Below are 57,671 nucleotides of genomic sequence, written 5' to 3' on the forward strand. Positions count from 1 at the left end.
CTTAAAAATGGAGAGATCCAGTTAGAAGGACCAGAACCAGATGTAGATATAGGCGTGGAACAAATTTTAGCAGCCAAAGATGGTTACGATTATTTCACTGGAAAAGAAATATCTAAAATTCAATCTGCGACTATCATATTCGGGGTGGTATTTTCTGGTTTTTCTTGGAGAGGAAGTAGACGCTTCTCTCTTTCTAAAATGCAAGTTAGTAAGATAAAGAATAATGTGAAAACCACAAGTAATTCTGTTAATGGTAAAATAAATAATAAAGCAACAGTTACGAAGGGTACGGGTAAAAATCCTTCAGCTTTTGCAGATCGTGCTAAACTAGAAGGACATTTTGATAAACATGGGAAGGAATTTGACCGATTATATAAAAATGCCGACGAGTATCTTGAAGGTGCAAAAGAGGTTATTAATAATGGCATAAAGGTGAAGTATGAATATAAAGGTGAAATGAGGACAGGATATGTAAAGTTTATAGGAAATAACAAAAATGGTAAAGCAAAGTTTGAATTTGTAGGTACTAATAATAACGGAGATATTACGACCTACCACACTCAGAGTGGCAAAAAAATTTGGAAGACCATTAATGGTGAAAATATTCCAGTGATTAATCCAGCAGAGTAGGAAGGGAGGATTTATTTATGGCGTATACGGCTCTTGTTAAAAGGCTAGACCCACAAATTGAGGAAGAAGTGATAATTGAGATAGAGGGTATTGAATTTACAGGGTTTGCTTTTATTTGTCCTTATAAAATTGAAGTAGGAAAAAGTTATCCTGTATCAATAGGATTTACTATCTTAAATGAGTTAATGATTCGTGAAATCCAGGGAGAGAAGAAAGAAATAGAACGTATTGGTTTGGGTTATGAGTATTATATAAGAGGTTTGTTACATGAGGATAAAATTGATGCAGGATTAGTTTTTACTGACGAAGATGAGTACTTCTTTGATTATCCTGAATTGATGGATAAATATATTGAAATAAAAGTTGACAGAATAAGTATAGAATTTTTAAGGACAACTACTGATTAAAAGGAGAAGAAGTTTAATTTCAAAGTAATAATACTCACAATAGTCATATAGCTAGCTGTAAAGCACTTGATTGCCATATCGGACATCAAGTGCTTTTTAGTGAGTTATAGACAATACAAAAAATGCTTATGAAATTCATAACTCATGATGGTTGTACCATCAAGGCATTCTGTTTTAATACATGATTTGTAAAAATAATAACGATAAACAGGTGAGATGACATTTTACACGGCAGGGGTAGTATGACATGGAATAGCTGACAAACTAACGAGAATAACAAAGCTCGTGGCGATAACAATGGGTGAAGTATAAGAGTGTTTCCTTTACTTCTTTGGCTTATAAATAATGGGTTGTGTTTTTACAAGAGACGGTCGTATAATACTGCTATTCGTTTAAAAGCGTTACATAAATTTAATTTTCGTAACGGAAGGGTGAAAAGTTGAACGTTGTTGGGTATATACGAGTCTCCACTCAAGGGCAGGCAAGAGATGGATATAGCTTGAAATATCAAGAAGAGGAAATTAAAGCATATTGTAAGGAACAAGGCTTGAACTTGATACATATCTTTAGAGACGAAGGAAATAGCGGTGCCAGACTGAATGAAGATGAAGTATTAATAGAAGTATAAATTTTATAGCTTACAATGGATTTATGGTACAAGTCTAGAATGGTACTTAAATAAGTTTTTGGAGATGCCATTGAATTCCACAACATTTTTAACTGTTTTTTGTTTGGTTTTGACGCAGTGAAATCTTAATTCAATAGATTGTCTGCAATATGTTGTGGTAGGGACTTTGAATAACGCTTTTTCTTTCGACGAATGTGCTATATTCATAAGACGATAAATACGTTTGTGATTAAAGAAGGATCAAATTGGCGGTTCATATTCATGGTCATACGACGACCCACATAAATCGCATTCACTTTTTGATGAAGATTTTCCATCTCTTCTAATAAAGTTTTATTTAGTTTATCATCATCTGTTGGTATTCGATTTAACCATTTGTAACAGGAGGCCCGTGCCACCTTTGCTATCTCGCATCATAACATAATAAAAAATTTTCTTTCTCGTAAAGTTGTTGAATTACTAAATAGCGATTTTCTAAACGAACACGGGTTATGCCCGCCCCTTTCCATCCCCTCTCACTTTTTTTAAAAAGCATTCTTGGCTCGCAGACGTTCATTCTCTTTTTCTATACGACGTATCTCTAACTTCATTTTTTCTTCCGTAGATAATTCTTTTTCTTTTTTAGTATGACCACGTCGGTCTTGTAATGCATCCTATCTACCAGTTTCATATTTACACACCCATTGATAGACTCGTTGGTAAGATACTTGATTGGCTAACGCCTTTTTATAATAACCCTTTGATTCTAGCATAACTTTTGAGCAACGTACAAAATATATCATGAACCATTAGATTAATTTACCACTATAATTTTGTCTAAATTTGTCGATATAAAGTGTAAACCTATAAATTACTTTTTGAAAAGGATCAATTCCATCTGAATATCTAGATAGCTCGAAACAAGCTACTAAAAGGTTAATGGAATGTTTCAATATTTTTTAAAAAATTCAGAAAGGCAGATGATTAATGAAAATTAAGACAAAGCTACTAATTATTATCTCTATTTTATTTTTTTCTCTATTATTAATAGGAGGCTCCTCCATTTTCATCAATTCCTCTACAATCAAAAAAAATGAAATTTTAAAGGATAAAATGGAATTTCAGAATGAAATCAAACACATCCAATATAGGTTAGCCGGCCTATCCAATGACGAACGTGGATTTATTATTACCGGGGAAGAAGATTTTACGGAGGGAATGAAAGAGAAGTCAGATGAGATTTTTTCCACTTTAAAAGAATTAAAGTCATTGGTACATAACCAGGATTATTTAAAGAATATTAATGACATCCAGGAAAACTTCTCATTATTTTGGAATATGAACCAGGAAGTAGTATCTCAGTTTACCTTAAATCCAGAACAAGCAAAATCCCTTCACTTTGGTGAAGAAAGAACACTTAGAAAAGAAGCATTAGATCCAGCTGTAAATGCATTGGTAAATCAATTGGATAAGGATGTTGAAAAATTAAAAGAAAATGTTAATACGTATGCATCTGTAAGTGTAGGGCTAATCGTATCAGTAACAATAATCACAATCATATTAGGAATTATTTTAAGTATACTCCTTCTTAAATCCATCATGGTACCTCTAAAGGGACTAAATAGACAACTTGAAGAAATTGCACAAGGAGATGCTGACCTGACCCAAAAAATTGCTGTTAAAAGGAAAGATGAGTTTGGTCAGCTTGCTACATCATTTAATACTTTTGTTGATTCATTGGCAAGTATAATAAAGCAAATCAGCAGTTCATCCGAACAAGTCGCTGCATCATCAGAAGAATTATCGGCAAGTGCTGAACAGTCAAAAGCAACATCTGATCAAATATCACAATCAATGAATGAAATAGCTTTAACGAGTACTAGTCAAAACGTTACCACAGAAAAGAGTTCTAACTCGATTTCAGAAATACTCGATAGCTTGTCTGGTGTAGCAGACAATACTGGCGACATTGCAGAAAACTCTTCTCTAATGAGAGGAAAGGCTGAAATGGGAGCATCCTCTTTGAATATGATGTCAGAACAAATGACATTAATTAATCAATCTGTCCAAGAAGCTGAAAATGGCTTAAGGGTATTAGTCAACAGCACAACCGAGATTAGTAATATTACCTCACTCATTTCTGCTATCTCGGAACAAACAAACCTTCTTGCTTTAAACGCAGCTATTGAAGCAGCAAGGGCCGGGGAACATGGGAAAGGTTTTTCTGTTGTAGCAGAAGAAGTTCGTAAACTTGCTGATGAGACAAATAAATCAGCAAGTCATATAAAACTCTTGGTCTCCAATATCGAAACTGATTCAACCGATACTTCAAATAATATTAAAAATGTCCAACAAAATGTGGATTCAGGTATAAATTTAGCTTTTGAAACAAAACAACAATTTAGTGAAATATTAAGTCTTATTGAACAAGTAACCTCTCAAATTCAAGAGGTTGCTGCTGCAACGCAGCAACTAACTGCAGGAGTTGAAGTTATTCAAAATACCTTTGCAACACTAGAAATCGGATCCAAAGAAATATCTTCCAGTTCTGAGGAGGTTGCTTCAGCAACGAAGGTACAATTTGGATCAATGGCAGAGATATCTCATGCAGCTGCTTCTCTTTCATATTTGGCTGAGGATTTACAAAAAGTTGTAAGTCGCTTTAAGTATTAAAAGATATACCAAAAAGCAGTAAAGAAATATGATCAACTGATCAAGTTTCTTTACTACTTTTTAAATTGGAGGCTCAATTTTGAGGAGAAAATCACTGCTAAGATTGTTGCTCCAGCACATCGGGCAAAGAGACTTGGACTTATTTATATATGGGGATTAGTTCTTCTTCACTTGTGATGGGAGGCCACTTGAGATTTTAGTTTCCGATACATTTGATTGGTGCGCTGTCTGATTCGATCGGTACACATAAGAGCATCTTAACAGTCATTATTTTATTTGTGGCTGTCTTCTTCTTATTGCCAATCACTATTTTTTTACTTGTTTTATTTATACCCATTATAATTATCTGGGCGGCATTAAGCTGGAGTGTATCTCCACCACAGCAGAACTATTTCTTACAAACTCAAATTTTGCTTTCCCTTACGAGAGTTACCCATAAACTTTATATAACCTGTTCGAGTTTCACCTTTATATTGACATCCCACCTTTATGCCACTAGTCATAACTTCCTTAGCACCTTGTATATTTTCATTACTATAAACACCATGGAATTCTTTGTTTTTAACAGCATGATTTTCAGAATGAGACTTTAGTAAGTCTCTAGAAGCAAAATTACCCACCCCCTTAGTAATTCTTTCTTTACTATTAATTGAACCATGCACATGTTTGTTTGTCGTTTTCCTATTATTTCTGAGCTTAGTAGCTTGTACTTTACTTATCTTTAAACTTCTTCTTCTCTTTCAAGAAAAAGAAGAAGCCATTCTGCTATAACGATACTTGAAGCATGTGATCCTGATATTTTTTCACCTGTCCAATACTGGTTCTGGGCGTTCCAACTTGATCTCCCCCTTTTTGATGGCTTCCTTATAAGCTACCGTAGCTTTAGCTGCCTCTCGATCTGTTTCCCTATCTGGTAATATAGAACATGAGGGTAATATGGATGTATCATATCCCGGTTCATATGAGTAAGTAATGTAGGAATATTGAATATTGATGGCGAAGTTTGTTTATTTGTGAAGGATTTAAAAAGTAACAAATAGATGTATTGTCATCGGTATTTGGTTATGCAGCGTTATTAATTCAAAACTTTAGATTGAGGAGTGAAAAAATGAAAGCCAGAACCTATAAAATAATAATCAAATTGTTCAGTCTTATTTTATTAGTAAGTTGTGGAAGTGTTAATAAAATGAACTTTTATGAACAAACAAGTAGTACAGAATTAAACGAGGAAGTAAATACGATTAAAATAGGTTCAAGTGAATTAGAAGTGAAAGAAGTTTTGGGAGAACCGGATTCTACTGAAGAAATAGAGAATGGGACACAGTTAATTTATGGAGATTCAACAGACAGCAATCTGGAATTTCAAATTGAAAAAGGTACCATACAACGTTATTTTTTCTCCGATGAACAATATAATAAAAACAAGAATGTAGCAATCGGCAGCACTAGACAAGACATAATTACGAAATATGGGGAAAATTATTATACACGAGATGATTCAGGTACTGAAGTTTTAGGTTATTTTGATAAATATAAAGGAATAGATATCGAATTTTCACTAGATGAAGGAAAAATTATTGGTATTGAAGTATCAAAGATTAATATATAATGTTCTTTTTTTGACAGAAGGTGTGCTATTACATGAAATCTAAATAGTTCTATATAAATAAAAACCTGGCTTCCCCGCCAGGTTTTTATTGTGAAGAGAATTACCTTATATAAAATCACCTAACATATGTCACAAATATAATAATTGGAAATATTTTTTAACCATTATTCAAAATTAAACAATACGGGATAGTAACACCTGTAAAAGTGGCTCATGGTCTGAGGCGGTTATAGTAGACTTATTAATTAATAGCAGATCCAAGAGGTTAGAATTAATGAGTCAATCTCTCTAACGATTTACATTCGAATGTTTCTCAAGGCATTAAAATAACAACGAAACAAACATAATATTGTTTATGCTTGTAGGCTCTTACGTTAACAAATCTATTAATAATAGCTCGCTATTGTAACCAACTTTTCACTCGATTTCCATGCTATAATGAAACAAAGCTAAATTAGCAACCCATTTAATAGGAGTCTACAGTATGATGAATTTTACAATAAACAGAGAAATAATGAATAGTGAGTTACTTCCACCCTTTTCCCTTACTATTGAAGGGGAGCATACGACTACAATATATAGTGATATGGAGATGCAATTAGAATTTATCAAGTCGTTACAAGATACAGAGGATGTTAAGGTCTTTGATCTTCAAGAAGGGCTATATCAACGGCTAACAGTAGAAGATAATATTGCTTTTTTTCGGAAATGGTTTAGATCTAAAATGTCTCTTCCTGAAGTCCTCGTGATGTTTGAGTTGCAATATAGTGCAAAAAAACCTTTATATAAGTGTTCCAAGTCAGAAGTTCGTCGGGTGTATTATGCAAAGTATTTGATGTCTGGTGTTTCGCCGATGCTTTTTCATGAGCCGGTTCAAGGGGTAGATGTGAATACAACGAATTCATTTATTCAATTGTTGCAACGGTTAAAGTCGTGTCATATTCCAGTCCTTGTTTTAGTATCGAATCTGGAACATGCCATTATGCTAGGGGATGTTGCGTACAAGCTTCATCAGCATGCACTCTCACCAGTAGAAATGGATGAGGGAGAAGATGAAACAAAAGAAGAAGCAGATGATCTAGGTTTGAAAAGGCATAACAATCTATTTAAAATACCGGCCAAAGTAGATGATAAGGTAATTCTTTTTGACCCTTTGGAGATTGATTATATGGAGAGTCAAGATGGCAAGGCAATGATTGTCGTAAATGATCAAACATATGCGATGGATACGACACTTGCAGAGATGGAGAAACAATTAGAAGTTTACGGGTTTTATCGTTGTCACCGTTCTTATATTGTTAATTTACAAAAAGTCCGTGAGATTATTACATGGTCAAAAAATACATATTCCTTACGTATTGATAATAAGTCCCAGTCTACCATTCCGTTATCACGAACAAAAATTCAAGATATCCAGGAGAAGTTCAGCCTAAAATAAGTACTGTTCAGCTCTCATAGTGGTATGTTCACCTTATTTTTATTGGGAATCCGGTACATTTTAACGATGCTATGGTACATTTCGAACGAATTTGGCTGCGTCCCTTATGAATCTCTCTTATGATGAGTGTAGATCATTGAAGGAGGGATTCGATTGGAAAATTCAATTGAAGTTGTGGAGATACAGAAGACATTTCAACAGCAAACAGCTATAGAAGATGTGTCTTTTCAGGTGAAGAAGGGTGAAATTTTTGGATTACTTGGCCCGAGTGGTTCGGGAAAAACAACGACGATTAAAATGTTAACAGGTGAGCTTGGGCAAACAGTGGGGAAAATAAAGGTGCTTGGGATGGAATCCGATCAGATCGGATCTGCAGAATTTAAAGCGAAGATAGGCATTCTGTCCGACAACAGTTCGTTATATGAACGATTGACGATCTATGATAATTTGAAACTATTTTGTCGGCTGTATAACGCACCGATGCGTCGGATTGACGCTATTTTGCGTGATGTGAATTTGCACGGAGAGAAAAGTAAAACGGTTTCCAAGTTGTCAAAAGGAATGAAACAACGGGTATTGCTGGCTAAAGCGTTGATTCACGAGCCTGAACTTGTGTTTTTGGATGAGCCGACATCTGCATTAGACCCAGGAAATGCAGCGCATATTCATCAAGGGTTGCGCAGATTGAATGAAGCAGGAACGACGATCTTTATTACCACGCATAATATGGAGGAAGCAAGTGCGTTGTGTGATCGGGTTACTTTCTTGAATCACGGTAAAATAGTAGAGCTGGATCGACCGGGAGAGTTGCAATACAAATATTCGACGCATGCTTTTCATGTGGAAACGTTTGATGGTGAACAATTGGTGATCAACAATACACCAGATCAAGCAGAGCGCATTAAGGAACTTATTGCGACGAACCAAATGAAAGCAATACATACGGATGAGCCTACATTAGGACAGGTCTTTCTGAAAGTGACTGGGGAGGAGTTAGTGTAATGAATGTACAACGAGTAAGTGCTATTTTTGAAAAAGACACCAAAGACTTTATGAAAAATACGATGCTATTAATGATGCCGGTAGTGCCAATATTTTTAGCGTTATTATATAAACAAATGAGCGGTGGGGAAGCATTTCCAACATTCTTACTGTACTTGGTCGTCGGGATTAATCTTTCAACTGTAACTACAGCGGGTATGATGACGATGATGGCAGAAGAAAATGAAAAAAAGACATTGCGTGGGTTGATTCAATCACCAGCTTCTATTGTTGATATTTTAGTCGGTAAGAGTCTTGTCGTTGGTTTGATGAGCCTTATTACATTAATCGTAAGTCTATTTATTATGGGTATTGAACCGTTGCTAAATCTCAAATCAATACTAGCTATTATATTCTTGTTCTTTTTCTTTTTGTTCTTAGGAATAGGAATTGGATTGTTTTCTAAATCTGTCGCTGCCACATCAGCTTACATCATGCCCGTTATGCTTTTATTTGGCTTTACACCGATGTTTGAACTTCTGGGGATTAGTGAAGACAGTATCGTTATTAAATTTGCTGATACATTTCCCGTGATGCAAGCGATCGAATTGACAGATGGTAACAGTTGGTTGCCGCTAGGTATCATAGCGATTTGGGTGTTAGGTGCTGGATTGTTTATGTATGTTTGCTTTAAGAAGACGATGACAGATGATTGATCGCTTCTATCTTTGTTATGATAACTGATAGCCAATAAAAACTCATCTTTAAACCCAAAAATATCCTTAAAGAGTGTTTGCTTTAAGGATATTTTTTTAATATGTTGAATCTATGAAACAGTTTCAACATGTAACGATAAAAAATTTAATTATGAGATAAGTGGTTTTATACATTTAAAAACCAGTTGCATAGAATATTGCTTCTTGCGACTGGTTTTTTAATAGTAAGCTCTATACAACCGGTAATAATATCCTTATCGTCGTTCCTTCTCCTGGTTTACTTTTCACATTAATCGATCCATCGTGTAATTCGATTAATTGTTTAGAGATTGCTAGTCCGAGTCCTGTGCCGCTAACGGATTCAGTGGTGCTGGTTCCGCGATAATAACGGGTGAATAAGTGTTGGACAGTGGCTTGGTCCATGCCGACACCTTTGTCGCTCACTTTAATAACAATGACGTGTTGCTCGATTAGTTCCGTTGATATGGTAACAATAGTGTTCGGTGGGTTGTAATTCAATGCATTAGCAATTAAATTATCCATGATTCGTTGAAACCATCTCTGATCAATCGCTGTGATCAATGCTTGTGTTTCTGGTTGATAACGAATTTCTTTGTCTGAATGATTCGGGTTATTGATGAATTGCAATAGGCTTCTGCGAATACATTCATTCAAGTCTGTTCGTTCTTTTACCATTGGTATTTCATGATTCTTTAATTGATAGGTTACGTTTAGATCATCAATTAGTTCTTTCATATAATCGGATTTCTCGCCAATGATGGTAGCGAAATCTCTCATTTCTGTTTCACTCCATGTATAATCAGTTGATTCCATCATGTTGGCATAACCTTGGATGGAGGCGAGTGGTGTTTTTAGATCGTGGGAAATACCACTGATCCATTCGTCTCTTGACTTAGCGGTGCGCACACGCTCGGCTTCTCGTTTTTGTAAAATGGTAGTCAATTCGGTCAATGTGGCAATCACATCTTGATAAAGCCGGTATTTCCGCTTGATATCTCCATTTCTATTGACTAAAACGGAGTGGCCGGTGTGTTCGTCGATAGGAGCTTCATAGATGCCTTGTCTTAGGTTCTGCATCCAACGCATAAAGGTCAATAATGGTGAGCTGAATTTATGCGCATACCAAAGCGTAGCTAATAACAATAATAGTAACAATAGAATGGTAAAAACAATCACACTATTACTGACGGTGCCGTTAATGTTAGTTTCTAACCTGGATGGGCTAGGCGCTTTTCCAACGACTAACGTCAATTGGGAAGCTGGATCAAAATAACTTGCTTCGTGCTGATACTCCAGCTTTGCATTAGCGGCAATGACATCTTCGGTATCATAGGAGTCGGGAGCGCCGTTTCCGTATTGATCGACAATATTTCCAGCATGATCAACAAGGATCGCCCAACCGTTATGCTGCTGGAAGCGGGGCACCATGGTCGAAGGGAGTGCTAGTTGCTGTTTTTCCCAATCGACATCTCCCTTTATCTCTTGTATGAGATCTTGTTGCCAATTGTTTGTTCCAAGTACAACGTAATAATAATCTTCTAATTTGAACGGTGCAACGAGCCAATATGTGGTGGCCGTACCAGAAGCGAGTAATGTATGTATATCTGTGTCTTGTAAGTTAGCTGGCGCATGGAAGGCGTTCATCACTTCGCCTGTCTCTGTGACAACAGCGAGCCATGCATCTTGTTCTTCTGCCAATGTTTTTAGTTCTGGGTCAAATTGTGCCTGCTGTTCCTCGATTGTTACTCGACTCTCAATGAATGTCGTACCAGCCTTGGTTAAGTCATTATAAGATTCCATTTGTTGTGACAAATAACCAAATAGTGCAAAACTGATAGATAGTAAAACAACTAAAAAGATAGCTAGGAGCAGTATCCGACCAAGAAACTGTATAAGAAAGCGTCTATAGATTTTCATTCGTACCACCTGTTGGAACAAATTTATAGCCAAGTCCTCGTACAGTTACAATAGATTTTGGTCTGCTTGGGTTTTGTTCAATTTGTTCTCGTAGTTTGCGGATGTGTACCATCACAGTATTGTCTTCTCCTAAGTATTGATCGCCCCAGACTTGCTCATATAACTGACTTTTACTAAAAACTTGATTAGGATGCTGACAGAAAAATAATAAGAGATTATACACTTGTGCTTGGAGATTAACTTTTTCTCCTGCAAGGCTAACTTCAGCGGACAATGTATCGACGACAAGGTTGCCGTATGTATAAGTCGTCGTCTGTGGTGCGGGGATATCTCCTTGTTTTCTCCGTAAATGTGCCTTCATGCGTGCCACTACTTCCAATGGATTAAATGGTTTGGTGATGTAATCATCTGCACCGACGGCAAAGCCTGATAATTTGTCCAAGTCGGTGGTGCGAGCGGTGAGAAAGAAGATCGTTGCATTGGATATTGCGCGTATCTTCGGACACACTTCAAACCCATCTTCGCCTGGAAGCATGACATCCAATAGAATAATCGCGTACGCCCTGCGCTGGCAAAGCTGGATTGCTTTTTCCGCAGTAGTAGCAGTATCAATCTGGGTAAAGCCTTCTTTTTTTAAAATTGTTTCGAGCATATGTAAAATCGCTTGTTCATCATCTACAATTAAGATTGGTGATTGTTGCATAACGACACTCCTGATTTATAGTCTATAAATGTATCATACCATTTCATAACAACATATTAGGCTAATTAAGGAAAAATTAAGGTGGAAGTTGTTTGTTGTTAAGCAACGCGTATTATACTAGATGTACCGAAACAAAGGAGGAGAAGCTATGCTCGCTATCTGTAAAAGAGAATTTATTCAATCATTTAAAGGGTTTAAGTCAATTATTGTTATTGCGATATTTTTACTAACAGCCTATTATTCAAAAAGTTTTGCTGATCTATTGCTGTCGTTAAATATTGATTTTACCAGTGAGGAAAAGCAAATTATCCAGACAATTGGGATTTCATTTCTAATTATGTTTTTTGGCATGTTGTTTGTAATGGGGTTATCCCATGATACGATCAATCGAGAAACGCACGAGCGGACGATACGCTTTTTAGTCACACGTACGTCGCGTACCTCGATTATTGTTGGTAAGTTTTTGGGGATCTCACTATTTTGGTTTGCCTGTTTGCTCGCGTCTTTCGTGATTATCAGCATCTTTGTTCATGATTTTGATTTTATTGTGCTATTTCAATCTACTAGTTTAGCGGTCTACTATAGTGCGTTAACGGTTTTATTATCGGTACTTATTCCGAAACCAGGATTTACGATGTTCTTAAGTGTGGTACTCGGAATCGCATTCCCAATTTTTAATGGTTGGCTGGTGTTAACGACAAATAACTGGGTAAGCTGGTTGAAGTATATTTTCCCTTTTTATTATTTAGATGAAGTGAATGGTATGTTTTTGGTTGTTTTTCTACTAGCTGCAGTGTTTGTAGCTATCGCAATACTTGCCTTTAGAAGGAGGGAATGCTAAATGTTGGCGATTGAAACGAAGCAATTATCGAAGTCATTTTGGAAAAATAATGTGGTTAAACAAATTGATCTCCAGGTCGAAAAGGGGGAAATATTAGGTTTCCTTGGACGTAATGGTGCGGGAAAATCAACGTTTATTAACATGTTAACTGGTATTCTACCACCGAGTTCAGGGTCCTATGCATTATTAGGAGTGCAAGGACCAAATAATGCAGTAAAGAAAGAAATTGGTGTGATGCCAGACTATTCTTCACTTTATGGTTCGATGACCGCCTTGAAGCACTTGCGTTACCTTTCAGAGGTTTCCGGGAAAAAGGTATCGCAAAGTCGTGCGATGGATGTGTTACAGCTTGTCGGGTTAGAAGCACATGCCAATAAAAAAGCGGGCAAATTTTCATTCGGGATGAAAAAGAAATTGGCGATTGCTCAAGCGATTGTGCATGATCCACAGTTGATTTTCTTAGATGAACCGACATCAGGACTAGATGCAGAATCGGTCATTCAAATCCATCGATTGATTCAGCGATTGCATCAGCAGGGAAAGACAATTTTTATGACATCGCATAATTTAGATGAAGTTGAAAAAATCTGTTCACGCATTGCCATTATGAAAGATGGGAAAATCCGCCGAGTTGGTACAATGGATGAATTGCGTGCGTACTATCAATCTACCATCACTGTTACCATGAAGCATGCACCAATTGCCGCAACCGACTTAGCCACACTTGAGCCGTGGCTGAAGCAAGTGGGGGCACAGTTAGAGATGGAAGCATCGCATTTCACCATTCAAGTAGAAAGTGAACAAAAGATCGCTGAAATCATTCGTGCACTTGGGAGTTACAAAATTGACATTTACCGTGTAGATGTAGATGAGCCTTCATTAGAGGAGATTTTTTTGGAAGAATAGGTAGTTTTTCACCGGAGTGATTTTCTGTAAATTACGGTGTGTTGGGTTAGAATAGATAGGCTATAGACAGGTATTTTCCTATGAGTTACCACTTTATCTTAGTATGAGCTAGGGTAGGGTGGTTTTTTCTATAGGTATGAAATAGTTACTACGAAGAATGTGGGCACGTATGGCAGGAGGTCAGAATATACTAGTATAACTGCATGTTCCAGACATGTTAAGAAAGGAAGTTAAATGATGATGCAACCAATGTATGTGCCGAATCAGGCAAATCGTACGTATACCTATCCGTATGTTTACCATAATCGTTTGTCTCAACCGTCTCAGCGTGGGCAAGATTATACCGTTAGCGTTACGGGACAGCATGAGATTTTTGCCAAACCAGACCAAGCACGTGTATCGATCGGTGTGGTAACCGAAGATAAAAATGTGGAGACGGCCCAACAACAAAATGCCACTATCGCGAACCAAGTCATTGATGCGCTGGCCACGATTGGTATCACAAGCGAGCAAATCGAAACGGCTGCGTATACGATCCATCCATTGTATGATTACTCGGATAATAACCAAGTGTTGCGCGGGTATCAAGTGCGCCATCTATTTACGGTGGTGGTAAGTAATCTGACCAAAGTTGGGGAAGTCCTTGATGTGGCAACGCAGAATGGGGTTAATCACATCAATGATGTGGAATATGAACTGGCAAATCCAACGATCGTCTATCAAAATGCGCTCCAAGAAGCTACTTTAAATGCCCGAGAAAAAGCAGAAAACATTGCACGGTCACTGGGCTTATCAATCAATCGGATTCCCTTACGGCTGTCCGAGGAAAATGTGTCGTTTCAACGTCCGCGATATACCGCGCAAGTGTTAAGCGCATCGACTGATTCCGTTACGCCACCAGTACAAGAAGGAGATGTGAAGGTGACCGCGACTGTAAGAGCGGTGTTTGCATATGAGCGGTTTGATTGATGGGGCGTTGTGATTATTTTAGTTTCAACAGGGTGCTAGTGTATTGTGACTACGCGTCCTGTTGAAGCAAGGCTTTTACGTTTTTAACTATAATCATGTAATAGAATAAATGGCTTGCTCGGCCCCAAAACGGATAATTTTTCGTTCCAATTTCATGCCTAATCGTTCTAAAAGCTGACAGGAAGCCTTATTCGCTGTTTGGGTTTCGGCAATAACTTTTGAAAGTTGTAAATTGAATGAATGATTGTTTGAACTACCTCACTTGCAAACCCATCTCCCTACCAATTTGGTAAGAATTGATAAGAGATCTCGAGGCCGAGACCATCATGATGAGGGTCAAGCGACACTAATCCAATAAATTTAGCTTGTTTTTTTCTTTAACCACCCAATAAAAAGCGTCACCATTTGAATTAAGCATATCGTTAAATATGAGTTGAATCGTATTTTCTTGACGTATGCCACCAAGAAATTTTCTTACTTGCTGGTTCATTTATAAATTTTTTACATCATAATAATCGGATTGTTGCAAAGGAGGCATCAAACATCTTTTTCTAACATAGAAATCCCTCCCCCGAAAACTAATATGTAAACTCCATCGGCTCCGTACTAGGAATATAACCATTTTTCTTGTAGTAATTAATCGCTTGATCGCTTGGCCATACAATGACAAACTCATAGTTATTTGCTTTTATCCAATTGTTTATCGTTTGGATAACCTTACTCCCTACCCCTTCGTTTCGATATTCTGGAATGGTATATACGTTAGTCATATACGCGAATGGATACGTAACTCTACCAGGCCTCGGCACTTTATGTATTAATTCGATGAATATATGAGAAGCAATTCGTTCCTCATCTTCCGCAACCCAAATAAACCACTGATTACTAGTTAGTGCATGTGCTAAAAATGTATGGAACTCCTTTTTAAATGCTTCATAGAACGCTTCATTTTTGCTCGGATCATATTCAACGGTCATATCCCATCGCATTTTTATTAATTGATCGATGTCTTTTGCTTCAGCAAGTCTAATGTTCATTTATTCCGCCCCTTTATTTATGTGGTAGATATATTATTCTGATTTTAACATAAAATCACAAGTGTGCTTTGCCTAGTAGTGAGCATAAAAAGTGAATAAATATAAAGGAGAATAGAACGGAAAAGTAGAAAACTAGTTGTGAGGATATTTTTTCGTTAAACAACTTTTGGGCATTATTAAACGCGCATATGGGATAAAACGTAGGTCGTGCAGCGTGAGATTTGTGCGATAAAGCAGATATAGCATAAAACAGAGGTCAAGCGAAGTGAGATTTTATTAAAAAAGTAAGTTATCAAGCCAAAGGCTGTGCAAGTATAATTATTCGAGATTCAGTTAATGCTGTTCAGTGATTTTTAACCACGTAAGCAGTCAACCGTAATAGGATTTTTAATGATGTTGATCGGATTGTCTTTTGGTATATACGGAAGTTTTAAAAGTATTGATAAAACAGGATTGATATGAGAAAGTGAGATCCAGTGGTATTTTTAAGAAATTGGGAGGAGAGAGATGCAAAATTTACTAATAGCTATTGTTGTTGGTTTTATAATTGTAATAGTAATGATCGGTAATAAAAAAAGGAGTAAAAATGAAGCGGAGGAGAAGTACACAAAACATAAGCGGGTACTGTTGTGGTTATTGGGAATTAATTATATTGGATTTTTAAGTTTTCAGCTTGCTGGTCTACAACCCGTTATGGGTATGCATTTTCGCCTTGCTGAAATGATGTCTGGTTTTGGCAACATCGTAATTTTTGTTGCGATACCAATTGCGATTTTTATTTATCTGGATCTACTATATACATACTTCACTAAAAGAGGCTTACAAAAACCAACCGCATCAACCGTGCGTAAAGCAACTTTCATAGTTATAACAACAGTTGCTTTTGTTTTTATCATTAACTCTCAATCGCAGGACGTTTTTACTTATGGGGTATTTGAAGTTCAGCAGAAAAACCATGAAGATGGAAAATATTACTTAGAATTAGAAAAAAGAAAGATTAGAGTTTCATCTAACGAGTATCACCTTATTGAAGAAAATGAGCAGTATGCAATAGGGTTTCGTTGGCATAAAAACAATCCAAACATTGGTTACTTAAGGACGATTGATCCGAATTAAGGTAAGGGGCAGGGGGCGTTTGTGTGGGCAAGGTTTAGTGGATACAGCGGTGGTTATGCTTATTATAAGGAGATTTCAAATGTGATTACAGGTATTATTTCTTTAATTTGCATTTTTCTATGGATTGCATTTTCGAAAGAACTTGAAAAACCTTCAAAAGAGAGGAATAAGCTGAATTTGATTGCTTTAATATCTGCTGGTGTTTTATCAACATTAATAATAACCGTCTCCCTGTTTCAAAATCTCCAATTATACAAGACGTAAGGTGGTTAGTCGGAAAAAATTAAGGAAACCCTTTGATGAGGTTTCTTTTTTCAGCGAAAAATCATTGTTTAAGATTAACAGAGCCTGATTATTAAAACTAACCTAGCGAGAGTGGAGATTTGTGCTATATCATCATATATAGATAAAAACTAGCCTAGCGAGAGTGGAGATTTGTGCTATATCGCATATATGGAATAAAACTAGCCTGGGCGGACCGGAGATTTATGTCATATCATCATATATAGAATAAAACTAGCCTAGCGAGAGTGGAGATTTGTGCTATATCGGCATATATAGAATAAAACTAGCCTAGCGAGAGTGGAGATTTGTGCTATATCGGTATATATAGATAAAAACTAGCCTGATCGGACCGGAGATTTGTGCTATATCGGCATATATGGAATAAAACTAGCCTGGGCGGATCGGAGATTTATGTCATATCATCATATATAGAATAAAACTAGCCTAGCGAGAATGGAGATTTGTGCTATATCATCATACATGGAATAAAACTAGCCTGAGTTGATAGATGATTTGTACCATATCTTCTCATGTATCAAGTAAATCTAGACTAGCTAGCCCGAAGATTTATACAATATAAAATGCTAAAGGGAGTGCTTCGTACACTCCCTGCCTGAAAACTAGTGTGGCATGTTTGGTTGTTGTGGTGCTTTTGCATAGCTATTTAACATGGTTTGCATGTCTTGCTCATTCAGCCTAGGTGTTTGGTAGTAGCCGTGTTTGTTTTGATATAAGAAGATTTCGTAGCTTAGTTCAATGAAATTGTGCACACTGTCTGAAATGACGCGTCGTAGGACGGGGTTGGTCATTTCTAAAGCGGTCATCGTTAATAGTGAAGCTAAAGATTTGGTGTGACCGAGCATGTAGGCGGACAGCCCTTGATCCGATAGCTGATTTGTTGACTGATTTGGTTTTTTGGGTTGGCCTACTGTGACCCCGTAGACGATTTCGTTGCTTTGTGTCATTTGATATTCTTGGGTTGGCACGGTTGGGTCTTGGCCTGTGGAGAAGCTTTCCACGATTGTGTTGTACATTTGTGTAACAAAAGTATATTGGCGTTGCGCAATTGATTTTAATTCTGGGTCTTTTATATGTTGCTCGTACATTTGGTATTGATCGAGCATGGAGATAATTCCAGCGATAATTTCATGGGCATCGAATACTTCATGCCCACCATGATTGGTAGTTTGTTGCATATTTGATGGCATCTGTTGGCCGGTTTGTTGTATGTTTTGTTGTTGCATATGCTTTTCCTCCTCTTAGTTCTTCTTTTATGCAATCCTTAGCTTTTCCCTATACGATTGTTTCATGCATAGAATCAAGATACAGGTCGGATGCATATTTATAGCCGTTTAAGAAAAAACTTAACGTTAGATCGTATGTCACTTTTTCATTTATAGAGGAGGAACGGCATTGTTTTCATTTGAACCAAATTGTTGGTCAGAGCATGGGCAGCTGGAGGCGGTTTTACTCTGCCAACCATCGATGTTAAGTGTTCCGGATTTACAAACGGCTGAAGATGTGAAATGGAGCGCGCCGGTTAACCAGCAGAAAGCACAGGAGCAGTTTCACACATTACGGCAAACGTTAGAAAATATGGGTGCTGACGTGATTGATTATGCGACATATCTTTCGGCGGAAGATCGGGCATTAAGTGACCAGCTCATTAATCGCTTTTATGTTCGGGACTTGGCATGTGTATTCGGTACGACTATCCTTCCTAGTCAACCAATGATTTCGATGAGAAAACCGGAATATGTGCAGGCGCACTTGTTATTTGAACAATGGTTTCCTGAGGCGTTTTCGATCGATGATAATGATGATTTTCGCGCATTAGAATATGGCGATGTGCTCGTCTTAAATAAAGATGCTGTCTTTATTAATGTCGGGATGCGGACAAGTATGGAAAGTGTTGCCCGGATCAAGGAAAAAATTTTTCAAGCGGGGTTCTCTGAAATTGGCATAATTGACTTGCCACGTCGTTCAGACACGTTTCACTTGGATATGAATTGTAATGTTGCTGGGGAAGGTGTAGTGGTGGCAAAAAGCTATTTGCGTTATTTTCCAGTTGAAATTATCACAGAAAGCTCCGTGCGTTATGACATGACTGCAGACTTTCTTGATCGGCATGGCTTTGAGGTTTATTGGCTTGAGAAGTATGATACAAATCCGGATATCAATTTTTTTAATATAGATCCAGAGACAATGTTGATTAGCAAACAGACACATAAGCAGATGCTGAAAAAACATCCGAAGCTAGCTAAGAAAAAATTCATTGCAATTGACGTATCAGAATTAGAAAAGGGCGGTGGAGGTATTCGTTGCATGACACTGCCCCTTCGAAGGAAATCGTAATAAAAAAACAGCGGATCCGTGGTCTGCTGTTTTTTAGTTTGAAAAGAATTTGTCTCGCATGCGATGGAATGGACATTTGGACGGACTGGTATCATCATCACTGATAAAATATTGTTTCCATTCATAATTGTCTTCATTGCCGTACCATTTTAAATCCGGATGTCCTGGAATCCCATCATATTTTACTAGGCGTTGTCGGATGACGTTTTTAATTTTTCGTCCAAACGGTGTCTTTTCATTTATCTCGTCAAACACCCAGCGTGGTTGGAATGCCAGTAAAAAGCAAGGAAAGTGACGACTTTTACGTGTGTCGTGCGCAGGGGTAGCACAAAACGCAAAGTACGGTTCCCCATCAAAGCAAAACTCCCATTTATGATGATGCGGATCCGTTGGTATGTCCGCTGGCCACGCTTTTTCATCAAATGTGGTCATATGGTTTAATAGTGACCAAAACAGTTGCCGAAACCCTTCTACATCATAGTTTTCCAAGATCGCTTTAGGTGTTTCACAAAATACAACTAGTGATGCGAATTTTCCAGTATCACGTGAACATTTTCCATACGCTTGTAGTGTTTTTGCCAGTTGTTGCGCTGCTTCGGTGCAACGAGGATCGCCAATAAAACAAAATCGTAAATTGTTTGTTAAAAATCCTTGCCGACCAGGTACACACGGATACGTATTGGTATCATCTGCAATGGTGGACACAAACGCTTGATAGGCGTCCCGTTGCCATTGTGGAAGTGTGTGCGCGTGTTCATCTAGCCATGTTTTTTGCATGAGTGCTGCCATTTCATGTGCCTCCTTCTTCTATTTTTACTGTATTAACGAAGAGGGCCATGGGTGTCTGTCCGTAAAGGTATCAAAGGAAATTCCCCGGTTCTCAGGAGCAATGACCTATGGTAAACTTTATTTATCAGAATTTTCCATAAGTGTGGTTAGGGTTATTATTTATAGATGAAGGATAAGGAGATGTTGGTATGGGGAGAATGAACGCAAGCTTTGGTAGGAGGTTGGTGGCTGATTTTCTGGATTTTTTTGTATTTAGTATCCTTAGTTTCATGATTTTCCCTTGGGCAATAGAAAGTTATCTAAATGATTGGACCGACGGATTGTGGTGGAATTTGCTATATGTGTTGTATGGAACGATTGTACCAGTGCTATGGGGTGGCTATAACATTGGGAAACGCATACTGAGAATTAAGATAAAACGAATAGATGAAGAAAAAGTAACATGGAAAAATATGATTTTAAGAGAAGTGATCGGCAAAAACGTGATTGCATATCTAACATTTGGGATTACAACGATTGTCAGTGTGTTTATGATCATTTTTCGAGAGGATAAAAGAGCTGTGCACGATTTGATTGCTGGGACTTATGTTCGTTATGACTGATGCAGTCAATGGCGATCCCTTATCTACCTAAGGAGTGTTTCGTGTAGTTAATATGAAATAAAGATAAAACCTACCCAAGTCATTTGATTGGATAGGTTTTTACGTGTTTTTTATTTGAAAAGAAAACATGGTGCGTATCTTTGTTTTTTTTTACTACTTACTTTAATGTTTGAAACAGTGTTGTTCTTATCGTTTCTGGTAGGATACGATAGCCACCTAAGATGTTTATTTTAGGACTTGCTTCAGATTCATTTATCATGAAATCCACAACTGATGGTGGTAACGTATTATCATTAATTAGTAGTATTGGGGAGCGACTGGTTGCGGCGAGAGGGGAACCTGGTAATGCATCAACATAACTGTTCCCACTGGCAAAAAAGATATCGGAAAAATTTAACGCATCTTTATAGTATTTCGCTATCTCAACACTTGTTTCATAGCGGTCGCTACCCTTTACACGTTGTATGGTTTGTACGCCTAGGTTCTTAAGCATGGTTTCAACATTTTTACCTATCGCTGCTTCTCCACCAATAATAGTCACTTTATCAATATCATTTTGTTCTACGAACGTTATTAGTTCATTTGGAAGCTGTGTTGGTTTGGATAATAAAATAGGAATTTGACTTATCCCTGCATAAGGAGCAACGGATAAAGCATCTGGGCTATCCATACCTGTAGCCAAAATCAATTCATCCTTTACCCCCACTTGATTAGCAATACTAACAGCAGTACCGTATCTAGTATCTCCGGAAATTCGAGAAACGGAATATCCTTTATTTTTTAGTTGATCTTGAACGGATTCTGATATTGCTGCTTTTCCCCCAAGAAGATATATTTTTGTCGGAGCTAGCCGATCGATTTCAATATCTATATTTTCAGGTAATTGTGTTGATTTTGTGAGTAATAGCGGTGCTTGAAGTTTTTTTGCTAAGACACTGCCTGCTAGTGCATCGGCAGGTACATCACCTCTACCAAGAACGATTGTATCCGCGTTTCCTTTCCAACCTTCATTTGAAATAAAGGAACTTGTTTCATACCGATTTTGCCCATAAAGTTCTTGTAAATCAAACTTTCTTAAATAATTTCCTGAAACAAATCCATTCTTTCCGTCAGTTAACTTAATAGGATACCAATTATGATTATCAACATGTATTGGCTCACCGGTTACTTTTACAACTGCGTCTTTTTTTAAGGTACGAATGATAGTCCCACTCAGTGTAGCACTCGATCTAATATTCACAGAAGTGGTTGTTACGCCGTGTGTTCCAGTTCCATAAGTTTTGCCATCTAATTTATTGTCTATCCCGTTTAATGCTGAGGTATAATAATCCCAAGTGTCAGGTGTTTCGTGGTACAAAGCCCATGAACCAGTGCCTTTAATTCCATATTTTAAAGGGATACTCAGTTTAGCTCGAATAGATGGTTCATTCTCATACCAAATGATATACTCTCCCTCTGTTAAGTTCGTGTTCCCAACAAAGGTATTCTGTCCTTTCGGTATTGTAAATGTTGCAAAGGGTGATTGCGTGTTTTGATCAAAATGAATCTCTCCATTGAACTTTGAAATTAGTGGAGCGACTCGTGTACTTGATAGACCCAATCCCGTTATATGCTTTCCTTCTAAATTAGTAGACCCATCTAGTTTCCACATTCGGCCATAAAAAGGTAAACCAGCGACAATTCGACTTTTAGGAACGTCTTGATTAATGGCATACTGTACGGATCGTTCAAAAAAAGATAAGCTTGATACCGGCCCAATCGGACTATCCGGTGATTCCCAGCTCTCATCATATGCCATAATCATGAGATAATCTGCATATCTACCTAAGTTATGATAGTCATAGAACCCATGCCATCCAGTTGACCATCCGTTGGGATTGGCAGCAACAGCCACAGAAACCTCTTTGTCATTAGGAATGTACTGTCTTAATAATCGAATAAAGTCGGTATGCGCATCTCGATAGACATGGTTAACGCCTTCAATATCTACATTAACACCATCTAAATTATATTTTTGGATAGCGGCGGCAACATCTTTGGCTAATTGTTCCCGATGTTGTAACCCGTTAATTCCCGCTGTTGAATCCCAATGATTTGCTAAGAAAGGAACCACTTTAATGCCACGATTATGCATTTCTGAAATGAAAGAAGTTTGAAGTCGCCATGTTATGTCCAATGCCCCTTCTTTTGTAAGGTCAAAGTAATTGGGTGAAACGACATCTAAGCTCCCCTTTGTTTTATCTACTTGGTCAACGTAGCTATTCAAAGATCCAAAGTAAATATATGACATATTAAAGAAGGTAGATTGTGAATTGGTCGGGCTACTACATTTCATCGTAATCAACAGAATGAAAATAAAGGAAAAAATCAGTTTTCTCCTCATCATTGGTTACTCCTCCTCACTGATTTCATTAGGTTTAGCAGAAAAGCGATAACCAATATCTGTAGGTTCAATTGTGTAACGTAATTGATAGTATGGAAAAGAAACGGCCTTAACGTTCGTTAAATCAGCATCAGGTCCCACACCAATTTGTTCAAAAAAATGATCGACATCATGAATTTCAACATTAGGATGTAGGATTTTCACTACTTGTTCCCAACTTGAAAGCATGGCCAATACGTCATCTTTTGTTTCGATGTCACTGATGATGTCCAATTGTTTAATAAACTTTCCCTCTACAAAAACGTGTAATTCCAGTTGGTTTGATAGATGTGCTTTTAAATAACTTCCTTCTTCATTTGATGCTTTTTCAAGTTTTTTTATATATAAGTTAGATGATTGCTCATCTGATAGGGCATTCCATCTTTCTTTAAAATGCTGAAAGGGAAGATTAGTAGCTTTGTTTGTAGTTTTCTGTGTATCGGTATGTTGTTCAGTTTCTAATTCGTCTGGAACGAGTTCTTCTGTAGGTAACTGATCTGGTATGGTTTGTTGTAATGAATGATGATCATTTGGAATTTTATCCATTTTGTCGTTATCGTGTTTTTGTGGTGCTTGTTCTGTTGTATTTGGTCGTTCATCCATATTTCTATAGGGTGTTTGATCACCTTGTTTTTCGGTAGATAAATCGATAAATGGGCTTTTCGGCTGACTATCTTCATTTTGTTTTAAAGTTGAACATCCACTGATTGTGGTCAAAAAAATAAGAGAGAATAATGCGGTAGTAAGTAATTTTGACAAGTGGCATCCATCCCGTCTGTTTTGTTGTATACATAATTACTATTCTTTTTATCGTTTGAAAAAGGCAGAGGTTTATACACAACAATTATTTCTAATTTTTGAAAAAATTAAGGAGAGTGTGTTGTAACTATTTTGCTAGTTACAATAAATGAATGGTGTCCAGTTTGTTTAACTGTTTTTTTATTGGTTGTGAAAGGAGGGAGTAGAGGGGTTAAAAAAGAAAAAAAGTTAAATGTACTGTACATAAAATTGTCAATCATACTTTTACAGAAGATAATCTGCAACGGTTTTTCCCAGTATCACGTGTACACGTGAATCTTTTACATGAACGTCCAGAATAGAGTGTATAGCTGACGCAGCAGCCCGAGAATTTGAAACAACCAATGAAACCTTCCGTGCGTTTAGTGCGTAGTAATAATTAGGAGGGATACCATGAAACATAAAGCTTTTAAGGGAGCGCTTATGCTAATTTCCGGTGTTACTTTGCTCTATCATGGCTACCATCTGTTGTCTCTTTGGTCAGATATACCAAGTCAAGTTGCACTTCATGTTAGTGATGATGAGCTGGAAGATTTGGGGCCTAAATTCCTGCTGTTTCTCATGCCAGCTAGCAGCATTTTTTTGTGGCTTTTACTTGGGTTCTTCGGACGGAAACCAGAAAGTTGGAACTATATCAATTTAACAGAGGAAAACAAACACATCCAATACGCATCACTAAGATAAGACTTATTAGAATTAACCACCCAATGTAATCATTTTTATGATTATTTTATTACAATTCCTATTCTATGGATCTGGGGAATGGTGGATGCATACAAAACGCCGGAGAAATTAAATGCATGGTAAAACAATACTACGTACTAAAAACTGTAGTACATTAGCAAAGAGCCAAAAGTAATTATATTGGCTCTTTGAAACTTTATGTTGTTGAATGAAAGTATTGCTTATTAGTTAAAGAATCACCCATCCTAACGGTGTAAGTTCACTTTAATCGAAATTGCATTTTGCAGTACCTTAAATGTTTTCCAGTTTAATGAGCCCTGGAACATTAGTATCGTGTACGTGTCCTGTTCGAGCAAATTCTCCCCATATGTTACGAAGTGCTTGCCCCTGCCGTTGGTATTCCTCCCAAGAAGTACCTTCAAGTAAAGGAGCATGTTCCCAAAGGGCTTTGTCTTCGAACAGTAGCGGTATTTCAGTGGCATGTCCTCCTGAAAACTTGTTACCAGCAGCACCCCAAGTGATGGTGTACTTGTACCCTCGCCCGCCACCAATAGCATGTCTCTTAGCAAACTTTTTGGCGCCTGAACGGTAAATTTTCCATGTTAGCAACTTTACCATAGCCCATGATATAACTTTCCCCAAAACTGGTGCAGATGTTATTTTTTTTAAGGCTGGAATTAGTGGAATAAAAGGTGCTACTTCATTGTTGTTGCAGCCTACTATTATCTCAACACGGGATGCGACATTCTGCCAAGCTTCTTCTGTATTCTCTTCTTTTGGAAGAGGGAAGTGTCCATATTGAACGCCAAATGGCATTGATGATTTTAACCCAAAACGTTTTGCTTTCTTTTGGATAAGAGACTGAGCGGTAGCTATATCTTCCATTGAACCATTAAAGGATGTTCGTTTAGCTTCTTCAAGCATGGCATTCGTCATATTCTCTCGTTTAGGCAATAAACCAAATGGAGCACTTTGAATAATCGCTCGATGAAATAGTCCTTCTGTTCCTTCTGAAATCATCAGATGTGCCACTGCATCTCCTCCAGCAGATTCACCAAATATCGTAATATTTTCTGGATTACCTCCAAAGTAAGAAATGTTTTGTTTTATCCATCGCAATGCTTCGATCTGGTCAAGTAATCCTAGATTTGCAGGTGTGCCCTCCTCGCTTCCTAGATAACCAAATAAACCTAGCCGGTATGTAACTGTAATAACAATAACTTGTTGTTCTCGTACCAAAGCCGCTGGATTATACATTGGATGATCTCCTGCTCCTGTGACGTAAGAGCCACCGTGTATCCATACCATTACTGGCAAATTATCGCTTGGTTTTGCATTTAATGGGGCTGATACAGAAAGATACTGACAGTGCTCATCCAACTCCATTTCTCTAGTTAACTCGTTTAAGAATTGCCCTGTATATGTATCTTTTGGTTGCGGGCTTGCTGGAGACCAATTAGTTGCATCAATTATTCCATCGCTCAGAGGTTCAGCTACAGGAACACTATACCTTTTTGAACTAGCATACTTGATACCCGTTGCCCTGATAACACCATTATTATTGTCTTTCCAACCAACAATCGTTCCACAAGGGCATTTCCAAGATGTCTTATGCATTATTCTTTTCATTATTTGTTCCACTCCTTGTTCTGCGTCTTCTGCTTTTTCGTATGGTGAAGAAGAGTTGTATTGTTCTGTAACAATATCTTGATCTATACTATGAAAATTTGAGTTCTAATTAAAAACTCTTATATTTCCGACTTTACCACACCTGTTTCAATTACCAATTGAGGTGGGGATGTTGTGAGTTTTGCGTTTGCGCCTAGTGGAACACCATAATTAGGTTGGCAATGTCCAATGTAAAAGTTTGCAACAACAGGAAACGATGCATTACAGAAGAAATCTTCAAGCACTTGTTTGATTTTCCTATCTTCTTCTGGATCTTCCATTTGAAAATTACCAAGGACCATCCCTTCAACGGTAGCAAACACTCCAGCTTGTTCAAGGTGGGTAAGCATTAAATTAATCTTAAACGAAGGCTCTTCAACCTCTTCCAAAAGCAAGATTGCTCCTGCTGTATCCACTTGATAAGGTGTGCCCAACCCATTAGTGAGCAAAGTTAAATTTCCTCCCACTAAAGGTCCTTCTCCTGTTCCGTTGACGATTGTATTGAGATTGGATTTACTAGCATCATAGGTTAAAGATTCTCCGTTAAATAAAGATAAAAATGAGGATGCGGTCTCGTCTGTTCTTGCTTCATCATTTAAATCAGATGCCAACATCGGTCCGTGGAACGTAACGAAGCCACTATGTTTTTGAATGGCATTTAGTAGATAGGTAATATCACTATAACCCCAAAATACTTTAGGATTTTGCTGTATTTTTGCATATGCAATCTTCGGAGCAATTCTAGCTGTACCGAATCCTCCATTCGCGCAGAAAATTCCGCGAATGGCTGGATCAAAAAAAGCATCATGCAAATCAGAAAGCCTCTTTTGATCGAGAGTAGCAAGATCTTCCTCATCATCAAACAAGTATTTCCCATAAACGACGTCAAGTCCCATTTCTTCCAATACACGTTTTCCTTGGACCAAGTGCGCACGGTTTGCTGGTGGTCCAGCTGGTGCAATAATTGCTACACGATCCCCATTTTTAAAAGCGGGCGGTTTAATCCTACATCTTCCTCCTTTTCTATTTAATGAAGCAAAGCATCGTATAGTAATTGACCATCCAATTATATTGTTTCTTGCAATCTTATAATTGTATTTTAAATAGGTGCTATGCTAATTGTATGTGTGAAAGATTTTTTGAACCATTTACTATTATAAGAGTTTTCGCATGTAAATTTTAACATAAATGAAAATGAAAAGTATTCAAATCATTTCTTTTCCTCCACTATTGTTTAATAAAGGAAGACTATCTTTAAAAAGGAAAATAGTTGATATAATTAAATTATTTCCAAACCAAAAGGTAGTTTGCTTCGTCTAAGGTGTAAGAAGAGGTGATACCTAGATGAATGAACTGGAGCAATTTTAGGTGGAAAAATATGGATTAAGGATAAGGAACAAGTAATTGATCGATTAATGCAGGATTATAGCGATAGCATCCTATATCTTGTGTTTACCTATGTCAAAAATCGAGCGACTGCAGAGGATTTAACACAAGAGATATTTATTAAGTGTTATGAAAAATTAGATCAATTTAATCAGCAAGCATCCATAAAGACCTGGGTTTACAAAATTGCTAGTAATCATTGTAAAGACTACGTGCGAAGTTGGTATTATCGCAAAATAAGACTAAATGAAAAAGTGATGAACTATATTCCTTCTAAATCAAAACAAGTGGAAGAGGAAGTTATCTCTAAACATCAAGAGGACAGTTTATCTCATGCAGTCATGGCATTACCTATAAAGTATAGAGAAGTAGTTTTTCTGCATTACTATGAAGAGTTATCAGTAGCAGAGATAAGTAATGTGACAACCGTTAATGCAAATACAATTAAAACTAGATTAAAACGAGCAAAAGAATTATTAAGAGATAAAATGATGAAGGAGGTTTAACTAATGAATGATCCGTTTGTTCACTTAAAAGATGCAATGAAAGGAACATTCTTTAAAGACTTTTCTTTTTCGTAAAGGGGATACGATTTTCCAAAACAAGGAAGGTCAATTGTATACACTCCTCCATTTACTTGAAAATAAAGAATTGATTACTTCGGAATGGAAAAGTGAAAAAAAGTACTATTCCCTAATGAAGAAGGGAGTAAAATATTTAGCTGCGTATAAACAAGCAGGTTCTAATAATCCAATGTTTCTAAAACATTTACTTGAGGAGGTGTCTTTATGAGATCTGACAAATTTGAAGAATTTTTAAGTAAGGTAATCTCAAAAGTAAAGTCTAAAGAAGCACAAGGTTTAATTAGAAATGAATTGCGTAATCATTTACAAGCATTAAAACAGGCTTGCCAACAAAAAACATTTTCCAAAGAGGATGCTGAAAAGAAAGCAATAGAAGAGATGGGAAATCCATTCACATTAGGTGAAGATTTAAATTTACTGCATAGACCGAAAATAGATTGGGTACTGATTGCGTTATTCGGGATGATTGCTGTTATCAGCTTTCTTCCCCTAGTAAATGGAGCTAACGGACTATCAAACCCTTTCGTTCGACAAACGATATGGTACACGCTTGCTAGTTTGATCCTGATTACTTTACTTTTCTTTGATTACCGAAAACTAAAGAAGCTTTGGATGTTATTTTATGGAATTGGGTTAATCATTCATGTTTACACTTATTTTTTTGGAATAACAATTAATGGCGCAAAATGCTGGGTTGATTTGCCTGGAGTAGTGTTGTACGTGCCTATGATAACTGTATTCTTTTTTATCCTTTCTTGGGCGGGTATTTTTAATAGAATCAATGCTATTACAAGTAAAAGCAAACAAGGCGTAATCTCTTTGCTTTTTTGGATTCCATTACTAGTCTATTTACTACTCCCAGACTTTACGATAGGTTTCATTTATTTCACTTGTATCACAACTATGTTTGTTTTTTCTCCTGTGCGTAAAAAAATAGCTATTAAGTTAGTTGCTTTTAACACAATAGTGACATTAAGTGTAGTAATAATTATTATTAGCTTTTTCTGGAGACGTGTCTACAATCGAGTATCTCTTATTCTAAATTACAGTGCTAATGGAGAAATGGATATCTACCACAAAGTTAGGGAAACACTTTCTCAAGCGGGTTGGTTTGGTAATGGAATAAATAGTAAGTTGCAGGTCCCGAACGCACATACCGATTTAGTTTTTCCGTATCTTGTTAACTTGTTTGGTTGGGTATTTGGGATTCTCCTTTGTCTTATTCTATTGGTATTTATGATACGTATCTTGTTAAACGGTCTTAAATCGAAAGATTCATTTGGAAGATTGCTAGTGATTGGTGGAGGGACACTACTTATTGTACCTACGATCTTAAATATTGCAATGGGATTGGGACTCATACCCTATATCAGCGTCTCTTTACCATTTATCAGCTATGGTGGGAGTATGCTAATTGTTTCAACTGCTATGCTAGGACTTATTTTAAGTATATACCGTAGAAAAGATATAGTAGAAGGAACGAAGGTGAAAAAGTAAGTGAATACAATAAGTAAAGAAGTAATGATTCGAGGGAAGTAATGCTCAATTGTTCCTTTGTTAAACGTGGTCATTTTCCCTACTCCGTTAAAAAAGTATACTATTTAATATTTTTCAAGAAATGATTTAGCAAGATAATTTACTAACGAGTTCTCATAAGCAAGATGCAAAGGGATTTCGTTGTGAAAAGCGTTATTAGGAGAAATCGTAGGTGATGCAAGAAGAGATTTGGTCTAAAAAGAAGTTATTAGTTGAAATCGCGGGCGATGCTAGTGAGGATTTTGCCTTAAAAAGGAATATAAGCTGAAATCGTGGGTGATGTGAGTAAGGATTTCATCTTAAAAAGGATGATAAGCTGAAATCGTAGGTGAAGCGAGTAAGGATTTCGCCTTTAAAAGGATGATAAGCTGAAATCGCAGGTGATGTGAGTGAGGATTTCGCCTTAAAAAGGAATATAAGCTGAAATCGCAGGTGATGTGAGTAAGGATTTCATCTTAATAAGGATGATAAGCTGAAATCGTAGGTGAAGCGAGTAAGGATTTCATCTTAAAAAGGATGATAAGCTGAAATCGTAGGTGAAGCGAGTAAGGATTTCATCTTAAAAAGGATGATAAGCTGAAATCGCGGGTGATGCGAATGAGGATTTCGCCTTTAAAAGGAATATAAGCTGAAATCGTGGGTAATGTGAGTAAGGATTTCGCTTTAAAAAGGATGATAAACTGAAATCGTGGGTGATGTGAGTAAGGATTTCATCTTAAAAAGGAATATAAGCTGAAATCGTAGGTGATGTGAGTAAGGGTTTCGTCTTAAAAAGGATAATAAGCTGAAATCGTCGTCGATGTAGGTAGTGATTTCATTTTTAAAACAAACATTGTGAATAAAAAATGGCTTAGCGAACGAGCAAAAACATAAAAGGTGGGAAAACCAAAGGGACAATCAGTCATACATGGATTGGATCTTCTTTCAAACGGATAAAATACTTGAGTATCACTGGAGGATACGTTTAAACGTTTCCGGTCTTTAAATAAACGGCATAAGGAAACGCTGATTGCGTTGTATCGTGAGATTATGGGGGTTCCTTTACCAAAAGTTTGGGAGACGTTATTGCCTGATCATTCTGTTGAGGAGAGAGAACAAACGGATGCTTATTTTTTTGAACGGTTGATTGAAAATATCAGAGATGGAAAAAGGAGCTAATTTTACTTGGTTCGCAGTATTGGAAGAACCATACTAATATATGATGTTGCGAAGTTTTCCAATTGAACGAACGGGCAGGATTATTGCATCAAGCTAATTCCATTCTTATCTCTTTCTATTCATTGATTTCCTTTACTCTGCCTACTATACCACTCTCTAATCTTACTTTAATACCATGCGGGTGTGTGGCAGAATTGGTAAGTATATTTGCCACTGTACCTTCTGTTAATTTTCCGGAGCGTTGATCCTGCTTTTGAACTACTCGCACGTTTGTGCCTACTTTAATATTCTTTCTTTCTGTTCCTGTCATGATTAAACTCCTCTATATTTTATTACTATTATAGCAGTTTTGCACTCTTATTTCAGCAGAAGTGATTTATTTCGATTTTTGAAGAGATTAGGAATTTAAGCACTAACGTGGTACAGTATAAAATAATATTTTTCAAAAAAGGTTATTGGAGGAAGTTGCAGACCGCGGAAGAAAGATTGTCTCTTAAAGAGGAGGAGCTAGTTTGGGATTAAGTTATCGATTTTATTTTACGTGTGCGTTCATTGCGTTGGTGATCATTGTATTGCTTCAGGTTTTTAATTTGCCTAGTTACATAGACTATATATTGTTGATTGGCTATATCCTTTTTGGAGTCGTTGGTTACATTAACAAGTTTCCAAGTGGGGTTGGGAGTTCAGTAGTCATGTCGCTTGGAACGATGGTATCCCTGTATTTGATAGGGTTTATCGCTAAGATAGATGTGATCATGTTTAAAATTTCACCTACAAATGTAGAGATTTCCTTTTTGCCTATCGTGATTGGGGTGATAATCGCATTTATGAGTGATGGCATTATCAAATACAAGTCGCAACAAGGTGCGAACAATTCCACCATTGATTGAAGGAAAACACAAGTGTGAGCAAGAAGATGCCTATTAAAGGGGAGAATTTTTATGAAAAAAAGCGATAACGCATGGTCATTTTACTTAATCCTTTTTTGTATTGTGTTAGTGCTTTACGCATTATATTCTAATTTAGCAAATATGTGGTTAATTGCTCCGCCGAATTATATTTTAATCTTACTAAGTTTGTCAGCGCTTGTGCTAGGGATTATCGGTTTTAAAGATAAAAGAAGCTGGTGGACCAAAACAAGAAGTTGGATAACGGTAATATTGTCTGGATTGACCTCTGGTATGCTTTTTTTGATTATCTTATTAACCTTGCTCATTTCATTTATGGGAGGGGATCAACATATAAAGACGGTACATTCGCCGGATGGTACGTATACTATTGACTTTTATCGTTATGATGCGGGAGCAGCAGGGTCACTGGGCGTGAGAGCAGAATTAGACGGACCACTCTGGTTTAAAAAGAGAATCTATTATCTGAATGATAGGGAAACAGTTGACGTCGAATGGGAGAATAACAGTACAGTCTCGATCAATAAGCGAAGTCTAGATTTGAAAAAAGGAGAGACCTACGGATATGAAAGCTGGAGGTGGTTTAACTAAGTTCGAAATGAAAGAGGGTTATTGGGAACGTGATTGCAGTAATACGATTCTTTCTTGTTGAAGTATATGGAGTAAATGTTTTCAAAGTGTAAGCACGCATCGTTAAAATCATTAAAAAGAAAAACGCTCTGAATCGAGCATTCTTTTCGTATGATTTACTAATGGATAGACAGTTAAATCCGCCTGTTACTACAACATCTATTCAATATGACGTAAGTTTGATTTGTACCTTCGTGAATACTATCCATTTGAATGATGTCTAACAGCAAAACCATCCCTATTCTAGCTATTTTTCTATAGCTTTATCGTAAAACGAATTATATTATCTCTTACGCTATCATACACAATATTCCATATAAAGTGTGAGTTTTAACAGCTATTATTTTTGTATAAAATGATGTGCTACGTGATAAAGGAAATCTCGCAACTAACCTCGAAACTAATAATAATGATCGTTTGATGAGCGGCAACGATGCTTTAATGTAATTTTAGCGCATATAAAATAACGAAGGAGGACTCTTCGATGGTTTGGAAACGATTGGTCCTAGTAGCATTGTTATTCGTGGTGTTAGTAGGCTGTGCACCAAAAGACACGAAAGAGCTTAAATTTTCTAAATGGACGGAGAATTGGTCGGCAACATTAATAGTTAGGCAAACAGAGGGTGACGACGCAACGCAAACGTTGAAGTTGCAGTATACAGGGAGCGATATGGATGAAGTTGGAGCGTTTTCCTACCGTGTGGATAGTGTGGGTAACTTTGAAGGAAGTGATGCTACTTTATCGGAGGAAGGGACGTTCGAGGTTAGTTCCGAAGCCAGTGCAACCGATGCGAAAGTCACAAAGGATACCGAAGCGGAAGTGACTTTAGATTGGAATGGGGAGACAGTGACGTTTCCGTTAGATAGAAATTATTATATGGAAATGAAGCCAAATAACAATGGATAGGTAATAATGAAGAGATGGACCGTAGGACTCGGTTGGACAGAAAAACTATGAATGAAAAGAAGCACTGCAAGTATGCAGTGCTTCTATAATGATCGTATAACAAAAATAATAGCTAAATCAGTTTACTTATCCAACACGATTCTGTGCGGCGTTAATTTTTTCCGCTGTTTTATAAGCGTCTACCATACCCCAGATCCATAGGATAGGTGTGGTAATAAAACCGATGATCACAATCATTAAAAATGCAGAAATTGTATAGCAGACGATGAATATTACGCCTTTTCCAATTTGTCCATTATAGATTTGACCTAATCCAGCAATAAAGAATGATAGTATTGCAGCTAAACCTGAATTTTTCATCTATGTATTCCCCCCTTTATTCATATAATGTTCATTATAATATATTTAACAACAAATGAAAAAGCCAAATTGAAATAACCTTACAACGGTGATGGTTGCCTTATATCGTTCGGCCTTTGATGTCCGATTTACGAGGCTCCGGCGACATCGAGCAAGACGCGATTTAATCATGTTTTTGTATCGGGATGATTATTATGACAAAACAGCGGAGAGCGTAATGACCATAGAAGTCATCATTCTCAAGGATCAAAACGGACCATTTGGCACTTTGGAGTTAGGATTTTGCAAAGCTTATGAGAAGTTTCTTGGGAGGGAGGGTATAGTTAAATCGGTAATTTCATTGAGTTGGAACCTTCGCGAATCAGAGGCGCAAGATAGCCAACCGAAATAAAAAGAGAGCCAACACTCATATGCCTGCTCTCTAAAATCTTGCTTTCGTGCTTATTCATGATTAACAAGGCAATCATTTATTATTTTGGATCTGGCTCTTTATCGTTAAAATGGGATACGAGATGATCATTATCTACAGGTGTGAGATTTTGATAACTTTCTGTTGTCACTAACATTACCGCTAATACAATCAAACACGTCAACATATTTCGTTTCTTCATTGAGAAACCTCCTTAAATTAGTGAATTGATTTTGTGTGACACTTGTAAGGCTTTTTGGTAATACACTGATGATAATTTATACTTATGTTGGGTAAAATAAAAACTTGCCAATAAAATAGAAAATTCAAAAAACTCTCTGTTTAGTTGTTGCTTTTCTAAAAAAGGCAGTGTGGTTTTAGCAACAGATGCCTCGAATTCTTGATTATATTCATGAAGCAGGTAGTGATACGCTTGAAATTCTAAGACATAAACGGACTTTTCTGAGGAGATACAAGTAGATAGATTAAGTCCTTTATCTAACCATTTTTTTGTATTATCTATATCTCTTAATTTATAATAAAGTTTCATTAAGCTTGAAATCGGAACTAATTTATTTATGGTTTGATTACTAAGTTGGTAGCTTCTATGGTAATAATGTAATGCGGAGGCATGATTATTGATATCCTCAGATAACTTACCTAAATTCTGATAACATAATGCCTCTAGATACGAATCGTTTTGAATATGAGCCAATTTTAAAGCAGCTTCGTAGTTCTCTTCTGACTTCACTAGATCTCCGATTCTTCGATAACCGATACCCAATAGAATATGGCATTCCGACATTCGTTTAAATGCGTAGATATTTTTATAATAGTTAAGTGCCTTCTGTGTATAGGTTAAGCTTAGATGCACATTTCCAACTTTACTTGCAGCTAAAGAAACGACATAATACAAATCATTTTCTTCCTCCTTGGTAATCAACGAAGAACTACCAATTAGTGTTTCTGCATCTAGATATAAGTTAAGCGCTTCGCTAAAATACATTCGCTTATAAGCATAGTCACCTAAAAATTTTAGCCAATAATATTTTTCTACTTGATTATAGCTATCTATGTTCTTACTGAGAGAATCGATTTGTTTACTCACTATGTCCAGCTCATTTTTTTGTATATAGAAACTTATTTTATGCAATTCTATTAGATTAAAATAGGGGCCCATAAAAACTTCATCATTATTGTCAATGTACGTGTGAAAATAATCTGTAGCTCTTATCATGTCTCCGCTTAATAATTGCATAAACCATAATTTGCATTTTTCTGCTATCCTTTCACTTGAGGTATAGCTACTTATCCCTAATTTTTCTTGCAGTTTTTTGAGTATTTCGTTTGATGGTTGACATGTACCCTTCTCAATTTTAGAAAGGTAGGAAACACTGATAATTCCATCAGATAATTGAGCTTGGGTCATTTTTTTCTTCTTTCTATAATGCTTAATTTTCATTCCTTGAAAAGCAGCATTATGATAATTTATTTTCTTCACCTCCTGACTATTTAAAAGGTATTAATAGTATATTTTATTAAATTATACCATATTTTTTAGAAAATATTGAAAATTATTTATGAAAGATTTCGTCAAAAAATAGCAAACAAAAATAATAAACCTCCTTCTTAATTAGAAAATTTTCCTCTATGGCCGCTTTTACTAAAATTCATTGCATCGGTAGCGAAAGCTAGCAATTTCAAGGCTCTTCCTTAATGGATAGAGATGGTATAAGCTATATCTTGTAAAACAAATTTATCATAGAAGGGTGGGAGAGGATAAAAAATAAATAGGTAGTTTAGTAGCGTATTAGAAATTTCACATTAGATTCATCAATAAAAAGGAGGAGAAATATTGACGAAGAAAATTCTTGCTACACTGTCACTTGTTGTCACCTTGTCTGTTGTTCCTTTTTCTGGTCAAACGTTTGCAGCTACAAAGGCAGATCAACTAAAAGAAATCAGTACAATCAATCGTACACAAGATGCTGAAGAACAAGATGTAGAGGAAGTTGTAGTCAAGTTTAAAAAAGGGAAGAAATTCTCCCTGATGGATCTAGAGGAATTAGACGCAGAAGTCATCGAGAATGAAAGTACTGGTGATGATCCTGTAGACGCAGATGTTACGGTATTAAAAGTAAGCGATGTAGAGTCTGCAGTGGAAAAGCTCAACAATAATCCCAATGTAGATTATGCTGAACCGAATTTTGTTTTTGAAGCAACATTTACTCCTAACGATACTTACTTCTCTGGATATCAATATGGACCTCAAAATACGAATACACCAGCTGCTTGGGACATTACCCAAGGCAGTAGCTCACAAGAAATCGCCATCATCGACTCCGGCGTAGATTACACACACCCAGATTTAGATAGCAAAGTAATTAAAGGATATGATTTTGTAGACAATGACAATGATCCAATGGATTTAAATGGTCACGGTACACACGTGGCTGGAACAGCAGCTGCCGAGACAAATAATGGTACAGGCGTTGCGGGTATGGCACCAAAAACGAAAATACTTGCTGTACGAGCACTTGATGCTGGAGGCGGTGGATCACTGAATGATATCGCTGATGCCATTCGCTATGCAGCAGATGCTGATGCAGAAGTTATTAATCTATCACTAGGTTGTAATTGCGATACCCAAACATTGGAGGATGCCGTAAATTATGCGTGGAATAAAGGATCAGTGGTAGTAGCCGCTGCAGGGAACGATGGTGTCTCTACCACATTTGAACCCGCATCGTATGACAATGTCATCGCAGTAGGGGCGGTTAATAGTTCCAATCAGAAAGCTAGTTTCTCCAACTATGGAACTTGGGTAGATGTGACAGCTCCTGGTAACCAAATTGCTTCCACTTACCCAGGTGGTTACGTTTATCTATCTGGAACTTCCATGGCATCCCCACATGTGGCGGGGCTTGCTGGATTACTCGCTGCGCAAGGACGCACGAAGTATGACATTCGCAACGCCATTGAACAAACAGCTGACCCTATAAGTGGGACAGGCTACTATTTTGAGCATGGAATGATTAACTCGTTGAAAGCTGTTCAATATTAATAGATATGGTAGCAAGCTTGACATTCAGTTATTGCTAGAGCGATCGAATGAAATGACAAAGTGAGAAAAGAACTATCTAAGTCGTATGTAATGTAAAGCGACTTAAATAGTTCTTTTCTCATTGTACACTCATCCGCAGGATACCAATCAAATGACATACACATGCACGAGTTGATTTTTCAAAACAATCTCTTTATCCAATGTCATCCCTAATTTTCTCGCAACCTTTCTTGAAGCAACATTACCAGGCTGAATTAGCGCGATGAATCGTTCATTCTCCATACGGGTACGTCCATAATCAAGCAGTGCGCTAGCTGCTTCAGTCGCATAGCCCATACCCCAATGTGGGCGTGAAATCCAATAACCAATTTCAATTTCGTTCACGCCATCAATGGTCTGAGGCACAAGACCAGCATGACCAATTGGCTGGTGGCTTTCCTTTTCCTCTAACAGCATCAGTCCCAAATCGGTACCTGTGTGATAGGTATGGTAAATCCACTTTAAAAATTGCATCGTCCCCGCGCGGTGCTTGGTCTGTCCATCACCAATATACCGCATCATTTTTGGGTCAGATAACATGGAAAAAAGATAATCAAAATCATCATCTGTATACGGACGAAATTGGATTCGCGGCGCATTCAGTTCCATGCGATGCCTCCTCTTAGGTTCGACATGAATATTCATATTAGTTTTACCATCATTATAACATTCATACAGTCTGCCTTGGTAGGTGGAATATCGTAAGCGCGAGCGTAGTAGATTAAGGGTGAGATGAAGTTAATGTAGAAATCATAAGCGCCAGGAAGGAGGATTTCAGCAATAAATCGAAATAAAGTAGAAATCACAAGATCCGCCTCCTAATCATTCATGAGGGGTTATTTAATATAAAGCCAATGCTTATTATACCAATACATAGCGCTATAAAAATACCTTTGCTTATTCGGAATCGTCTTGTTTTTGTTGGAAAAATGACCGACTCTACATATCGAAAAAAACCTCCCAAAGCACAATAAGCTGAGAATCACTAGATTATTTAACACCAACTGAATGGAAGTTAAGCAACCTTTAAAACTCTGTTCGATTTAGTGTTGACATACCATAAAGATGAAATTTCACATTAACAGTACCTATAGATACTTTCGAACACGTAACTTAAGAAATTGAGTCCTTCATTTTGCGTGGATCTTGCAGATAGTAAACGGATAGGAGAAGCGTTGAAAGCGATGCAGTAAAAAGGTACTAATAGTCGACTATCAGTACCTTTTTCACTACCTCTTTGACTAAGAGCAAGAGGAAGCCGAGAAATATTTAGTTAAAAAGTCGTATACTATCTTTTTCCTAACAGAATCCTTTATTAACCTTTCCATTTACAATGATATCTTGTCAATAAGTGTTTTAAATTAGTCAGCAATAATCTTATATTTAACTAGATCTGTTATAGGTGGTGCTAGGGTAATGAAAAAGAGAATAAAATAGTCCAAAACCTTTGCTTCAACCTATTCACCGTGGCTATTTGAACAATTCATTACTTTGTCTATCGGCAGGGTCTGCCCTGTGTATAAAGACACTCTCTTATTTCTGCCCTACAAGGAGGAATTAGTTACCATAGCGGCCCCAGCATTAGCAACTGTCCCAATATACTTTAATATTTCTCAAGTACTAAAGTAACGGGTGATATATTTTTATGAATCATACCAATAGTGGGCAAGGCGCCCCCTTGGAGCCTTTTTGAAGTTAACTATTTGATCCAGCGCAAGTCCACTCTCATGGGGGGTAAAATCAATCAATGTTCTCCTATTGTATAAACAGTTCTCAAGACTTTACCTCTATATCATGTCGCTCCATTTGTAAAACTTCTACTTTCCCTTTTGCACGTAAAGTAACTTTTCTCGCTGTTTTAGTTGGATAAATGGTAGACGTCATGGTGTGTTCCCCCTCATTAATAAATACCTCAACAGAAGCACGATCCATATAAATATCTAATTTTAGAATATGATTGACAGGTTTCACATGTACATAACGTTGTTGGAGTGCCTCCGGTTCTTTTCCAATAATTTTTATACCGCTTTGCTTTCTATCTAAAATAAAGCTACCTGATTCATTGTCATAGGTTAAGCTTGTTTTTTCCCCATCATTCCCACGTATTTCTATATCGAACCGCTTACTCCCCTGAGTGTTCACCTCTAGAGATAGGACGCCAACTTCAGTGGAAATATCCGCAAATTCTTTAGTTTCATCTATTAAAATAATGTTATGCTTTACTTTGTGGTTAGTAAAGTAGGAACTTATCTCGTTTACGGGATTTTGGTACATGCTATTATTTTTAATGGATAATTCTCTAGGTAAAGTCATAGCACCTGCCCAACCATGCTCTAATGTATCTGTCGGTATATTTCTCCCCCACATCTGCATCCAAGAAACCATTACTCTTCTTTGTTTAGCATCCATAATAGTTTGCGGTGCATAGAAATCTAATCCGTAATCTAGTTCTTCACATACTTCTCTATGAAAAATTCCTTTTTCCCAATCCATTTTCCCTATTATTGAGAGAACCGAATGGGTGTTAGAAAATTTATTTCCTTCTGTTGGTAATCCGTCAATAGAAATTATTAGAACGTCTTTTCCGTCTAGTTCGAATAGATCCGGACATTCCCACATATACCCTTCCTCTTTCTCTCCTTTTAATAAAACGGAAACATATTCCCATTTTAGTAAATCGGATGATTTATAGAGAAGAATTTGCCCTCCGCCATCCTTGAACTTGGAAGCAATAAGAGAATAATAGATCTCTCCTCTTTGGATAACTTTCGGATCACGGAAATCTTGAGGCATGGCGTTATCTGGCAAATCATCCTCATCTAGCACTGGATTTTGAGCCACTTTTTCGAAATGATTCCCATCCTCAGAAACCGCGATACATTGCACTTGCCTTATATCTTCTGGCTTTTCCCCTTCGATATGGCCTGTATACATCGCATATATTTTTCCATCTTTCTCTATAGTTGTACCAGAGAAACAACCATCCTTGTCATACCATTGATCTGGAGCAAGTGCAACAGGAGCAGATTCCCAGTTGACTAAATCTTTACTTTTTGAGTGTCCCCAATGCATGGGTCCCCAAACAGACTTATATGGGTAATATTGATAAAATAGATGGTATTCTCCTTCGTAGTAGATAAAACCATTTGGATCATTAATCCAACCAACTGGCGCCATCACATGATAGTCATGCCTATAGTCCTTGATTACCTGTGTACGCGTATCTTCTATATATTTGTTCGCTCGTTGTAATGTGTACATGCATTCTCCCCCTTAAGATGTATTCTTTATTTAATTCCAGTTCCTGAACCACCAAGACCTTGAAGTATATACTTTTGTGCAACAATATAAACAATAATTAAAGGGATGGTTGAGATAGTTAGAATGGCCATCACCTGATTCGTATAAACTGGTTGAGTCGTATTAATATTCGTAATAGCTACTTGTAATGGAAACTTCTCTGTATCTGTCAAGACCATTAACGGCCATAAGTAGTCATTCCAACTAGCGATAAAGGATAAAGTACCAACCGTTGCAACTGCTGGTTTAGACATAGGGAGCATAATCTTCCAAAAGATAGTCCAATAATTTGCTCCATCCAATTTTACTGACTCGATGATTTCATCTGGTACTGCCATAAAGAAGTTCCTAAATAAATAGATAAAAAACATATTTGCCATCATTGGTAAAACAACTGCCAATCTCGTATTAAGGATTCCTAGTGTATGGACTACAGTAAACTGCGTAATAATGATTGTCTCGACCGGTACAATAAGTAATATTAGCAAAAGGCCAAACAAAAATTTTTTTCCTCTAAATTCAAACTTTGCAAATGCGTATCCTGCCATCGCATTCACAACGGTTGAACCAACAGTGATGACTACTGCATAAACTATACTATTTAAGATATATTGTGGTACGTTAAATCTAGCAAACAACGTTTTATATGTTTCCAGCCAATCAGAAGGATGAAGTGATGGAAGCAAGGCCTTGATACTACTCATATCTACATAAATAGCTTCTTCTGGTTTCATGGAAGAAAAAATCATCCATAACAAAGGAAAGATAAAGATACATGCTAAAATAATTAGTAAAGTATACTCTAAAATCGTTTTTCCTTGTTTCTTCATTGCGTTTCATCCTCCTTTGTAGCCTTATGTTGAATTAACGTAATAATTCCAATCACAATTCCAAATACAACTGTCATTGCACTGGAATATCCAATTAACCGATCAGAGAACCCGGTTTGGTAGATATAGTAAACTGGTGTGATAGTGGAATTCATCGGTCCTCCCTGCGTCATAACCATTGGCTGGATTATCAATTTAAAAGCTGATATTAATGTTGTAATCATTATTAAGATAGAAGTAGGTTTTAATAAAGGTAATGTAATGTGGAAGAAATTCTGCCACTTGTTTACACCGTCAATTTTTCCAGCTTCATAAACACTCGAAGGAATGTTTTGCAATCCTGCTAGGAATATAAGCATCTGATAGCCGGCACCTTGCCAAGCAGAAACAAGTACGATGGTTAGCATGGCCTGATCCGGACTGCTTAAAAATGGTTGTGGGTCTAGCCCTATGTTAACTAAGATCGTATTGATTAAGCCTTCAGAAGGGTTCAATAAATATAACCATAACACCGAAATTACAACTAAAGATAAAACAACTGGAGAAAAATAGGCAACTTTGAATAACATATTTCCTTTTCTCTGTTTATTAATTAATAATGCTAATCCTAGTGCTGTGCCCACTTGGATGGGAATAACGAAAACAACAAAGATAATAATATTTTTTAAGCTTTGAAGAAAAATAGGATCTTTAAAAATTTCTATAAAGTTACCAATCCCGATAAATTGTCTCTTGTCTGGTGTTAACAGGTAATAATCAGTAAACGCATAGTAGATTGCGAGTATAGAAGGTATAATCAAAAAGAGCCCCAATAAAACAAATGCAGGTGTTAAAAATGAATATGCCGCTATATTTTCCCGTTTATTTGTGTTCATTTTTATTAACTCCTTTAAATATTTCGGCTTGGAGATAATCCAAGCCGAGATTAACCTTTTTATTTGCTCAATGCCTTGTTAATTTGTTCGACTTTATTATCAAGTAGCTTTTGAATATCACTATTTTCTTTATAGTAAGTAGCGTCACTTACTGTTTGTTGGAACACACGGCTAACTTGTGGGTATGCAGGTAATACCGGTCTAGCATGTGCAGATTTTGAGTTTTGTTCAATTAAAAAGTTTAGCTCAGGAGAAACTTTATCTTGAACTTCTTCGATTACGGAGTATGCAGCTGGTAACACACTATTTGCTAAAGTAATTTCAGTCAATGATTCTGTTGAAACCAGAAAATCGATTAACTTACCAGCAGCTTCTTTCTTATCTGTTGTAGCAGACATGGCGTATTGCCAGCTACCAGAAGGAGATACTAACTCACCAGTATCTGGAGAAGTCGGATATGGCATGATTCCGTACTCGATATCTGGATACTCTTCTAATTCCGTAATCGTCCAAGATCCACCGAACTTCAATGGATATTCTCCAGTATGGAAACCTTTTTCTACAGGAGTAATTGTAGCGTAACCTTTTTTTACCATATTTTGAATGAAAGTAAATGCCTTCACAGCATTTTCATCGTTAAAAACGCCACTTGCAGAAGTACCATCCTCTGATACAATGCTCCCACCTTGTGACCATAAGAAAGGGGAAAATGCATACATTAACCACTCACTTTGATCATCGAATCCCATGTCAATAGCAGGTTTATCAAATGTATCAACTAATGTTTGATTTAATTCCATGAATTGATTCCAATCCCAAGGGTTATCAATGGTAGATAACGTAGCTAAATCAACACCAGCTTCTTTCAACATCTTTTTGTTATAGAAAATTCCTACGCCAGATTCGGAATAGCCAACTGCGTACATTTTTCCTTCATAAGTTCCTTGTTCGATAATACTTGGCAACAAATCGTCTTTATTGGTTAAATACTCATCAATGGGTGCAATCATTCCAGCATCAGCATAAGCAGCTGTATTAGGACCATCTAGCGTTAAGATGTCTGGTAGTGTGTTAGTAGTTAAAGCGGCATTAATTTTGTCCTCGTATCCTCCACCGCTTCCACTCCTAGGAATAAACTCTATTGCGGCAGAATATTCTCCATCATATTTTTTATTAAAACGGTCAATGATGGTTTGCATTGCTTTGCCTTCAGGTGTTTCTTTGGAGGTGTGTACCCAAACAGATACAGCATCACTATCAGAAGATGCCTCTTCATCCCCGCCACACGCAGTAATAACAGTAAACAACATTGCAATTATTAGGCATAACAGAAGTTTTTTCATTACTAATTTCCTCCTCTTCACTATATTGTAACCGCCTTCAATAAAATTATATGTCAACCGGTTCCACATGTCAACCGGTTGACATAAATAGCTAAAAAAAATTATTTTTCTCCTTTTTGTAGACTAGTAGTTTCACTATCAATCAATTTTACAGGTAAAGTGTATTCTAATTGGTCACCATTCCACGCCCCGTCAATTTGCTTGATTAGGAGATCGACTGCCTTCTCCGCAATCCCTTTAATTGGCTGTTCAACCGTACTTAATTCTGGTAATAACGTTCTGATTGTTTCAGTACCATCGTAACCAATAACTTTCAACTGATTTGGAGTGCTAATTTTTCTTTTTTTTGCTTCTCTTAAGACCACGGAAGCTATCATATCATCACTAGCAAATATACCATCACAATCAGGGTGTTCATCAAATAGCCTTCTAATAACCTCTTCATTCGCCCATTCTGTTTCGTAAGTAATAGGCAACATATTATTGTCACGCAGAACATCCTCATATGCTGTTCTTCTTAGATTTGCTGGTGTTTCTAGGTCAATTGGACCGTTTATGTGAATGATTTTGGAACATCCCTTATCCAATAATAATTGAGTGGCTTGTTTTCCGCCTTCATAATTATCACTTGATATAACGGGGGTATTCTTAGATAAATACCGATCAAAACCAACTACTGGCAAATTAGGAATGTCATACTCTTCAATACCTCTATTATGAGCGCCTGCTATAATGCCATCTACTTGATTTCTTTGTAACATGTGCAAGTAGCTTTTCTCTTTATCTTCTCGACCTTGACTATTACACAACAATACTTTATACCCTAGAGAATTCGCATAATTTTCCAAGTGGAATATGAGTTGTCCATAAAAAGGATTACCTGTAGTAGGAAATATTACTCCAATTAGAAATGTCTTCTTAATATATAAAGATCGCGCAATATCATTTGGATAATAATTTAATTCCTTCATAGCATCGTTTACTTTTTTACGTGTTTCTTCTCCTATATACCCTCGGTTATTTAAGACTCTAGAAACAGTAGTTGGGGAAACCCCTGCAACCTTAGCAACATCTGAAATTTTAGGCTTCACATTACTCTTCTCCCTACATTATTAAGACTCTTATATGGTGAATGCGGTATCATTGACATTATATTAACACAATCCTATGCTGTTGAAAATGAATGTACATCTATATCAAAAATAGCACTGATGATGTCTTCCATTTTTTATCTTAAAAGAGGTTGCCTAAGAGCATATTAACCTCTTGGACAACCTCTACTGTTTTATACTGCGTATTTAGCAACTGGGTTATACGCTAGGCTATTCATTTTTGAACCAGAATTCCCTTAGATTGGCAGATCCACTGGTAGATACGATGAATATATCCTGTCTTCCCCTTGTGGTTATATCCAATGAAGGAGTGCCTCCCCACTGGTTGGTCGACCAATCACCAGTTGGACCATAGTTTACAGTTCCAATTGTTTGACCGTTTGGATTTCCTATTCTAATGTCAAAACTACCACTCACTGGAGAAGCATAACTGACAGCAAATGCATTATAACCTGTAGATAGATCAACACTATCAAATTTAATCCAATTACCAGGATTAAAAGATCCCACGCCACAATCCCATGAGGTTATGCCACTTGAATCCGTAAAATCACACGCTTTCAATTGAAAATCAGGAGCAACGGAAGGAGGGACTTCCCCATTATTTGGTGTATATCGAGCCCAATCATAGGAGGCATTAGCATCTTCTCCTTGATACGCTCCTGCCCATTCATCAATACCGTACGTATTCCACATATTCATCATAATCTTACTCGGGTTGCTCGGAATGTTATTTGTTGCTGTAGCTACCAATTTTCCATTCACATACCAGCTAATATAGTCCTTTTGCCAATCAAACGCATACGTATTAAAACTATTTGCCGCATTAAATCCTAAATCGTAGATTATTTCATTTCCGCCCACACCATTCGTGTAATAATTAAATTGAACCTTTGTTGTGTCATTTCCTAGAAATTCAATATCAATCTCATCCCAAGGTGCATTAAAGGAAGGACCTGTGTACGTGAAAAAAGAAGAAATCACTCCCGATACATTTGCTGGTTTCATAGATACTTCATACAGACCATACCCATAGAAAGAACTCGTCGCATATTCCCCACACTCATAGTTATACGGTGCAGGATAGGAATAATTTGTACGAAGGGATAATTCCATTTTACCTTGATTAAAATTAACCCTGTTTTCACTCCAGTTACATCCGAAGAAAGAATCGCCATTCTTCCAACCATCGGAAATTTGCCAGTTTTGCTCATCATGACTATCGAATGAATGATAGACTTCACCTTTTGCTAGTGAATCTTGGGCATACGTTCCCAACGTAAAAGCCAACATCGTTAGCGTAAGAATGACAACTTTAATTGTAGTGTTCATTTTCATTTTAACCACTCCTTCAATAAAGTTTAATTTTCTTTCAAGTACCCGTTTATACTAACAATTTCATCACCACCACATAGTTGATGCACCTAAATGGTTGAATATAGATAGTATCTAACAAAATATTTTATAGATGGTGGGACATCCTCCTAAATTTCAAACTAGATGTCTTTGAAAAATAAATGTATAACCGTACGTAGGAATTTCCACACAGGTCACGGGTGTCTCCTCGGGTCGTACCCATACTTTCTCTCGCCCAGCGTATCCATCAGATGGAGGTTGGAAAGGCTCCTCTTATGCTAATGTTATGAAACAATCCTCTTTATCACATGTACCAGCTATAGAAAGTTATTCCTATCACAGTGGTGACTAATAGGAAAATGCCAAGAAGCATCCAATCTGATCTGCTCGTCTGACTATCTTTTTTCTGTTGTACCAAAAGAACTTACAGACCATCAAAATAGAAACGGGTAAAAGGATAGCTAGATAAGAATGGTACAAGTACCAGTAGAGGAACAACAATTACGACGTTCAAAAAAACCTTTAGTTCTCAATTTTTTTCACGATTGTATCAATTTCATAATTGCATCCCCGAAAAACACGAACTTTATATTGATATTTCTTTTAACTGTTTTCTTTACAAATAAGGGAAGGAAGCAAATGGGTGAGACTCCTCAAAAATAAAAAGCGATTTTCTTCGTGCGATGATTCGCTGCCGAAGCATTCCATATCCTGAAGGAAACGCTTCAACCGAAGAGCCACTTTTGTTGGTGAAGGAATGTTAGACTAATAACGTCACATCGTGTGACAGCATCTAACTGACCCACGTCTTGTAGTCCCGAGGTCCTGTTTTTGAAAGCGTATTCATTTGCTTGATTAACGGAGTAGATGTGCTACATTTAGTCTGAAATATCATTCGTGTTTTTTAATCAAACAGTAAATTACGAAATTGATTCGATTGAATAATAATTCAACCTTATCTTTCATATACACCCCCTTTCTAATATCCGGTGTTTAGTAACGGTGGAATCTCTATCTTGCGAAAGCGATTCCATAATTCTGAAAGCTTATAAAAAAGTTGATTATTCATTGCGACCATCATCTTTTCTTAATTTTACCATAATTTCGCTAGGATTAAAGTACATAATTGTAAAAAATTATATTTAATAAGGAGGACATTATGTGGTTCATTAAAGAAGACTTTAAACGAAAAAGCCTTTGAAACGCTTGTCAAAAGTGAAAGTGAGAAAATGTATAAAACAGCTTTTCTTTCTGTCTGAAATAAAGAAGAGACATTGGATGTACGCCAAGAAACTATTTAAAGGGCTTTTATATCAATTGAACAAATAAAACAACCTCAGTTCTTTAATGCTTAGTTAACAAAAAATTTAATCCTTAAGAATTACAGTTTTTGATAATGAAGACAATCGTTTATCAAAGTTCCACCCAAATGTTTTAACAACAGAAGTAAATGGAACAAATCGCCTATGTGTACACTGATTTGCTCCTGTTTCCAAATCCTAAACCCCCATTTTGATCCATTTTCATCTCATGAAACTAAGAATAATAAGGTTTACAATAATGATTGCAAGCAAATATAAAATAATATATAAAAAATCATGTACCTCAAGTGTCAGTGCATTAGATTACTATACTTGTTCGATTCGAGGATACATCGTGTTACTTGCCTCAAAGGGGGCAAGAAAACAAAATATTTTGTTGCTTACAGCCACTAAAATAATAACAAGTGCTTATTATGATGGGGATATTATCCGTGCTAGTGACTCCCGTTTCCATGTTATGTAAGTAATATACCATTCTATTAATCTTAAATCAATATATGGTATTAAATGTATTTTTAAGTATATTATTCTTTGGGCGGTTGCAGGTGGGGAGGCCATCGGTGCAGTATTTGGATTGTTAGCTTCCTGAATCGCTCGACGCATCGACCAGTATTTAGTCGAGATAGGCCTGTCTATTGGATTATTTTATTGGGCCTATGAAATAGAATAGTTTTTTCAACTAGAAGGCGTCATTGCTGTTGTAGTCACTGGACTGATATTCAGAAACTATGGGAAAAGATTGGACTCTTTCTGGGAATCAAGCAATAATCGATATATGTGGTAATTTTTTTCGTGATGGGCGAGATATATTTTGTCTGATTACTGACGGATAGAGGAGCTGGGAATGGCAGCAAGTAAAGCTTTGAAAACTGTCTTCAAGCTATATGGATGGAACACGGATAATGCGGTAGTCAGCACACAAGATTGATGTCATAAACAAATGACATTGCCACGCATCTTTAATTTAGGCTAAAGAATATAACGGCACTAACGATGACACTTCCAACAAAAATACGTTTCATTATCTGCAAACCTTTTGTTTTGTCTGGAAACAATTGTGATTCTACATACCTAATAAAACTAGAAAAACAAAAAATACTGATCAAAGCAAGAAAAAATCCAAGATTATCAGTTATCTTTGCAATATTATTTAATTGTGAAATCATTAGAATCAACAAACCTAGCTGTCCAACGATCCAATAAAAATATCGTTCTTTCTCTTGTTCTGTCATCATGTACTCCTTCTCTACCGATGAATTGAATATGTATAAACGAAAACGCACCTACCATGTTAGTAGGCTTTTTTACCATGAAATCATAGCAGGAAAAAACCAATAACGGCAATAACGATGACACTTCCAATAAAAATACGTTTCATTATCTGCAACGTTTTTGATTTGTTCGGAAACAATTGTGATTCTGCATATCTAAAAAAACTAGTAAAGCATAGCATACCAATGATGACAAGAAATAAACCAACTTGATCATCTAACACTAGCATATACCTTAATTGCGCCATCATTATAAATAAAGTCGCTACGTAACCAGTGCTCCAATAAAAATACTTCTTTTTCTCTGCTTCACTCAATTTCAGCCCCCCTTGTTGGAACCGTTAAGATGTGGCTTCTTAAATATAGAAGAAAAGTTATCTCATCCACTCAACCGTTATTTTTAACATAACATAATTAGTTGTTTTAGCAATAGGTATCCATACTACTCATATTACGCAACGTAACGAAGTAAGTCTTGAAAAAAACCACTAGTCCTGCAATAATGCTTCTACTTCACGATGATTTTCTAGAAGCTTTTCGATTGCCTCCTTCACCGCATCTTCACTAGAGAAGGAACGCAAATCTTTACCATACCTTTCTTGGAGATCGTCTCTGGTCAGTTGATATGTTTGCGCATCAAAATGAAACGTAACCCATTCTGCATTTTGAACCAAAGCAAAAATGAAAGTTGCATTGAAAATAGCTGTTTCTTCGATTTGATCTCCTGTTATCGCTGCATAATGTAGCTCCATGCCATAAGGTTCTTCCGTGGTCTGCAATTCAAAATGCTCTAGTTGTTCGCTGTTCCGTAAGTACTGTAGCAGGTTTCCAACCGAACTGTTATCGCCAATGTACGAATTTTGAAAAGTAAAGAGCTCTTCCTTCGTTGCACTTGCTGCTTGGCAACCAGTTAACAACAGGACAGCTATTAGTAAAAATACGATACCAACCGTACGATGTTGCATACTTTCTCCTCCTAAGACAAAAATCCCTCTGTGATAAAAAATCCAAATGGACTACTAAGTGCACATAGGGCCGAAACGATAAGCAACGCCCAATTTGATTTTCTTGGCGGCTTCAGCTTTTTCTTGTCATACAAAGAAATCTTTATCGATGTATGAACAAAAACCCATATAAACAGAACGAAGCAGATAATCTGAACTTGCCTATGTGGAAGGATCATGGGAACAATGACAAGCACAGGGAAATAAATAATCACTTGTAAAAACATTTTCAGATCTTTGTATTTCTCACGATTAAACAAGAATTCAATACCTTTCTCTAACACAAACATCCTCATTATGTGTTATGCTTCACGGCATTGCGACTATTTTTTCACGCGCAAAACGAATGCAATGCAACCGATTGGAATTCCAACTGTAAGATAAACGAAAACTAAAGGCAACCATCCATTGATCGTCATGGAGTTATAACATACGATAATTCCAATTAAAACTAGCGTAATAAAAGAAAAAACAAATCCCATTCCTGTACTGTTATTGCGAAAAGCCTGCATTCCAGCAACCAATGTATAAGCTATTATGAAACCCAAAAAAAGTTGGGTAAATGGTAGTAGTAAAAGTTGTTCTTGATTGATTAAAATAGTGACGGTAGCAAACAGCGTGGTGACAATACCAAAGATCAAAGCTTTATTAACCAAAGAAAAACTCCTTTTATAAGATTTGAAGGTTCAAAATGACCGTGGTTTCCTCCATAATGGAATAAAGAATTTAATGTTCTCGATCATCAAAATGAACGCCCCAAAAAGTAAGGTGATGAGTGTATTGATGCTCTGTTCAAAAGGCAACAGCCCATATGAAAAATAAGAGAAAATGAACAATAGATCAAGCCAGATAACTTTTTTCGAACCATCCTTTCGATCAAAGTAATCTCTTGATCCCACCAATGTTACGCCAACGCCGATTAAAAAAATCCCACTCCACCAAATGTGTAAATACCAATTAGGAAGTTGATAGGAAACAGGATCAGAATAGGCGCCCATGTAACCTAAAAAACTGACCAGCATAAGGATTCGACCCAAGACAGCTGTAGCTACATTTTTATATCTTTTTGACCTCGGTCAAGCTGAGTTTTTGCGTCTTTTTGTTCCTCTGCATTGTCCGATGGAGAAACTAATTCACCTATATCACTATCAAATAAGTCAGCCAATTTTATAAGATTAAGCGTTGACGGTTCGGATTGATTTTTCTCCCATTTCGATACGGCCTGCCGACTCACCCCTAATTGTTCAGCTACATATTCTTGTGATAACTTTAGGGACTTTCTTTTCTTGCTAATAGTAGAACCTAACGACATCATGCAACGCTCCTTTTTCAATAGGATTGCTGTAATTGTATTGGTTTTACAGGTTGCATACCACCAACCACCCCGCAACTATTGGTTGCAAAAACTTGATTTCACCAATATTCATTTACAATGTCGGCGGGCTAGCAGGCATCGTGTTCGCAAGAATGATATAGATAATGATATTGACTGGCAGAAAGATAAAGATAAGTCGCACTCCAAAAGAAGATATCCCAAAATATTCAGCTATCCCACCGCAAACACCAGCGATTGCATGATCAGTTGCCGATCTTCTTAGTTTTTTGTTCATGCTTTTTCCTCCTATTAATACAATAGTTGCAAGTACAAGGATGACTTATTTCAGTGACATTGTCCTTCAGTCATCGTTTGTTGAAAGAATGCAATAAATAACGGGGAAACCATCATGGTGGTAATGATGAATAACAAGTCTTGAGAAATGACATGATAAAAAGAAGTGTTAACCACATATAGTGTCCATACGGTCAAATACGTGATAAGAAAAATATAATCATGCAGTACGTTACGAAAAGCGAGTGGCTTCTTTACATATATTAATACAAACAACCCTGCCATTAACATCCAAAATGTCATACCATAACACGCCCCTTTTTTTATAGAAGGAAATGCCGGCATTTGAGCTAGATGTTTTTTTCTTCCGTCAACTTAGCCTCGTCAGTAACTGCCGCAAAAATGCAATCTTCTTCAAATCCTTACTATTATTATTATCCGATCGATAACTATCTTTAGACGAAGCTTGATAGACACGCAAATATTGCTCGGGAGTAAGTAAATAATAAGTTGCCTCCCCTGTTTGTTGTAGGTTTAAATCCGTTAACTCGACCCCTGCGAAACGTGGCAATGTATCGATAATGCCAAACTCTACAGATAACTCTTTTTCCGAAAATTCATGTTCATGCAAATCGATCAATTGAAAATGCATTCCTTGCATGATCGCCACAATTCGCTCCCATTGATATATATTCTGCTCAGGTGGCATTTCCCAGCCGCGGGGATCACCAGGCACATGAATATCTAAATCTTTTGCATCCCAATTCTTCCCTGTCACAACTTCTAAACCAACGGAACCCATTAGTAAAGGAGTGATCGATAGTTGATTAAGTTCTTTCGCGATATTAATAAACGTATCAAACTTGTGATTCTTCATGTGTTCCTCCGTCTTTTTCTCAATTTTACCATCATTATGCTTTTGGTAAAGTGTTAATTGTGAAAAAACTATTTTAATATAGAGAATTGATGAAATGCTATATCGTTTTTTATAAAATTTATCAGTTAGTGTATCAGTAGTTGTAGAAAATCAGAAAGAAACAACAAACGTGTGTCTAGCCTAAGATTGGTTACTCTCTGGTTCTAATTTGATCAAGGAATAATTCTTTCTAAAAGCTTTAATCAAAACAATCAGCCTGTTATTTAACAGAAACCTGTATATTTTGATTCGGGCTTTTTTTGCACTAGTTTACAGGTTAATTATCGGAATATTATGTTATTATAAAACTGTATATTTGTAACACTAGTATTAGGAATTTAGTAGTTAAAGGGAGAAGAGATCACATGGGAGAAAATCTAACAACGATGTATATACCGCCAAAGCACATTGTTTCAGCGGCAACGATTGTATTAAATGAAGATAATGAATTATTGTTAATTAAAGGACCAAAAAGAGGATGGGAAATGCCAGGTGGACAAGTGGAAGAAGGGGAGTCTTTACGTGCTGCTGCAATCAGGGAAACGAAAGAGGAGTCGGGTACTGTGATTGCAGATCTAACATTCTGTGGGATTTTTCAAAATGTGCAAAGATCAATCTGCAATATGCTGTTTTTAGCTAAACCAGTTGGAGGAAAATTGACGACATCGCCTGAAAGCTTAGAAGTTGGATTTTATCCGCTAGAGAAAGCTTTGGAAATGGTAACGGTAAGTAATTTCAGACAACGAATTGAATGATGTTTAGATCAGAAAATGCACCCCTTTTACATCGAATTTTAATCTTTTTTAGTTCATAGGAGTAGGATACAGATGAAATTGATCAAAAGCTACATCTTACAAAAATTAACTGCTACCATAGTTGTAACGACCATTTTTTCTTTCTTGTTTGCTTTTAATTATACAAGTAGAGGTAATTTTAGATTTGACTATAACCACGGCAATCAATTTATTGGAGGGTTCTTTTTTTATGCCATCTATGTAGGAGCTATTGTTCTCCTTTATGGTAATCTAGTATCTATTGTGGTTGAGCGGTTGCAATCAAAATGGTTTATCCAACAAACTTGGTTATATATCGTGATTCTTGGTACATTCGGCTCAGCGATCGGACTATTTTTCCAATCAGGAAGAGCGGCTGTTTTGGGGATACTTGCCGCCATCGTATATGGTCTCATCGAAAAGTGGGTCGAGAAGCGAACGACTAAAAACAAAAGGATTAAATGGTTTTTTCTTATTCCGGTATTTTTCCTTTTTATATACTGGGGCTATTTACAAATTATTTCTCCTCCCAAACCACCATTCACAAAACAAGATGCTGTCCAATCTGTAACTGATAGTCGGGGTACAGTGATTGAGCGTTTCCCTGAAGAAATTGGTAGGTGGGAAGGGGATGTCGAAGGGTATCAAGTTACAAGAGAAACTGATGTAAAAGAGATAAGTAATGAAGTATACATGGTTACCCTTGTGGAAAGTTGGAAAGAAGGAAATGACAAGGGCATGTCTACGTGGTCTTATCGAGTCAACCGAAGAAGTCTAGTTAACAAAGGGAGAGAAGGAGAAATTCCGCCTTATTATGAGTAGAGTGAAGAAATGATTCTAAGGTGGGGCTACAAAATATCTAGTCAACCACCTTTATTGGTTCCATTTCCTGCAACAGACCAAAAAGTTCACAATCAAGAAAAGAATAATCCTGATGCTTATAAGTTGTCAGAAATCCAATAGCATAACGGTAAATTATTTCCCAGCCATAATAAGAAACAGCTACATCCAATAAAGTAGTAGCTGTTGATTGATAGAATGTACGAAAGGATATCATTCGTATTTAATTGAATTGCCTATAAAGATGGTTTTGGCTTTGTTGCGACTACAAAAGAAGTTAATGCAAAAGGATAAGTAACATGGTAAGGAACCCATATGCTGCACCCTCAACACGTCGAACGTTCTCAACTCCAATAAAGAACACAGGCGGATACGACACGGGTGCGTGAAGGCAAGACAATATAAAAACAGGTAGCGTGGAATAAAAGTGAACGTCGAATTATCAAAATTTAAAGTGAAACAAGGTAAATCAAGTTTTGTAGATGAATGGACGACCTTTTTAAATGATGAAAAAATGTATGTCGAATTATTGGAGATACCGTTGTTGTTTTAGCAATGCTTTGGTTGCAATGCCCCAGTTTAACAGAGATAGTAGTACATACCAAACAACACCCTTTGATTGCTATGTACTAGATAAACAGTAGCTAGGAATCCAACCGAATTCGCCATTTTGGGTTTTGCAATATGTCCACTCATTTAAATTTTCGATTCCGAATACGGTCTGTCCTTGATTAACAGTCAATTCATGCGCGGAGTAATCTTTGGTTACTTTGGCAATTCCGGAGTTGTTTGGGGTAGATAAAATTTGTTTAGGTACCCAACCACTTTTCCTTGTGCTAATCGACTTACAGAAAATCCAATTAGGAAACTCTGTATCTTCTTTTCCATAGTAAACTTCTTCACCCTTTTTCAAGATGATTGGATTAGGATAGGTGGAAATATGTTCTTGACTAATTGTAAATTGTTTCATGAAAATTGACTCCTTATCCACTATACAGACTATTTATGGCGGGTAATGAAATGATTATGGTTTAGCTCGATCAGCGTCTCTTCCAACGACAATAAGCTATTAATCACAAGAACCAGTTTATCCTTTTGTTCAGTTGGATTATCTGCTTGAACGAGAAGCTCGAGCAACCTGTTTCTAAACTGTTACGTCCCTTAAAGCACATTTTCTAATTGCGCATCCGTTATCGTTACAGCATTTTCGCGCACCACCCAATCTTGTGCACACAACGGGAAAGATATTGTGTGTGCTCAATGTTTAGATCATCATGCTCGTTAGCTGCATTGGCCGCTAGATCTTGTTGGTAGGGTTGCTTAAATACCCATGTCCCTCTTTTTTCATTATCGATAGTCTAACACATGAATCTTCTTCTCTAGCTACTTCCATAATTTGCTCCACGACTTTTTGATAAGGCTTGCCCTGTTCCGCGATTCGTTTTGCAATAATATATATGTTGTTATAGCGTTTGTCCGCATCCCACTTCAAAAAACGGACATTTAGTTGATCAATATAAGCGGTGAAATAATTGCTAAAGTTAGGTCCATATTTCTGGCTCATATTGTTTTGCATCATTTTAAATGTTTGCGGTTTTAAGACTTCACTCAGTGAAGCCATAAACGTTGCTTGAAAAGCACGGACGGTCGTAACGTTTTTGTCCCAGAATCGATGGGTTGTTTTGTTCATTAGATACATATCAATAAAATCGTTTAATGCCATGGTGATAAATAATAATTCTGGGAGATACGTGTTAAAGGATAAGTAGAGATTTTGCTTTGGACCAACAACCCCCATCCATTTCATCGTGTCTGCATCTAAGCCATGATCCTTAAAAGTATAGTCGCGATGCCCCATGTTAGCATGTCTGAGATCATAGCAAAGACCTAGCACCCGTATGCGTGTATCGAAATAGTTGGAGTGCTCATCTTCTGTCCCCACAATCATGTGCAGGGATTCATACAATTGATCAAAATCTTCGAAGTCTCCGGTTATCGTTACGCCCGCATAATTTGGCGTTGGTTTTATTTGTAGCATTACTGACCACTTCCAATAAAATTACATTATATATTTACTATAACATAATTACTTTTGTTATCGCTCAACCTTTTATTCAGGAAATTACTTGATGTATAATGGGGGAGTGATTTTGTATAGAAAAAATAGTAAATCAATCAACAATAGAAAGAGCCATATATGAAAAAACTTATTTTTGTCGATGTAGGCGGAAGACTGATTGACGTAGGGGTGTGGTGCCAGCATCCACGAAAAATGCGATTGTAGAAGCAAGAGAAAATCGACAGCATGAGTTTGTCTGTATCGGCGGGTCGAAAGCAGAACTTTTCTCAGAAATTCTGGACGTAGGATTTGATGAGCTTTATCATATTTTTGTGAAGTATGGGTGGATGGAAGGCTGGTATTGATCTAACTCGAGGAAAAGAGGGCTCGTTTATGAAACACATCTACGCTTTTGAAAAAATGGCAGATTATAAGGAATACCAAGCGATTATGCAATTCTTCCATGAACGGTTGCAACAATATCAAGAAATGCTTGAACAGGAATACGCTCTGCATGATTTACCAAAAGGCGTGGTGTGGACGTCTCATGAACTAGCAACCAGTACGTTTTCAACTGTACCAATACCTGCATTTACGAATAAAGATCTAATCTATATGTCACCGGATCTAGCAAGCTGGCGAGCGCTTTTTGTCAGGCAACTAGAAGGTAAAGATTTGCCTCACATACAACATTTCTATGAACATTATTCCGTTGAACACCTGTTTATCGTGTTGGCTCATGAACTGGCGCACCACTCTGATTTATTCGTCGATGACTTTGATGATGAACGAAATGACGGTATTTGGTTTGAGGAGGGCGTGTGTTTTTATTTGCCAAGAAAAATGCTGTTAAATGAAGCAGACTTGGATGAAATCACACGCATAGAACAGCAGTTAGTTGAGGACTTCAAAGAAGAACATGGGGGGCATTCTTTAAAGTCCTTTGGCTTGATCACCTATCAAGGCAGCTTAGCAAGTATTATGTTTGATTATTGGCGTAGTTATCTGGCTGTGAAATATTTAGTCGAAGACCGGGCGAATCATGATATCAAACAAATTTTTGATGCATATCATAATTGGCATGAAGCCGGTAGAAAGCAACCATTAGCTACGTATTTTGGTGTGGAGGGGTTATTTGATAAGTAAGGCAATAGTACAAGAGATCATTCAAGCTAAAGGAGTGATACCATGACCTATCCTTTCGATTGTATTACCGAGTTTATTTTTGTCGAAACAGAAGTCTACCCAGCTGATGTAATCTTAGTCCCTGGCGCAGACCACCCACCATTGATGGAGCATGCAGCTGCATTGTACCACCAAGGATATGCACCATATATTCTCCCATCCGGTGGCTATCAAGATCACCTCAACTGGACCGAGTGGGAATATCTCAAGGATATTGCGATTGAACATGACGTCCCCGATACAGCTATTTTGCAAGAAGACCAGGCGCAGAATACATTGGAAAATGGCCGTTTTTCTTTCGATGTACTTGAGCACGAGGGAATAGCTGTTATGCGTGCGATTCTTGTCTGTAAAGCGGGCCATGCGCGCCGAGCGTTACTCAGCTATCAACACGAGTTTCCAAAAGAAACGGCCTTTTATGTTTCGCCTGTTGTCGATCGTTACGGTATCACAAAAGACAATTGGTATCAAAGCGAAATCGGAGTAACGCGCATTATGAGGGAAATTCGAAAAATCGGCACATACTTTGAAGCATTAATACCAGATTGGCTGAACCGCTAGCTAGATTTATACTGTGCCTCCATTCTTATCAAGAAGATGAGTGAAAAAAAACACCGAATAGCGATGGGCAATACAAAAGAAGAAGTCAAACAAGCAGCCGATGATGTGACTGATGCTAATGATGCAGCGGGCATTCCTTTTGAATTATTAAAACAAGGTT

Annotated in this window: 61 protein-coding genes and 6 pseudogenes (1 of these 67 running past the window's edge); 33 read left to right on the top strand and 34 right to left on the bottom strand. The window is 37.0% G+C overall.

Going from position 1 to position 57,671, the window contains the following annotated elements; translation table 11 throughout:
• From DES48_RS15980 to DES48_RS14140, 3 genes and pseudogenes are all read left to right on the top strand, one after another.
• Positions 1-630: pseudogene (locus DES48_RS15980) on the top strand (hypothetical protein); the annotation flags it as partial.
• Positions 631-647: 17 nt separating this feature from the next.
• Positions 648-1,037 (top strand): hypothetical protein, encoded by a 390-nt coding sequence (locus DES48_RS14135; protein ID WP_113869983.1) that lies wholly within the window; start codon positions 648-650, stop codon positions 1,035-1,037.
• Positions 1,038-1,476: 439 nt separating this feature from the next.
• A pseudogene (locus DES48_RS14140) lies at positions 1,477-1,659 on the top strand (recombinase family protein); the annotation flags it as partial.
• Positions 1,660-1,868: 209 nt separating this feature from the next.
• On the opposite strand, the gene DES48_RS14145 reads toward DES48_RS14140, so the two are convergent.
• Complete coding sequence (locus DES48_RS14145; protein ID WP_113869984.1) at positions 1,869-2,063, bottom strand: hypothetical protein; 195 nt, start codon at positions 2,061-2,063, stop codon at positions 1,869-1,871.
• Positions 2,064-2,631: 568 nt separating this feature from the next.
• On the opposite strand from DES48_RS14145, the gene DES48_RS14150 reads away from it, so the two are divergent.
• Positions 2,632-4,317 (top strand): methyl-accepting chemotaxis protein, encoded by a 1,686-nt coding sequence (locus tag DES48_RS14150; protein ID WP_113869985.1) that lies wholly within the window; start codon positions 2,632-2,634, stop codon positions 4,315-4,317.
• A gap of 395 nt (positions 4,318-4,712) precedes the next feature.
• Here DES48_RS14150 and DES48_RS14155 read toward each other — a convergent pair whose 3' ends face one another.
• Positions 4,713-4,937: a hypothetical protein gene (locus DES48_RS14155; protein WP_147232418.1), complete on the bottom strand. Its 225-nt coding sequence runs from the start codon at positions 4,935-4,937 to the stop codon at positions 4,713-4,715.
• Positions 4,938-5,425: 488 nt separating this feature from the next.
• Here DES48_RS14155 and DES48_RS14160 point away from each other — a divergent pair, with 488 nt between their 5' ends.
• From DES48_RS14160 to DES48_RS14175, 4 genes are all read left to right on the top strand, one after another.
• Positions 5,426-5,926 carry a hypothetical protein gene (locus tag DES48_RS14160; RefSeq protein WP_113869987.1) on the top strand — a complete coding sequence of 167 codons (501 nt, stop codon included), beginning with the start codon at positions 5,426-5,428 and terminating at the stop codon, positions 5,924-5,926.
• A gap of 484 nt (positions 5,927-6,410) precedes the next feature.
• Positions 6,411-7,364 (top strand): response regulator transcription factor, encoded by a 954-nt coding sequence (locus DES48_RS14165; protein ID WP_113869988.1) that lies wholly within the window; start codon positions 6,411-6,413, stop codon positions 7,362-7,364.
• Positions 7,365-7,517: 153 nt separating this feature from the next.
• Complete coding sequence (locus DES48_RS14170; protein ID WP_113869989.1) at positions 7,518-8,366, top strand: ABC transporter ATP-binding protein; 849 nt, start codon at positions 7,518-7,520, stop codon at positions 8,364-8,366.
• Entirely contained in the window at positions 8,366-9,061 is a 696-nt protein-coding gene (locus tag DES48_RS14175) for an ABC transporter permease (RefSeq protein ID WP_113869990.1), read from the top strand. The genes DES48_RS14170 and DES48_RS14175 overlap by 1 nt, the downstream gene beginning before the upstream one ends.
• Before the next feature lie 231 nt (positions 9,062-9,292).
• Here the strand turns inward: DES48_RS14175 and DES48_RS14180 are convergent, their stop codons facing one another.
• Positions 9,293-10,999 carry a sensor histidine kinase gene (locus DES48_RS14180; RefSeq protein WP_113869991.1) on the bottom strand — a complete coding sequence of 569 codons (1,707 nt, stop codon included), beginning with the start codon at positions 10,997-10,999 and terminating at the stop codon, positions 9,293-9,295.
• Entirely contained in the window at positions 10,986-11,702 is a 717-nt protein-coding gene (locus DES48_RS14185) for a response regulator transcription factor (RefSeq protein WP_113869992.1), read from the bottom strand. Before DES48_RS14185 ends, DES48_RS14180 begins: the two co-directional genes overlap by 14 nt.
• Positions 11,703-11,850: 148 nt before the next feature.
• On the opposite strand from DES48_RS14185, the gene DES48_RS14190 reads away from it, so the two are divergent.
• The 3 genes from DES48_RS14190 (at position 11,851) to DES48_RS14200 (ending at position 14,418) form a co-directional block, all read left to right on the top strand.
• Positions 11,851-12,543: an ABC transporter permease gene (locus tag DES48_RS14190; RefSeq protein ID WP_113869993.1), complete on the top strand. Its 693-nt coding sequence runs from the start codon at positions 11,851-11,853 to the stop codon at positions 12,541-12,543.
• Positions 12,544-13,449 carry an ABC transporter ATP-binding protein gene (locus DES48_RS14195; RefSeq protein ID WP_113869994.1) on the top strand — a complete coding sequence of 302 codons (906 nt, stop codon included), beginning with the start codon at positions 12,544-12,546 and terminating at the stop codon, positions 13,447-13,449.
• Between the two features lie 237 nt (positions 13,450-13,686).
• Positions 13,687-14,418, top strand: a complete 732-nt coding sequence (locus DES48_RS14200; RefSeq protein WP_170126229.1) for an SIMPL domain-containing protein — start codon at positions 13,687-13,689, stop codon at positions 14,416-14,418.
• A 578-nt stretch (positions 14,419-14,996) separates the two neighbouring features.
• Here DES48_RS14200 and DES48_RS14210 read toward each other — a convergent pair.
• Positions 14,997-15,455 carry a GNAT family N-acetyltransferase gene (locus tag DES48_RS14210; RefSeq protein WP_113869996.1) on the bottom strand — a complete coding sequence of 153 codons (459 nt, stop codon included), beginning with the start codon at positions 15,453-15,455 and terminating at the stop codon, positions 14,997-14,999.
• Between the two features lie 507 nt (positions 15,456-15,962).
• Between DES48_RS14210 and DES48_RS14215 the strand changes: the two genes are divergently transcribed.
• Positions 15,963-16,571 (top strand): hypothetical protein, encoded by a 609-nt coding sequence (locus DES48_RS14215; protein ID WP_113869997.1) that lies wholly within the window; start codon positions 15,963-15,965, stop codon positions 16,569-16,571.
• A gap of 21 nt (positions 16,572-16,592) precedes the next feature.
• The gene (locus DES48_RS14220) at positions 16,593-16,835 is read left to right on the top strand and encodes a hypothetical protein (protein ID WP_113869998.1); all 243 of its coding nucleotides are present in this window, start codon (positions 16,593-16,595) and stop codon (positions 16,833-16,835) included.
• A gap of 641 nt (positions 16,836-17,476) precedes the next feature.
• Here DES48_RS14220 and DES48_RS14225 read toward each other — a convergent pair.
• Positions 17,477-18,100: a spore coat protein gene (locus DES48_RS14225; RefSeq protein ID WP_113869999.1), complete on the bottom strand. Its 624-nt coding sequence runs from the start codon at positions 18,098-18,100 to the stop codon at positions 17,477-17,479.
• Positions 18,101-18,341: 241 nt separating this feature from the next.
• On the opposite strand from DES48_RS14225, the gene DES48_RS14230 reads away from it, so the two are divergent.
• Positions 18,342-19,211, top strand: coding sequence for an arginine deiminase family protein (locus DES48_RS14230; protein ID WP_113870038.1), 870 nt, complete (start codon positions 18,342-18,344; stop codon positions 19,209-19,211).
• A 33-nt stretch (positions 19,212-19,244) separates the two neighbouring features.
• Here the strand turns inward: DES48_RS14230 and DES48_RS14235 are convergent, their stop codons facing one another.
• Positions 19,245-20,000: a YqcI/YcgG family protein gene (locus tag DES48_RS14235; protein WP_113870000.1), complete on the bottom strand. Its 756-nt coding sequence runs from the start codon at positions 19,998-20,000 to the stop codon at positions 19,245-19,247.
• Positions 20,001-20,188: 188 nt separating this feature from the next.
• Between DES48_RS14235 and DES48_RS14240 the strand changes: the two genes are divergently transcribed.
• On the top strand, positions 20,189-20,602 hold the full coding sequence (locus DES48_RS14240) for an RDD family protein (protein ID WP_113870001.1): 414 nt from the start codon (positions 20,189-20,191) through the stop codon (positions 20,600-20,602).
• Positions 20,603-20,759: 157 nt separating this feature from the next.
• Here the strand turns inward: DES48_RS14240 and DES48_RS14245 are convergent, their stop codons facing one another.
• A complete protein-coding gene (locus DES48_RS14245; RefSeq protein WP_113870002.1) occupies positions 20,760-22,988 on the bottom strand; it encodes a cell wall-binding repeat-containing protein in 2,229 nt (742 codons plus the stop codon).
• A 3-nt stretch (positions 22,989-22,991) separates the two neighbouring features.
• Complete coding sequence (locus DES48_RS14250) at positions 22,992-23,783, bottom strand: hypothetical protein (RefSeq protein WP_113870003.1); 792 nt, start codon at positions 23,781-23,783, stop codon at positions 22,992-22,994.
• A gap of 432 nt (positions 23,784-24,215) precedes the next feature.
• Here DES48_RS14250 and DES48_RS14255 point away from each other — a divergent pair, with 432 nt between their 5' ends.
• Positions 24,216-24,506: a hypothetical protein gene (locus tag DES48_RS14255; RefSeq protein WP_113870004.1), complete on the top strand. Its 291-nt coding sequence runs from the start codon at positions 24,216-24,218 to the stop codon at positions 24,504-24,506.
• Between the two features lie 291 nt (positions 24,507-24,797).
• On the opposite strand, the gene DES48_RS14260 is transcribed toward DES48_RS14255, so the two are convergent.
• Both DES48_RS14260 and DES48_RS14265 read right to left on the bottom strand, forming a co-directional pair.
• Complete coding sequence (locus DES48_RS14260; RefSeq protein ID WP_113870005.1) at positions 24,798-26,135, bottom strand: carboxylesterase family protein; 1,338 nt, start codon at positions 26,133-26,135, stop codon at positions 24,798-24,800.
• Between the two features lie 119 nt (positions 26,136-26,254).
• Positions 26,255-27,259 (bottom strand): S66 peptidase family protein, encoded by a 1,005-nt coding sequence (locus tag DES48_RS14265; RefSeq protein ID WP_425451896.1) that lies wholly within the window; start codon positions 27,257-27,259, stop codon positions 26,255-26,257.
• 276 nt (positions 27,260-27,535) lie between these two features.
• On the opposite strand from DES48_RS14265, the gene DES48_RS14270 reads away from it, so the two are divergent.
• The 4 genes and pseudogenes from DES48_RS14270 to DES48_RS14285 all read left to right on the top strand — a co-directional run.
• Positions 27,536-28,066: a sigma-70 family RNA polymerase sigma factor gene (locus DES48_RS14270; RefSeq protein ID WP_281269252.1), complete on the top strand. Its 531-nt coding sequence runs from the start codon at positions 27,536-27,538 to the stop codon at positions 28,064-28,066.
• Between the two features lie 85 nt (positions 28,067-28,151).
• On the top strand, positions 28,152-28,352 hold the full coding sequence (locus DES48_RS16650) for a helix-turn-helix transcriptional regulator (RefSeq protein ID WP_113870008.1): 201 nt from the start codon (positions 28,152-28,154) through the stop codon (positions 28,350-28,352).
• Positions 28,349-29,641 carry an FtsW/RodA/SpoVE family cell cycle protein gene (locus DES48_RS14280; protein WP_113870009.1) on the top strand — a complete coding sequence of 431 codons (1,293 nt, stop codon included), beginning with the start codon at positions 28,349-28,351 and terminating at the stop codon, positions 29,639-29,641. The genes DES48_RS16650 and DES48_RS14280 overlap by 4 nt, the downstream gene beginning before the upstream one ends.
• 946 nt (positions 29,642-30,587) lie before the next feature.
• A pseudogene (locus DES48_RS14285) lies at positions 30,588-30,829 on the top strand (hypothetical protein); the annotation flags it as partial.
• Positions 30,830-30,953: 124 nt separating this feature from the next.
• On the opposite strand, the gene DES48_RS14290 reads toward DES48_RS14285, so the two are convergent.
• Entirely contained in the window at positions 30,954-31,148 is a 195-nt protein-coding gene (locus tag DES48_RS14290; protein WP_113870010.1) for a YwbE family protein, read from the bottom strand.
• Positions 31,149-31,350: 202 nt separating this feature from the next.
• Here DES48_RS14290 and DES48_RS14295 point away from each other — a divergent pair, with 202 nt between their 5' ends.
• The 3 genes from DES48_RS14295 (at position 31,351) to DES48_RS14305 (ending at position 33,283) form a co-directional block, all read left to right on the top strand.
• Positions 31,351-31,728 carry a hypothetical protein gene (locus tag DES48_RS14295; protein ID WP_113870011.1) on the top strand — a complete coding sequence of 126 codons (378 nt, stop codon included), beginning with the start codon at positions 31,351-31,353 and terminating at the stop codon, positions 31,726-31,728.
• A 51-nt stretch (positions 31,729-31,779) separates the two neighbouring features.
• On the top strand, positions 31,780-32,337 hold the full coding sequence (locus DES48_RS14300) for a DUF5412 family protein (protein WP_113870012.1): 558 nt from the start codon (positions 31,780-31,782) through the stop codon (positions 32,335-32,337).
• Between the two features lie 523 nt (positions 32,338-32,860).
• Positions 32,861-33,283, top strand: a complete 423-nt coding sequence (locus tag DES48_RS14305; RefSeq protein WP_113870013.1) for a hypothetical protein — start codon at positions 32,861-32,863, stop codon at positions 33,281-33,283.
• A gap of 126 nt (positions 33,284-33,409) precedes the next feature.
• Here the strand turns inward: DES48_RS14305 and DES48_RS14310 are convergent, their stop codons facing one another.
• On the bottom strand, positions 33,410-33,643 hold the full coding sequence (locus tag DES48_RS14310; RefSeq protein ID WP_079710301.1) for a hypothetical protein: 234 nt from the start codon (positions 33,641-33,643) through the stop codon (positions 33,410-33,412).
• Between the two features lie 110 nt (positions 33,644-33,753).
• On the opposite strand from DES48_RS14310, the pseudogene DES48_RS16105 reads away from it, so the two are divergent.
• Positions 33,754-34,034, top strand: a pseudogene (locus DES48_RS16105) (DnaB-like helicase C-terminal domain-containing protein); the annotation flags it as partial.
• 79 nt (positions 34,035-34,113) lie between these two features.
• Here DES48_RS16105 and DES48_RS15985 read toward each other — a convergent pair.
• Both DES48_RS15985 and DES48_RS14320 read right to left on the bottom strand, forming a co-directional pair.
• Positions 34,114-34,254 carry a hypothetical protein gene (locus DES48_RS15985; protein ID WP_170126231.1) on the bottom strand — a complete coding sequence of 47 codons (141 nt, stop codon included), beginning with the start codon at positions 34,252-34,254 and terminating at the stop codon, positions 34,114-34,116.
• Between the two features lie 12 nt (positions 34,255-34,266).
• A complete protein-coding gene (locus DES48_RS14320) occupies positions 34,267-35,553 on the bottom strand; it encodes a helix-turn-helix domain-containing protein (protein WP_113870014.1) in 1,287 nt (428 codons plus the stop codon).
• Between the two features lie 354 nt (positions 35,554-35,907).
• Here DES48_RS14320 and DES48_RS14325 point away from each other — a divergent pair, with 354 nt between their 5' ends.
• Positions 35,908-37,116 carry a S8 family peptidase gene (locus DES48_RS14325; protein ID WP_113870015.1) on the top strand — a complete coding sequence of 403 codons (1,209 nt, stop codon included), beginning with the start codon at positions 35,908-35,910 and terminating at the stop codon, positions 37,114-37,116.
• 147 nt (positions 37,117-37,263) lie between these two features.
• On the opposite strand, the gene DES48_RS14330 is transcribed toward DES48_RS14325, so the two are convergent.
• The 17 genes and pseudogenes from DES48_RS14330 to DES48_RS14415 all read right to left on the bottom strand — a co-directional run bounded on the left by DES48_RS14330 (position 37,264) and on the right by DES48_RS14415 (position 52,054).
• On the bottom strand, positions 37,264-37,764 hold the full coding sequence (locus DES48_RS14330) for a GNAT family N-acetyltransferase (protein WP_113870016.1): 501 nt from the start codon (positions 37,762-37,764) through the stop codon (positions 37,264-37,266).
• Positions 37,765-38,928: 1,164 nt separating this feature from the next.
• A complete protein-coding gene (locus DES48_RS14335; RefSeq protein ID WP_113870017.1) occupies positions 38,929-40,416 on the bottom strand; it encodes a glycoside hydrolase family 32 protein in 1,488 nt (495 codons plus the stop codon).
• Positions 40,417-40,442: 26 nt separating this feature from the next.
• Positions 40,443-41,285: a carbohydrate ABC transporter permease gene (locus DES48_RS14340; RefSeq protein WP_113870018.1), complete on the bottom strand. Its 843-nt coding sequence runs from the start codon at positions 41,283-41,285 to the stop codon at positions 40,443-40,445.
• Positions 41,282-42,160: a carbohydrate ABC transporter permease gene (locus DES48_RS14345; protein WP_113870019.1), complete on the bottom strand. Its 879-nt coding sequence runs from the start codon at positions 42,158-42,160 to the stop codon at positions 41,282-41,284. The genes DES48_RS14340 and DES48_RS14345 overlap by 4 nt, the downstream gene beginning before the upstream one ends.
• Positions 42,161-42,219: 59 nt before the next feature.
• Positions 42,220-43,503 carry an ABC transporter substrate-binding protein gene (locus tag DES48_RS14350; RefSeq protein WP_113870020.1) on the bottom strand — a complete coding sequence of 428 codons (1,284 nt, stop codon included), beginning with the start codon at positions 43,501-43,503 and terminating at the stop codon, positions 42,220-42,222.
• Between the two features lie 101 nt (positions 43,504-43,604).
• Positions 43,605-44,594, bottom strand: coding sequence for a LacI family DNA-binding transcriptional regulator (locus DES48_RS14355; protein ID WP_113870021.1), 990 nt, complete (start codon positions 44,592-44,594; stop codon positions 43,605-43,607).
• A 231-nt stretch (positions 44,595-44,825) separates the two neighbouring features.
• On the bottom strand, positions 44,826-45,179 hold the full coding sequence (locus DES48_RS16520) for a carbohydrate-binding protein (RefSeq protein ID WP_342769956.1): 354 nt from the start codon (positions 45,177-45,179) through the stop codon (positions 44,826-44,828).
• A gap of 39 nt (positions 45,180-45,218) precedes the next feature.
• A pseudogene (bglS, locus tag DES48_RS16525) lies at positions 45,219-45,947 on the bottom strand (beta-glucanase); the annotation flags it as partial.
• A 2,305-nt stretch (positions 45,948-48,252) separates the two neighbouring features.
• On the bottom strand, positions 48,253-48,528 hold the full coding sequence (locus tag DES48_RS14370) for a hypothetical protein (protein ID WP_147232419.1): 276 nt from the start codon (positions 48,526-48,528) through the stop codon (positions 48,253-48,255).
• Positions 48,529-48,608: 80 nt separating this feature from the next.
• Complete coding sequence (locus tag DES48_RS14375; protein WP_079710312.1) at positions 48,609-48,881, bottom strand: hypothetical protein; 273 nt, start codon at positions 48,879-48,881, stop codon at positions 48,609-48,611.
• Between the two features lie 171 nt (positions 48,882-49,052).
• Positions 49,053-49,529, bottom strand: a complete 477-nt coding sequence (locus DES48_RS14380) for a DUF4825 domain-containing protein (protein WP_113870024.1) — start codon at positions 49,527-49,529, stop codon at positions 49,053-49,055.
• Positions 49,530-49,891: 362 nt separating this feature from the next.
• Positions 49,892-50,224, bottom strand: a complete 333-nt coding sequence (locus DES48_RS14390; protein ID WP_113870026.1) for a hypothetical protein — start codon at positions 50,222-50,224, stop codon at positions 49,892-49,894.
• Positions 50,225-50,254: 30 nt separating this feature from the next.
• Positions 50,255-50,590 carry a hypothetical protein gene (locus DES48_RS16285; protein ID WP_113870027.1) on the bottom strand — a complete coding sequence of 112 codons (336 nt, stop codon included), beginning with the start codon at positions 50,588-50,590 and terminating at the stop codon, positions 50,255-50,257.
• A 26-nt stretch (positions 50,591-50,616) separates the two neighbouring features.
• The gene (locus DES48_RS16290) at positions 50,617-50,883 is read right to left on the bottom strand and encodes a helix-turn-helix domain-containing protein (RefSeq protein WP_245911479.1); all 267 of its coding nucleotides are present in this window, start codon (positions 50,881-50,883) and stop codon (positions 50,617-50,619) included.
• A 112-nt stretch (positions 50,884-50,995) separates the two neighbouring features.
• On the bottom strand, positions 50,996-51,178 hold the full coding sequence (locus DES48_RS14405) for a PspC domain-containing protein (protein WP_113870029.1): 183 nt from the start codon (positions 51,176-51,178) through the stop codon (positions 50,996-50,998).
• A 50-nt stretch (positions 51,179-51,228) separates the two neighbouring features.
• Positions 51,229-51,480, bottom strand: coding sequence for a hypothetical protein (locus tag DES48_RS14410; RefSeq protein WP_113870030.1), 252 nt, complete (start codon positions 51,478-51,480; stop codon positions 51,229-51,231).
• A gap of 67 nt (positions 51,481-51,547) precedes the next feature.
• Positions 51,548-52,054 carry a phosphoribosylanthranilate isomerase gene (locus tag DES48_RS14415; RefSeq protein WP_113870031.1) on the bottom strand — a complete coding sequence of 169 codons (507 nt, stop codon included), beginning with the start codon at positions 52,052-52,054 and terminating at the stop codon, positions 51,548-51,550.
• Positions 52,055-52,458: 404 nt separating this feature from the next.
• Between DES48_RS14415 and DES48_RS14420 the strand changes: the two genes are divergently transcribed.
• The 4 genes and pseudogenes from DES48_RS14420 to DES48_RS16295 form a co-directional block, all read left to right on the top strand.
• Complete coding sequence (locus DES48_RS14420; RefSeq protein WP_113870032.1) at positions 52,459-52,848, top strand: NUDIX hydrolase; 390 nt, start codon at positions 52,459-52,461, stop codon at positions 52,846-52,848.
• 72 nt (positions 52,849-52,920) lie between these two features.
• Positions 52,921-53,688: a glycosyltransferase family protein gene (locus tag DES48_RS14425; RefSeq protein ID WP_113870033.1), complete on the top strand. Its 768-nt coding sequence runs from the start codon at positions 52,921-52,923 to the stop codon at positions 53,686-53,688.
• Positions 53,689-53,697: 9 nt separating this feature from the next.
• Positions 53,698-53,829: a hypothetical protein gene (locus DES48_RS16460; protein ID WP_281269251.1), complete on the top strand. Its 132-nt coding sequence runs from the start codon at positions 53,698-53,700 to the stop codon at positions 53,827-53,829.
• 304 nt (positions 53,830-54,133) lie between these two features.
• Positions 54,134-54,238: pseudogene (locus DES48_RS16295) on the top strand (DUF6176 family protein); the annotation flags it as partial.
• A 90-nt stretch (positions 54,239-54,328) separates the two neighbouring features.
• Here the strand turns inward: DES48_RS16295 and DES48_RS14430 are convergent.
• Together DES48_RS14430 and DES48_RS14435 are read right to left on the bottom strand one after the other, a co-directional pair.
• A complete protein-coding gene (locus DES48_RS14430) occupies positions 54,329-54,676 on the bottom strand; it encodes an SH3 domain-containing protein (protein WP_113870034.1) in 348 nt (115 codons plus the stop codon).
• A 327-nt stretch (positions 54,677-55,003) separates the two neighbouring features.
• A complete protein-coding gene (locus tag DES48_RS14435; RefSeq protein WP_113870035.1) occupies positions 55,004-55,744 on the bottom strand; it encodes a DUF6904 family protein in 741 nt (246 codons plus the stop codon).
• 215 nt (positions 55,745-55,959) lie between these two features.
• On the opposite strand from DES48_RS14435, the gene DES48_RS15990 reads away from it, so the two are divergent.
• The 4 genes in view from DES48_RS15990 to DES48_RS14450 are tightly spaced (at most 42 nt apart) and all read left to right on the top strand, a layout consistent with a single transcriptional unit that may run on beyond the window.
• Entirely contained in the window at positions 55,960-56,130 is a 171-nt protein-coding gene (locus DES48_RS15990; RefSeq protein WP_170126232.1) for a hypothetical protein, read from the top strand.
• Between the two features lie 28 nt (positions 56,131-56,158).
• Positions 56,159-56,911, top strand: a complete 753-nt coding sequence (locus DES48_RS14440; RefSeq protein ID WP_170126233.1) for a hypothetical protein — start codon at positions 56,159-56,161, stop codon at positions 56,909-56,911.
• A 42-nt stretch (positions 56,912-56,953) separates the two neighbouring features.
• Positions 56,954-57,511, top strand: coding sequence for a YdcF family protein (locus DES48_RS14445; protein WP_113870036.1), 558 nt, complete (start codon positions 56,954-56,956; stop codon positions 57,509-57,511).
• A gap of 36 nt (positions 57,512-57,547) precedes the next feature.
• Positions 57,548-57,671 carry the 5' portion of an HAD hydrolase family protein gene (locus DES48_RS14450; protein ID WP_113870037.1) on the top strand. It continues 17 nt past the right edge of the window, so 124 of the gene's 141 nt are visible here — the first part of the coding sequence; the start codon lies at positions 57,548-57,550; the stop codon falls past the right edge of the window.

Source organism: Paraliobacillus ryukyuensis, from assembly GCF_003315295.1.
GTDB lineage: Bacteria > Bacillota > Bacilli > Bacillales > Amphibacillaceae > Paraliobacillus > Paraliobacillus ryukyuensis.

Bases quoted from the DNA above. Each gene is read 5' to 3' on its own strand.
- DES48_RS14135 (WP_113869983.1), top strand. From the start codon at position 648: ATGGCGTATACGGCTCTTGTTAAAAGGCTAGACCCACAAATTGAGGAA.
- DES48_RS14150 (WP_113869985.1), top strand. From the start codon at position 2,632: ATGAAAATTAAGACAAAGCTACTAATTATTATCTCTATTTTATTTTTT.
- DES48_RS14160 (WP_113869987.1), top strand. From the start codon at position 5,426: ATGAAAGCCAGAACCTATAAAATAATAATCAAATTGTTCAGTCTTATT.
- DES48_RS14165 (WP_113869988.1), top strand. From the start codon at position 6,411: ATGATGAATTTTACAATAAACAGAGAAATAATGAATAGTGAGTTACTT.
- DES48_RS14175 (WP_113869990.1), top strand. From the start codon at position 8,366: ATGAATGTACAACGAGTAAGTGCTATTTTTGAAAAAGACACCAAAGAC.
- DES48_RS14180 (WP_113869991.1), bottom strand. From the start codon at position 10,999: ATGAAAATCTATAGACGCTTTCTTATACAGTTTCTTGGTCGGATACTG.
- DES48_RS14185 (WP_113869992.1), bottom strand. From the start codon at position 11,702: ATGCAACAATCACCAATCTTAATTGTAGATGATGAACAAGCGATTTTA.
- DES48_RS14190 (WP_113869993.1), top strand. From the start codon at position 11,851: ATGCTCGCTATCTGTAAAAGAGAATTTATTCAATCATTTAAAGGGTTT.
- DES48_RS14195 (WP_113869994.1), top strand. From the start codon at position 12,544: ATGTTGGCGATTGAAACGAAGCAATTATCGAAGTCATTTTGGAAAAAT.
- DES48_RS14200 (WP_170126229.1), top strand. From the start codon at position 13,687: ATGATGCAACCAATGTATGTGCCGAATCAGGCAAATCGTACGTATACC.
- DES48_RS14210 (WP_113869996.1), bottom strand. From the start codon at position 15,455: ATGAACATTAGACTTGCTGAAGCAAAAGACATCGATCAATTAATAAAA.
- DES48_RS14215 (WP_113869997.1), top strand. From the start codon at position 15,963: ATGCAAAATTTACTAATAGCTATTGTTGTTGGTTTTATAATTGTAATA.
- DES48_RS14225 (WP_113869999.1), bottom strand. From the start codon at position 18,100: ATGCAACAACAAAACATACAACAAACCGGCCAACAGATGCCATCAAAT.
- DES48_RS14230 (WP_113870038.1), top strand. From the start codon at position 18,342: ATGTTAAGTGTTCCGGATTTACAAACGGCTGAAGATGTGAAATGGAGC.
- DES48_RS14235 (WP_113870000.1), bottom strand. From the start codon at position 20,000: ATGGCAGCACTCATGCAAAAAACATGGCTAGATGAACACGCGCACACA.
- DES48_RS14240 (WP_113870001.1), top strand. From the start codon at position 20,189: ATGGGGAGAATGAACGCAAGCTTTGGTAGGAGGTTGGTGGCTGATTTT.
- DES48_RS14245 (WP_113870002.1), bottom strand. From the start codon at position 22,988: ATGATGAGGAGAAAACTGATTTTTTCCTTTATTTTCATTCTGTTGATT.
- DES48_RS14255 (WP_113870004.1), top strand. From the start codon at position 24,216: ATGAAACATAAAGCTTTTAAGGGAGCGCTTATGCTAATTTCCGGTGTT.
- DES48_RS14260 (WP_113870005.1), bottom strand. From the start codon at position 26,135: ATGAAAAGAATAATGCATAAGACATCTTGGAAATGCCCTTGTGGAACG.
- DES48_RS14280 (WP_113870009.1), top strand. From the start codon at position 28,349: ATGAGATCTGACAAATTTGAAGAATTTTTAAGTAAGGTAATCTCAAAA.
- DES48_RS14290 (WP_113870010.1), bottom strand. From the start codon at position 31,148: ATGACAGGAACAGAAAGAAAGAATATTAAAGTAGGCACAAACGTGCGA.
- DES48_RS14300 (WP_113870012.1), top strand. From the start codon at position 31,780: ATGAAAAAAAGCGATAACGCATGGTCATTTTACTTAATCCTTTTTTGT.
- DES48_RS14305 (WP_113870013.1), top strand. From the start codon at position 32,861: ATGGTTTGGAAACGATTGGTCCTAGTAGCATTGTTATTCGTGGTGTTA.
- DES48_RS14310 (WP_079710301.1), bottom strand. From the start codon at position 33,643: ATGAAAAATTCAGGTTTAGCTGCAATACTATCATTCTTTATTGCTGGA.
- DES48_RS15985 (WP_170126231.1), bottom strand. From the start codon at position 34,254: ATGAAGAAACGAAATATGTTGACGTGTTTGATTGTATTAGCGGTAATG.
- DES48_RS14330 (WP_113870016.1), bottom strand. From the start codon at position 37,764: ATGGAACTGAATGCGCCGCGAATCCAATTTCGTCCGTATACAGATGAT.
- DES48_RS14335 (WP_113870017.1), bottom strand. From the start codon at position 40,416: ATGTACACATTACAACGAGCGAACAAATATATAGAAGATACGCGTACA.
- DES48_RS14340 (WP_113870018.1), bottom strand. From the start codon at position 41,285: ATGAAGAAACAAGGAAAAACGATTTTAGAGTATACTTTACTAATTATT.
- DES48_RS14345 (WP_113870019.1), bottom strand. From the start codon at position 42,160: ATGAACACAAATAAACGGGAAAATATAGCGGCATATTCATTTTTAACA.
- DES48_RS14350 (WP_113870020.1), bottom strand. From the start codon at position 43,503: ATGAAAAAACTTCTGTTATGCCTAATAATTGCAATGTTGTTTACTGTT.
- DES48_RS14370 (WP_147232419.1), bottom strand. From the start codon at position 48,528: ATGATGACAGAACAAGAGAAAGAACGATATTTTTATTGGATCGTTGGA.
- DES48_RS14380 (WP_113870024.1), bottom strand. From the start codon at position 49,529: ATGCAACATCGTACGGTTGGTATCGTATTTTTACTAATAGCTGTCCTG.
- DES48_RS16285 (WP_113870027.1), bottom strand. From the start codon at position 50,590: ATGCTGGTCAGTTTTTTAGGTTACATGGGCGCCTATTCTGATCCTGTT.
- DES48_RS16290 (WP_245911479.1), bottom strand. From the start codon at position 50,883: ATGATGTCGTTAGGTTCTACTATTAGCAAGAAAAGAAAGTCCCTAAAG.
- DES48_RS14405 (WP_113870029.1), bottom strand. From the start codon at position 51,178: ATGAACAAAAAACTAAGAAGATCGGCAACTGATCATGCAATCGCTGGT.
- DES48_RS14410 (WP_113870030.1), bottom strand. From the start codon at position 51,480: ATGACATTTTGGATGTTAATGGCAGGGTTGTTTGTATTAATATATGTA.
- DES48_RS14415 (WP_113870031.1), bottom strand. From the start codon at position 52,054: ATGAAGAATCACAAGTTTGATACGTTTATTAATATCGCGAAAGAACTT.
- DES48_RS14420 (WP_113870032.1), top strand. From the start codon at position 52,459: ATGGGAGAAAATCTAACAACGATGTATATACCGCCAAAGCACATTGTT.
- DES48_RS14425 (WP_113870033.1), top strand. From the start codon at position 52,921: ATGAAATTGATCAAAAGCTACATCTTACAAAAATTAACTGCTACCATA.
- DES48_RS16460 (WP_281269251.1), top strand. From the start codon at position 53,698: ATGATTCTAAGGTGGGGCTACAAAATATCTAGTCAACCACCTTTATTG.
- DES48_RS14430 (WP_113870034.1), bottom strand. From the start codon at position 54,676: ATGAAACAATTTACAATTAGTCAAGAACATATTTCCACCTATCCTAAT.
- DES48_RS14435 (WP_113870035.1), bottom strand. From the start codon at position 55,744: ATGCTACAAATAAAACCAACGCCAAATTATGCGGGCGTAACGATAACC.
- DES48_RS14440 (WP_170126233.1), top strand. From the start codon at position 56,159: ATGAAACACATCTACGCTTTTGAAAAAATGGCAGATTATAAGGAATAC.
- DES48_RS14445 (WP_113870036.1), top strand. From the start codon at position 56,954: ATGACCTATCCTTTCGATTGTATTACCGAGTTTATTTTTGTCGAAACA.